The organism is Streptococcus suis (assembly GCF_046032535.1).
GTDB classification, from domain to species: domain Bacteria; phylum Bacillota; class Bacilli; order Lactobacillales; family Streptococcaceae; genus Streptococcus; species Streptococcus suis_AK.
In genome coordinates this window covers 1-57,671 of sequence record NZ_JARQPL010000010.1, presented here as the reverse complement: position 1 = coordinate 57,671, position 57,671 = coordinate 1, and the positions used below count along the sequence as shown (strand labels likewise).

Annotated in this window: 56 protein-coding genes, 12 tRNA genes, 1 rRNA gene and 1 riboswitch (1 of these 70 running past the window's edge); of the genes, 19 read left to right on the top strand and 50 right to left on the bottom strand. The window is 41.4% G+C overall.

Annotated features, from left to right (window positions below; genetic code table 11):
* The 8 genes from P7J58_RS04975 to groES all read right to left on the bottom strand — a co-directional run.
* Positions 1 to 88 carry the 5' portion of an FUSC family protein gene (locus P7J58_RS04975; RefSeq protein WP_408555811.1) on the bottom strand. It extends 428 nt beyond the left edge of the window, so only the first 88 of its 516 coding nucleotides appear in the window; it begins with the start codon at positions 86 to 88; its stop codon lies beyond the left edge, outside the window.
* Positions 89 to 916: 828 nt separating this feature from the next.
* Positions 917 to 2,116: a phosphoglycerate kinase gene (locus tag P7J58_RS04970; RefSeq protein ID WP_408555810.1), complete on the bottom strand. Its 1,200-nt coding sequence runs from the start codon at positions 2,114 to 2,116 to the stop codon at positions 917 to 919.
* A gap of 147 nt (positions 2,117 to 2,263) precedes the next feature.
* A complete protein-coding gene (gene gap, locus P7J58_RS04965) occupies positions 2,264 to 3,274 on the bottom strand; it encodes a type I glyceraldehyde-3-phosphate dehydrogenase (protein ID WP_024397990.1) in 1,011 nt (336 codons plus the stop codon).
* A 197-nt stretch (positions 3,275 to 3,471) separates the two neighbouring features.
* Positions 3,472 to 5,553, bottom strand: coding sequence for an elongation factor G (gene fusA, locus P7J58_RS04960; protein WP_408555809.1), 2,082 nt, complete (start codon positions 5,551 to 5,553; stop codon positions 3,472 to 3,474).
* A gap of 530 nt (positions 5,554 to 6,083) precedes the next feature.
* Positions 6,084 to 6,554 (bottom strand): 30S ribosomal protein S7, encoded by a 471-nt coding sequence (gene rpsG / locus P7J58_RS04955; protein WP_029178040.1) that lies wholly within the window; start codon positions 6,552 to 6,554, stop codon positions 6,084 to 6,086.
* Between the two features lie 16 nt (positions 6,555 to 6,570).
* The gene (rpsL, locus tag P7J58_RS04950) at positions 6,571 to 6,984 is read right to left on the bottom strand and encodes a 30S ribosomal protein S12 (protein WP_002940030.1); all 414 of its coding nucleotides are present in this window, start codon (positions 6,982 to 6,984) and stop codon (positions 6,571 to 6,573) included.
* Positions 6,985 to 7,214: 230 nt separating this feature from the next.
* The gene (groL, locus tag P7J58_RS04945) at positions 7,215 to 8,837 is read right to left on the bottom strand and encodes a chaperonin GroEL (protein WP_408555808.1); all 1,623 of its coding nucleotides are present in this window, start codon (positions 8,835 to 8,837) and stop codon (positions 7,215 to 7,217) included.
* Between the two features lie 13 nt (positions 8,838 to 8,850).
* On the bottom strand, positions 8,851 to 9,132 hold the full coding sequence (groES, locus tag P7J58_RS04940) for a co-chaperone GroES (RefSeq protein WP_171989719.1): 282 nt from the start codon (positions 9,130 to 9,132) through the stop codon (positions 8,851 to 8,853).
* Positions 9,133 to 9,329: 197 nt separating this feature from the next.
* Between groES and P7J58_RS04935 the strand changes: the two genes are divergently transcribed.
* Positions 9,330 to 9,575 (top strand): hypothetical protein, encoded by a 246-nt coding sequence (locus tag P7J58_RS04935; RefSeq protein WP_029179426.1) that lies wholly within the window; start codon positions 9,330 to 9,332, stop codon positions 9,573 to 9,575.
* 113 nt (positions 9,576 to 9,688) lie between these two features.
* Here P7J58_RS04935 and P7J58_RS04930 read toward each other — a convergent pair whose 3' ends face one another.
* Entirely contained in the window at positions 9,689 to 10,084 is a 396-nt protein-coding gene (locus P7J58_RS04930; protein ID WP_114866125.1) for a single-stranded DNA-binding protein, read from the bottom strand.
* 64 nt (positions 10,085 to 10,148) lie between these two features.
* On the opposite strand from P7J58_RS04930, the gene P7J58_RS04925 reads away from it, so the two are divergent.
* Entirely contained in the window at positions 10,149 to 10,928 is a 780-nt protein-coding gene (locus tag P7J58_RS04925; RefSeq protein ID WP_408555807.1) for a DUF2785 domain-containing protein, read from the top strand.
* A gap of 31 nt (positions 10,929 to 10,959) precedes the next feature.
* On the opposite strand, the gene ytpR is transcribed toward P7J58_RS04925, so the two are convergent.
* The 4 genes from ytpR to P7J58_RS04905 form a co-directional block, all read right to left on the bottom strand.
* Positions 10,960 to 11,583, bottom strand: coding sequence for a YtpR family tRNA-binding protein (ytpR, locus tag P7J58_RS04920; RefSeq protein ID WP_408555806.1), 624 nt, complete (start codon positions 11,581 to 11,583; stop codon positions 10,960 to 10,962).
* Between the two features lie 18 nt (positions 11,584 to 11,601).
* Entirely contained in the window at positions 11,602 to 12,558 is a 957-nt protein-coding gene (locus P7J58_RS04915) for a DUF1002 domain-containing protein (RefSeq protein ID WP_002940021.1), read from the bottom strand.
* Between the two features lie 196 nt (positions 12,559 to 12,754).
* Positions 12,755 to 13,075 (bottom strand): thioredoxin family protein, encoded by a 321-nt coding sequence (locus P7J58_RS04910; RefSeq protein WP_024386832.1) that lies wholly within the window; start codon positions 13,073 to 13,075, stop codon positions 12,755 to 12,757.
* A complete protein-coding gene (locus tag P7J58_RS04905) occupies positions 13,072 to 13,356 on the bottom strand; it encodes a DUF4651 domain-containing protein (RefSeq protein ID WP_024398323.1) in 285 nt (94 codons plus the stop codon). Before P7J58_RS04905 ends, P7J58_RS04910 begins: the two co-directional genes overlap by 4 nt.
* 852 nt (positions 13,357 to 14,208) lie before the next feature.
* Here P7J58_RS04905 and pepA point away from each other — a divergent pair.
* Positions 14,209 to 15,270, top strand: a complete 1,062-nt coding sequence (pepA, locus tag P7J58_RS04900) for a glutamyl aminopeptidase (protein ID WP_408555805.1) — start codon at positions 14,209 to 14,211, stop codon at positions 15,268 to 15,270.
* 320 nt (positions 15,271 to 15,590) lie between these two features.
* Here pepA and P7J58_RS04895 read toward each other — a convergent pair whose 3' ends face one another.
* The 13 genes from P7J58_RS04895 to comGA all read right to left on the bottom strand — a co-directional run bounded on the left by P7J58_RS04895 (position 15,591) and on the right by comGA (position 26,873).
* Positions 15,591 to 15,731 carry a putative holin-like toxin gene (locus tag P7J58_RS04895; RefSeq protein ID WP_099875943.1) on the bottom strand — a complete coding sequence of 47 codons (141 nt, stop codon included), beginning with the start codon at positions 15,729 to 15,731 and terminating at the stop codon, positions 15,591 to 15,593.
* Between the two features lie 182 nt (positions 15,732 to 15,913).
* Complete coding sequence (locus tag P7J58_RS04890; RefSeq protein WP_408555804.1) at positions 15,914 to 18,547, bottom strand: SEC10/PgrA surface exclusion domain-containing protein; 2,634 nt, start codon at positions 18,545 to 18,547, stop codon at positions 15,914 to 15,916.
* Positions 18,548 to 18,686: 139 nt separating this feature from the next.
* Entirely contained in the window at positions 18,687 to 19,943 is a 1,257-nt protein-coding gene (locus tag P7J58_RS04885; protein WP_408555803.1) for a bifunctional folylpolyglutamate synthase/dihydrofolate synthase, read from the bottom strand.
* A gap of 53 nt (positions 19,944 to 19,996) precedes the next feature.
* Positions 19,997 to 20,548, bottom strand: a complete 552-nt coding sequence (locus tag P7J58_RS04880; protein WP_044673588.1) for a folate family ECF transporter S component — start codon at positions 20,546 to 20,548, stop codon at positions 19,997 to 19,999.
* A gap of 44 nt (positions 20,549 to 20,592) precedes the next feature.
* Positions 20,593 to 20,739: riboswitch (THF riboswitch) on the bottom strand.
* A gap of 125 nt (positions 20,740 to 20,864) precedes the next feature.
* Positions 20,865 to 22,052, bottom strand: a complete 1,188-nt coding sequence (locus P7J58_RS04875; RefSeq protein WP_029176341.1) for an acetate kinase — start codon at positions 22,050 to 22,052, stop codon at positions 20,865 to 20,867.
* A 50-nt stretch (positions 22,053 to 22,102) separates the two neighbouring features.
* On the bottom strand, positions 22,103 to 23,056 hold the full coding sequence (locus tag P7J58_RS04870; RefSeq protein WP_408555802.1) for a class I SAM-dependent methyltransferase: 954 nt from the start codon (positions 23,054 to 23,056) through the stop codon (positions 22,103 to 22,105).
* A gap of 55 nt (positions 23,057 to 23,111) precedes the next feature.
* A complete protein-coding gene (gene comGG / locus P7J58_RS04865) occupies positions 23,112 to 23,639 on the bottom strand; it encodes a competence type IV pilus minor pilin ComGG (protein ID WP_408555801.1) in 528 nt (175 codons plus the stop codon).
* Positions 23,617 to 24,051 carry a competence type IV pilus minor pilin ComGF gene (gene comGF / locus P7J58_RS04860; protein ID WP_408555800.1) on the bottom strand — a complete coding sequence of 145 codons (435 nt, stop codon included), beginning with the start codon at positions 24,049 to 24,051 and terminating at the stop codon, positions 23,617 to 23,619. The genes comGG and comGF overlap by 23 nt, the downstream gene beginning before the upstream one ends.
* The gene (comGE, locus tag P7J58_RS04855) at positions 24,038 to 24,331 is read right to left on the bottom strand and encodes a competence type IV pilus minor pilin ComGE (RefSeq protein WP_024380276.1); all 294 of its coding nucleotides are present in this window, start codon (positions 24,329 to 24,331) and stop codon (positions 24,038 to 24,040) included. Before comGE ends, comGF begins: the two co-directional genes overlap by 14 nt.
* Positions 24,303 to 24,710 carry a competence type IV pilus minor pilin ComGD gene (gene comGD, locus P7J58_RS04850; RefSeq protein WP_408555799.1) on the bottom strand — a complete coding sequence of 136 codons (408 nt, stop codon included), beginning with the start codon at positions 24,708 to 24,710 and terminating at the stop codon, positions 24,303 to 24,305. The genes comGE and comGD overlap by 29 nt, the downstream gene beginning before the upstream one ends.
* Complete coding sequence (comGC, locus tag P7J58_RS04845; RefSeq protein ID WP_044760307.1) at positions 24,691 to 24,972, bottom strand: competence type IV pilus major pilin ComGC; 282 nt, start codon at positions 24,970 to 24,972, stop codon at positions 24,691 to 24,693. Before comGC ends, comGD begins: the two co-directional genes overlap by 20 nt.
* Position 24,973: 1 nt before the next feature.
* The gene (comGB, locus tag P7J58_RS04840; RefSeq protein ID WP_408555798.1) at positions 24,974 to 26,011 is read right to left on the bottom strand and encodes a competence type IV pilus assembly protein ComGB; all 1,038 of its coding nucleotides are present in this window, start codon (positions 26,009 to 26,011) and stop codon (positions 24,974 to 24,976) included.
* Positions 25,923 to 26,873 (bottom strand): competence type IV pilus ATPase ComGA, encoded by a 951-nt coding sequence (comGA, locus tag P7J58_RS04835; protein ID WP_099780011.1) that lies wholly within the window; start codon positions 26,871 to 26,873, stop codon positions 25,923 to 25,925. Before comGA ends, comGB begins: the two co-directional genes overlap by 89 nt.
* Before the next feature lie 85 nt (positions 26,874 to 26,958).
* Between comGA and P7J58_RS04830 the strand changes: the two genes are divergently transcribed.
* A complete protein-coding gene (locus P7J58_RS04830) occupies positions 26,959 to 27,909 on the top strand; it encodes a S66 peptidase family protein (protein ID WP_408555797.1) in 951 nt (316 codons plus the stop codon).
* Between the two features lie 144 nt (positions 27,910 to 28,053).
* Here P7J58_RS04830 and P7J58_RS04825 read toward each other — a convergent pair whose 3' ends face one another.
* The 4 genes from P7J58_RS04825 to pbp1b form a co-directional block, all read right to left on the bottom strand.
* Complete coding sequence (locus P7J58_RS04825; RefSeq protein ID WP_024419529.1) at positions 28,054 to 28,413, bottom strand: DUF1033 family protein; 360 nt, start codon at positions 28,411 to 28,413, stop codon at positions 28,054 to 28,056.
* 151 nt (positions 28,414 to 28,564) lie between these two features.
* Positions 28,565 to 32,212: a DNA-directed RNA polymerase subunit beta' gene (gene rpoC / locus P7J58_RS04820; protein ID WP_408555796.1), complete on the bottom strand. Its 3,648-nt coding sequence runs from the start codon at positions 32,210 to 32,212 to the stop codon at positions 28,565 to 28,567.
* A 177-nt stretch (positions 32,213 to 32,389) separates the two neighbouring features.
* The gene (gene rpoB, locus P7J58_RS04815; protein WP_029178143.1) at positions 32,390 to 35,962 is read right to left on the bottom strand and encodes a DNA-directed RNA polymerase subunit beta; all 3,573 of its coding nucleotides are present in this window, start codon (positions 35,960 to 35,962) and stop codon (positions 32,390 to 32,392) included.
* An 879-nt stretch (positions 35,963 to 36,841) separates the two neighbouring features.
* A complete protein-coding gene (gene pbp1b / locus P7J58_RS04810) occupies positions 36,842 to 39,265 on the bottom strand; it encodes a penicillin-binding protein PBP1B (RefSeq protein WP_408555795.1) in 2,424 nt (807 codons plus the stop codon).
* A 153-nt stretch (positions 39,266 to 39,418) separates the two neighbouring features.
* Between pbp1b and tyrS the strand changes: the two genes are divergently transcribed.
* From tyrS to P7J58_RS04795, 3 genes are read left to right on the top strand one after another with little or no spacing between them, the layout of a single operon-like run.
* Positions 39,419 to 40,675 carry a tyrosine--tRNA ligase gene (gene tyrS, locus P7J58_RS04805; RefSeq protein ID WP_408555794.1) on the top strand — a complete coding sequence of 419 codons (1,257 nt, stop codon included), beginning with the start codon at positions 39,419 to 39,421 and terminating at the stop codon, positions 40,673 to 40,675.
* A 3-nt stretch (positions 40,676 to 40,678) separates the two neighbouring features.
* The gene (locus tag P7J58_RS04800) at positions 40,679 to 41,461 is read left to right on the top strand and encodes a TMEM175 family protein (protein WP_408555793.1); all 783 of its coding nucleotides are present in this window, start codon (positions 40,679 to 40,681) and stop codon (positions 41,459 to 41,461) included.
* Between the two features lie 53 nt (positions 41,462 to 41,514).
* On the top strand, positions 41,515 to 41,892 hold the full coding sequence (locus P7J58_RS04795; protein ID WP_408555792.1) for an HIT family protein: 378 nt from the start codon (positions 41,515 to 41,517) through the stop codon (positions 41,890 to 41,892).
* Positions 41,893 to 41,919: 27 nt separating this feature from the next.
* Here the strand turns inward: P7J58_RS04795 and P7J58_RS04790 are convergent, their stop codons facing one another.
* The 6 genes from P7J58_RS04790 to P7J58_RS04765 all read right to left on the bottom strand — a co-directional run bounded on the left by P7J58_RS04790 (position 41,920) and on the right by P7J58_RS04765 (position 46,146).
* A complete protein-coding gene (locus P7J58_RS04790) occupies positions 41,920 to 42,129 on the bottom strand; it encodes a heavy-metal-associated domain-containing protein (RefSeq protein ID WP_024397942.1) in 210 nt (69 codons plus the stop codon).
* A complete protein-coding gene (locus P7J58_RS04785) occupies positions 42,126 to 42,572 on the bottom strand; it encodes a CopY/TcrY family copper transport repressor (protein WP_408555791.1) in 447 nt (148 codons plus the stop codon). The genes P7J58_RS04790 and P7J58_RS04785 overlap by 4 nt, the downstream gene beginning before the upstream one ends.
* 102 nt (positions 42,573 to 42,674) lie before the next feature.
* Positions 42,675 to 44,183: a metal ABC transporter solute-binding protein, Zn/Mn family gene (locus tag P7J58_RS04780; protein WP_172104851.1), complete on the bottom strand. Its 1,509-nt coding sequence runs from the start codon at positions 44,181 to 44,183 to the stop codon at positions 42,675 to 42,677.
* Positions 44,184 to 44,192: 9 nt separating this feature from the next.
* Positions 44,193 to 45,005, bottom strand: coding sequence for a metal ABC transporter permease (locus tag P7J58_RS04775; RefSeq protein ID WP_099876390.1), 813 nt, complete (start codon positions 45,003 to 45,005; stop codon positions 44,193 to 44,195).
* Complete coding sequence (locus P7J58_RS04770; RefSeq protein ID WP_002936595.1) at positions 44,998 to 45,702, bottom strand: metal ABC transporter ATP-binding protein; 705 nt, start codon at positions 45,700 to 45,702, stop codon at positions 44,998 to 45,000. Before P7J58_RS04770 ends, P7J58_RS04775 begins: the two co-directional genes overlap by 8 nt.
* Positions 45,703 to 46,146 (bottom strand): zinc-dependent MarR family transcriptional regulator, encoded by a 444-nt coding sequence (locus P7J58_RS04765; RefSeq protein WP_408555790.1) that lies wholly within the window; start codon positions 46,144 to 46,146, stop codon positions 45,703 to 45,705. It abuts the gene before it with no gap.
* Between the two features lie 708 nt (positions 46,147 to 46,854).
* Between P7J58_RS04765 and P7J58_RS04760 the strand changes: the two genes are divergently transcribed.
* The 12 genes from P7J58_RS04760 (at position 46,855) to P7J58_RS04705 (ending at position 55,679) form a co-directional block, all read left to right on the top strand.
* The gene (locus tag P7J58_RS04760) at positions 46,855 to 47,370 is read left to right on the top strand and encodes a hypothetical protein (protein WP_398585093.1); all 516 of its coding nucleotides are present in this window, start codon (positions 46,855 to 46,857) and stop codon (positions 47,368 to 47,370) included.
* Between the two features lie 271 nt (positions 47,371 to 47,641).
* Positions 47,642 to 48,400: an endonuclease/exonuclease/phosphatase family protein gene (locus P7J58_RS04755; protein WP_398585094.1), complete on the top strand. Its 759-nt coding sequence runs from the start codon at positions 47,642 to 47,644 to the stop codon at positions 48,398 to 48,400.
* Between the two features lie 18 nt (positions 48,401 to 48,418).
* Positions 48,419 to 49,738 (top strand): FtsK/SpoIIIE domain-containing protein, encoded by a 1,320-nt coding sequence (locus P7J58_RS04750; protein WP_398585095.1) that lies wholly within the window; start codon positions 48,419 to 48,421, stop codon positions 49,736 to 49,738.
* Between the two features lie 90 nt (positions 49,739 to 49,828).
* Positions 49,829 to 50,143 (top strand): hypothetical protein, encoded by a 315-nt coding sequence (locus P7J58_RS04745; protein WP_004195544.1) that lies wholly within the window; start codon positions 49,829 to 49,831, stop codon positions 50,141 to 50,143.
* Positions 50,144 to 50,184: 41 nt separating this feature from the next.
* Positions 50,185 to 50,574, top strand: a complete 390-nt coding sequence (locus P7J58_RS04740; RefSeq protein WP_029186901.1) for a hypothetical protein — start codon at positions 50,185 to 50,187, stop codon at positions 50,572 to 50,574.
* A 9-nt stretch (positions 50,575 to 50,583) separates the two neighbouring features.
* The gene (locus P7J58_RS04735) at positions 50,584 to 50,907 is read left to right on the top strand and encodes a hypothetical protein (RefSeq protein WP_029186902.1); all 324 of its coding nucleotides are present in this window, start codon (positions 50,584 to 50,586) and stop codon (positions 50,905 to 50,907) included.
* Between the two features lie 214 nt (positions 50,908 to 51,121).
* Positions 51,122 to 51,901, top strand: coding sequence for a metallophosphoesterase (locus P7J58_RS04730; RefSeq protein ID WP_398585096.1), 780 nt, complete (start codon positions 51,122 to 51,124; stop codon positions 51,899 to 51,901).
* Between the two features lie 9 nt (positions 51,902 to 51,910).
* On the top strand, positions 51,911 to 52,672 hold the full coding sequence (locus tag P7J58_RS04725; RefSeq protein ID WP_408555789.1) for a metallophosphoesterase: 762 nt from the start codon (positions 51,911 to 51,913) through the stop codon (positions 52,670 to 52,672).
* Between the two features lie 256 nt (positions 52,673 to 52,928).
* Positions 52,929 to 53,711 carry a Rep protein gene (locus tag P7J58_RS04720; protein ID WP_172047299.1) on the top strand — a complete coding sequence of 261 codons (783 nt, stop codon included), beginning with the start codon at positions 52,929 to 52,931 and terminating at the stop codon, positions 53,709 to 53,711.
* 12 nt (positions 53,712 to 53,723) lie between these two features.
* Positions 53,724 to 53,942, top strand: a complete 219-nt coding sequence (locus P7J58_RS04715; RefSeq protein ID WP_024403297.1) for a DUF3173 domain-containing protein — start codon at positions 53,724 to 53,726, stop codon at positions 53,940 to 53,942.
* Complete coding sequence (locus P7J58_RS04710) at positions 53,929 to 55,065, top strand: tyrosine-type recombinase/integrase (RefSeq protein WP_408555788.1); 1,137 nt, start codon at positions 53,929 to 53,931, stop codon at positions 55,063 to 55,065. Before P7J58_RS04715 ends, P7J58_RS04710 begins: the two co-directional genes overlap by 14 nt.
* Positions 55,066 to 55,127: 62 nt before the next feature.
* A complete protein-coding gene (locus P7J58_RS04705; protein ID WP_398585100.1) occupies positions 55,128 to 55,679 on the top strand; it encodes a hypothetical protein in 552 nt (183 codons plus the stop codon).
* 80 nt (positions 55,680 to 55,759) lie between these two features.
* Here P7J58_RS04705 and P7J58_RS04700 read toward each other — a convergent pair whose 3' ends face one another.
* The 14 genes from P7J58_RS04700 to rrf form a co-directional block, all read right to left on the bottom strand.
* On the bottom strand, positions 55,760 to 56,365 hold the full coding sequence (locus P7J58_RS04700; protein WP_408555787.1) for a hypothetical protein: 606 nt from the start codon (positions 56,363 to 56,365) through the stop codon (positions 55,760 to 55,762).
* A 155-nt stretch (positions 56,366 to 56,520) separates the two neighbouring features.
* A tRNA-Leu gene (locus tag P7J58_RS04695) sits at positions 56,521 to 56,604 on the bottom strand.
* Between the two features lie 11 nt (positions 56,605 to 56,615).
* Positions 56,616 to 56,687, bottom strand: a tRNA-Gln gene (locus P7J58_RS04690).
* Between the two features lie 11 nt (positions 56,688 to 56,698).
* Positions 56,699 to 56,771, bottom strand: a tRNA-His gene (locus P7J58_RS04685).
* A gap of 7 nt (positions 56,772 to 56,778) precedes the next feature.
* Positions 56,779 to 56,849, bottom strand: a tRNA-Trp gene (locus P7J58_RS04680).
* Between the two features lie 7 nt (positions 56,850 to 56,856).
* A tRNA-Tyr gene (locus tag P7J58_RS04675) sits at positions 56,857 to 56,937 on the bottom strand.
* 20 nt (positions 56,938 to 56,957) lie between these two features.
* A tRNA-Phe gene (locus P7J58_RS04670) sits at positions 56,958 to 57,030 on the bottom strand.
* Between the two features lie 15 nt (positions 57,031 to 57,045).
* Positions 57,046 to 57,119 (bottom strand) — tRNA-Met (locus tag P7J58_RS04665).
* Positions 57,120 to 57,128: 9 nt separating this feature from the next.
* A tRNA-Ser gene (locus P7J58_RS04660) sits at positions 57,129 to 57,218 on the bottom strand.
* Positions 57,219 to 57,226: 8 nt separating this feature from the next.
* A tRNA-Glu gene (locus P7J58_RS04655) sits at positions 57,227 to 57,298 on the bottom strand.
* Between the two features lie 6 nt (positions 57,299 to 57,304).
* Positions 57,305 to 57,378 (bottom strand) — tRNA-Ile (locus P7J58_RS04650).
* Positions 57,379 to 57,408: 30 nt separating this feature from the next.
* A tRNA-Gly gene (locus P7J58_RS04645) sits at positions 57,409 to 57,479 on the bottom strand.
* 5 nt (positions 57,480 to 57,484) lie between these two features.
* Positions 57,485 to 57,557 (bottom strand) — tRNA-Val (locus tag P7J58_RS04640).
* Positions 57,558 to 57,562: 5 nt separating this feature from the next.
* Positions 57,563 to 57,671, bottom strand: a 5S ribosomal RNA gene (rrf, locus tag P7J58_RS04635); the annotation flags it as partial.

The following is a 57,671-nucleotide window of genomic DNA, read 5'->3' as shown; positions in this document are numbered from 1 at the left end:
GGATAACCAGAAAAACTGCCAAACCCGACTTAAAAGTCCTCAAGCCCAACTTAAATTCTTTGGGATTAAATTTATATTTCTTGAACATACTTCTATTTTAACATGAAGCAGATGATTTGTGGGATAAATACGCTAAGTAATAGACTTGCAATATATAAAAACTAACTGAGGCTACCATTGCTACTATCTTGAAAGCAGGTTGAACATCAAAATCACCAACTCCATTTGCATGTATACTATTCAAACTCTTAATTGTCATAAAAATATACATGTGCGACAAGCCAAGAAGCAAATGCCACACCAACTTCCAACCGTTGCACCTGTCATATTTCCAGATACGTAACGAGAAAAATGAGAGTGTATGTGGCAAAGTAACTAGCCCAAGGGTTAGCACAATTGCAAGTCTCCAAATACTCTGCCATAAGTAAAAATAGATGAAAAACAAAGCAAAGGATAGGAGACAACATTGCAATAGATGCAGTTGCTCTTTCCATTGCTCAAGTTATGCTGAAAAATACTTTATCGAAGGAAGTACATGAATCGTTCTCAGCACTAAAAAACCTAATAAATGAAGAAACAAGTAGAACAATATATAGAAAAATGGACTATCGCCCGAAAGCAAATCATCAATCATATAATACTCCTAAATCTATTCACAAAAACTAGCTTGGATCAATCAAGCACTCAGAAAAGAAACCAGACCAACTCCCCCAAGATTCCTCTCTATATCAAGAAAAGAGCTGCTTTCACAACCCTTTTTATCGCCATATATTATTTCTCAGTCAAAGCTGTACCTTGCTAGACTTTCCAACTCGCTTAGCTTCGTAGAAACTCTGCGCGATGCACAAAATGCAACGGATTTCCGTTGCATTTTAGCCTTAAAATATCCCCCAGATATTTTGAGCTGACTTACCGCCTACTTTTCAGTAAGAGCAGCGAGACCAGGCAGTACTTTACCTTCGAGGAGTTCCATTGATGCACCACCACCAGTTGAGATCCATGAGAACTTGTCTGCACGGCCAAGGTTGATAGCTGCTGCTGCTGAGTCACCACCACCGATGATTGATTTCACACCTGGTTGTTTCACGATAGCGTCCATTACACCGATTGTACCAGCTTGGAAGTCTGGGTTTTCAAATACACCCATAGGACCGTTCCATACAACTGTTTTGGCACCAGTCAAGGCTTTGTCAAACTTAGCGATTGACTTAGGACCGATATCAAGACCAAGGAAGCCTTCTGAAACTGCTTCGCCTTCTGTATCGCGAACCTCAGTATAACCTGCAAATGCGTTAGCTTCTTTTGAGTCAACTGGCAAGATCAATTTGCCGTTAGCTTTTTCAAGAAGTGCTTTTGCCACATCAAGCTTGTCTTCTTCTACAAGTGAGTTACCGATTTCGATACCTTGAGCTTTGTAGAATGTGTAAGTCATACCACCACCGATAAGAACTTTGTCAGCTTTTTCAAGAAGGTTCTCGATAACACCGATCTTATCAGATACTTTTGAACCACCAAGGATTGCCACGAATGGACGTTCTGGAGTTTCAACAGCTTCTTGGATGTATGCAATTTCGTTTTCCAAAAGGAAACCAGCTACTGCTTTTTCTACGTTTGCTGAGATACCAACGTTTGATGCGTGCGCACGGTGTGCAGTACCAAATGCATCGTTAACGAAGATACCGTCACCAAGTGAAGCCCAGTATTTACCAAGCTCTTCGTCGTTTTTAGATTCTTTCTTACCATCAACATCTTCGAAACGAGTGTTTTCAACAAGGAGAACTTGTCCATCTTCCAAAGCATTGATAGCTGCTTCCAATTCAGCACCACGAGTAGCACCTGCGATGAAAGCAACGTCTTGACCCAATTTAGCTGCCAAGTCAGCTGCTACAGGAGCCAATGATTTACCTTCTTTGTCAGCTTCTTCTTTCACACGACCAAGGTGAGAGAAAAGAATCGCACGTCCACCTTGCTCAAGGATGTACTTGATTGTAGGAAGAGCCGCAGTGATACGGTTGTCGTTAGTGATAACGCCGTCTTTCAAAGGCACGTTAAAGTCCACACGGACAAGAACTTTTTTACCCTTCAATTCAACGTCTTTAACAGTCAATTTTGCCATGAGATAAAAACTCCTTAAAAATTTAATACGAGTTCATTATATCACAAATTCTCAAAAAACGATAGGACTTACCTAGCTTTCCTCACGTTTTCCGTACCTTCTATCGACAAAAAAAGAGGCCGAAGCCTCTTTGATTTTCACTAAGGATTATTTAGCGATTTTTGCGAAGTACTCAAGAGTACGAACAAGTTGTGAAGTGTAAGACATTTCGTTGTCATACCATGAAACAACTTTCACCAATTGTTTGCCGTCAACGTCAAGAACTTTAGTTTGAGTTGCGTCGAACAATGAACCGAATGAGATACCTACGATATCTGAAGAAACGATTTGGTCTTCAGTGTAACCATAAGATTCGTTTGAAGCAGCTTTCATTGCAGCGTTAACTTCTTCAGCAGTAACGTTTTTGTCAAGTACTGCTACCAATTCAGTTACAGAACCAGTTGGAACTGGAACACGTTGTGCAGCACCATCCAATTTACCGTTCAATTCTGGGATTACCAAGCCGATAGCTTTAGCAGCACCAGTTGAGTTAGGAACGATGTTTGCAGCAGCAGCACGAGCACGACGAAGGTCACCACCACGGTGTGGTCCGTCAAGAACCATTTGGTCACCAGTGTAACCGTGGATTGTAGTCATCAAACCTTCAACGATACCGAAGTTGTCATGAAGAGCTTTAGCCATTGGAGCCAAACAGTTTGTAGTACATGAAGCACCTGAGATAACTGTTTCAGTACCATCAAGGATGTCGTGGTTAGTGTTAAATACAACAGTCTTAACATCGTTACCACCAGGAGCAGTGATAACAACTTTTTTAGCACCGTTAGCGTGGATGTGTTGCTCAGCTTTTTCTTTAGAAGCAAAGAAACCTGTTGCTTCCAAAACGATATCTACACCGTCAGTAGCCCAGTCAATGTTTCCTGGCTCACGCTCAGCAGAAACTTTAACGAATTTACCGTTAACTTCAAAACCACCGTCTTTAACTTCAACAGTACCGTCGAAACGACCTTGAGTTGTGTCATATTTCAACAAGTGTGCAAGCATTGCTGGATCTGTAAGGTCGTTGATACGAGTAACTTCAACACCTTCTACGTTTTGGATACGACGGAAAGCAAGACGACCGATACGTCCGAAACCGTTAATACCAACTTTAACTACCATGAATGATTTCCTCCTTATGAAAATCGAGTTCTTTATTTTAAAAGGCAAGCCTTTTAATCCTTTTGTGAAAATTGTAACTTGTAAGCATACAGGTTACTTTTTCAACATTTTCATTATATAACTTATCCGCCAAAATAGCAAGACCTAGCTACTCTTTTTATAGAAAAAGGACCGGAAAATCCAGTCCTTAGGGGCAATTAAGCATTACCGCCGTTTTTCTTGATGATTTCATCTTGTACAGATTTTGGTACATCTTCGTAGTGGTCAAATACCATCATGAAAGTACCGCGACCTTGTGTTGCTGAACGAAGAACAGTTGCGTAACCGAACATTTCAGCAAGTGGCACATAAGCACGAACGATTTGTGTGTTACCACGAGCTTCCATACCGTCAACGCGACCACGACGTGCAGTAACGTGACCCATAACGTCACCAAGGTTATCTTCTGGTGCAGTGATGGTTACAAGCATCATTGGCTCAAGGATAGTTGGTTGAGCTGATTTAGCAGCTTCTTTAAGGGCAAGAGACGCTGCCACTTTGAAGGCTGTTTCAGATGAGTCGACATCGTGGTATGAACCATCGTAAAGCTTAGCTTTAACGTCAACGATTGGGTAACCAGCAAGAACACCGTTAGCCATAGATTCTACGAGACCTTTTTCAACCGCTGGGATGAATTCACGTGGAACCACACCACCGACGATAGCATTCTCGAACTCGAAACCTTTACCTTCTTCGTTTGGTGTGAATTCGATCCAAACATCACCGAATTGACCTTTACCACCAGACTGGCGTTTGAAGAAACCACGAGCTTGTGTAGAAGCACGGAATGTTTCACGGTATGATACTTGAGGTGCGCCTACGTTTGCTTCAACCTTGAATTCACGACGCATACGGTCAACAAGGACATCCAAGTGCAACTCACCCATACCAGAGATAACTGTTTCACCAGTTTCAACGTTTGTTTCAACGCGGAATGTTGGATCTTCTTCTGCCAATTTAGAAAGGGCGATACCCATCTTGTCTTGGTCAGCTTTAGACTTAGGCTCAACCATCAATTGGATAACTGGTTCTGGAACGTGGATAGACTCAAGGATTACTTTAGCTTTTTCATCTGTCAATGAGTCACCAGTTGTTGTATCTTTCAAACCAACCGCAGCGGCGATGTCACCAGCGTAAACAGTTTCAATTTCTTGACGGCTGTTTGCGTGCATTTGAAGGATACGTCCGATACGCTCGCGTTTACCTTTTGAAGTATTCAATACGTATGAACCGCTGTTAAGAACACCTGAGTACACACGGAAGAATGTCAAACGACCTACGAATGGGTCAGTCATGATTTTGAAGGCAAGAGCTGCAAATGGCTCTTCATCAGAAGCATGACGCTCTTCTTCAGCATCTGTATCTGGGTTGATACCTTTGATAGCTGGGATGTCAACTGGGCTTGGAAGATAGTCGATAACCGCATCAAGCATCAATTGAACACCTTTGTTCTTGAAGGCTGAACCACACAATACTGGGAAGAATTCAACGTTGATTGTTGCTTTACGGATAGCAGCTTTCAATTCGTCGTTAGTGATTTCTTCACCTTCAAGGTATTTCATCATCAACTCTTCATCAGTTTCAGCAACTGCTTCAACCAATTTTTCACGGTATTCTTCAGCTTGCTCAAGGTATTCAGCAGGAATATCTTCTTCAAGAATATCTGTACCAAGGTCGTTAGTATAGATTTCAGCTTTCATCTTGATCAAGTCGATGATACCACGGAACTCATCTTCAGAACCGATTGGCAATTGGATTGGATGAGCATTTGCTTGAAGACGCTCATGAAGTGTGCTTACTGAGTAAAGGAAGTCAGCACCGATTTTATCCATTTTGTTCGCAAATACGATACGTGGAACACCGTATTCTGTTGCTTGACGCCATACTGTTTCAGTCTGTGGTTCAACACCTGATTGTGAGTCAAGAACGGTTACCGCACCGTCAAGAACACGAAGCGAACGTTGTACTTCGATAGTGAAGTCCACGTGCCCTGGTGTGTCGATGATGTTTACACGGTGGTTGTTCCATTGAGCTGTTGTCGCAGCAGATGTGATAGTGATACCACGCTCTTGCTCTTGCTCCATCCAGTCCATTTGTGATGCACCTTCGTGAGTTTCACCGATTTTGTGGATTTTACCAGTGTAGTAAAGAATACGCTCAGTTGTCGTTGTTTTACCCGCGTCAACGTGCGCCATGATACCGATATTACGAGTTTTTTCTAGTGAAAATTCGCGTGCCATGAGGTTTGTTCTCCTATTATTTTAGTTTTATACTTTAATTATACCATATTTTAAGAAAAGCGAGTGGGCAAATCCCACCCGCTTGATTTCTTACTAATGGTGTGAAGTGGATGAGGAATCCTCAATCCAGTTTGTGATGGTTGAACGAAGTTCCTTCATCTTAGATTAAATTCAGTTAACTTGCGTATATCCAATGTCGAACTGAACTCGAACGGCCTGCTGTCAACGAAAAAAGAGACGCAATTGTTTTGGCTTTTGCCAATTACAAGTGTGGCTACCTTTAGGTATAAATCTCATTGAATGCAAAAGCATTCTGCTTCGATTTCCTATTTTTCGTCGGCAGGCACGTTCTCTGTATCTTAATTAGTTGAGTTCGGACGAAAAATTCTGGAAAAAAGAGACGCAATTGTTTTGGCTTTAGCCAATTACAAGTGTGGCTACCTTTAGGTGTAAATCTTCCTTGGACCTTAAGGTCCATCGTCTGATTTCCTATTTTTCCTTGAATTTTCTTAACGTCCTCACATCCTATCTTACCAGCGGAAGTGTGCGAATGCGCGGTTTGCTTCTGCCATTTTGTGGGTGTCTTCACGTTTCTTAACAGCTGCACCAGTGTTGTTTGCTGCATCCATGATTTCTTTCGCAAGACGGTCAACCATAGTGTGCTCACCACGGTTACGAGCGATTGTTACCAACCAACGAAGACCAAGTGTTGTACGACGCTCCGGACGAACTTCAACTGGGACTTGGTAGTTAGAACCACCGACACGACGTGCACGTACTTCAAGTACAGGCATGATGTTTTCCATTGCTGTTTCAAATACTTCAAGTGCATCGTTACCAGTTGCTTCTTTGATTTGATCAAAAGCACCGTAAACGATTGATGCAGCAGTACCACGTTTACCGTCCAACATAACACGGTTAATCAAACGAGTTACCAATTTTGAGTTATACAATGGATCTGGCAATACTTCGCGCTTAGGCGCTTGATTTTTACGACTCATTTATATTTCCCCTTTCTTAGCCTTTTGGACGTTTAGTACCGTATTTAGAACGGCCTTGCTTACGATCGTTAACACCTGCAGTATCAAGCGCACCACGAACGATATGGTAACGTACCCCTGGAAGGTCTTTTACACGTCCACCACGAAGAAGAACCACACTGTGCTCTTGCAAGTTGTGACCGATACCTGGGATGTAAGCAGTAACTTCGATAAGGTTACTCAAACGTACACGAGCAAATTTACGAAGGGCTGAGTTAGGTTTTTTAGGTGTCATTGTTCCGACACGAGTTGCAACACCGCGTTTTTGTGGTGATGAAACGTTTGTTTGAACTTTTTTACGGCTGTTGTAACCAACGTTCAAAGCTGGTGATTTAGATTTTTCTACTTTAGACTTACGTGGTTTACGTACCAACTGGTTAATTGTAGGCATCTACATTCTCCTGTATATATTTTTTATTTTTGGTGATAGAGCATTGGTGACAACCCCTATCTGTGTGTACTTTTGCAACATTTGTCAGCACGTCCCTGTACACTCTTGAGAGACCAAAAGTAAAAAGTACCGTCTAATATAGTACCACATCCCAAACCCATTGTCAAATAGATATGTTTGAAATTTTCAAGAAAAAACACAGCCAATCAGCTGTGTCATTTTGCTATTTCTTAGTAACCCATACCCATTCCATCCATACCTTGTGGCATAGCTGGAGCGGCTGGTTCTGGTTTGTTGGCAACGACTGCTTCCGTTGTCAAAATCAAGCTGGCTACAGAAGCCGCATTTTGAAGAGCAGAACGAGTCACCTTAACAGGGTCAATAATACCTGCCTCAATCATGTTGACCCATTCGCCAGTCGCTGCGTTAAAGCCAGTGCCAGGTTCTGAATTCTTCAGTTTATCAATGATAACCGAGCCTTCATAGCCTGCATTATAAGCAATTTGACGCACTGGTTCTTCCAAGGCGCGCAGGACAATATTGCGTCCTGTTTCATCATCACCTTTCAACTCCAATTTCGCTACGCTATCGATAACATTTACAAGGGCTGTACCACCACCGGCAACGATTCCTTCTTCAACTGCGGCACGTGTTGCGTTGAGGGCATCTTCGATACGGAGTTTCATTTCTTTCAACTCAGTCTCAGTAGCGGCACCGACTTTGATAACAGCAACACCGCCAGACAATTTTGCCAAGCGCTCTTGCAATTTTTCACGGTCAAATTCTGAAGTGGTTACCTCAATTTGTGACTTGATAACAGCCACACGGTTGGCAATGGCTTCAGGATTGCCAGCACCTTCAACAATAGTTGTACCATCCTTGTCGACCACAACCTTGGCAGCCTGACCAAGTGCTTCAATGGTTGCATCTTTCAAGTCCAAACCAAGGTCTTCTGTAATCACTGTACCACCAGTCAAAATCGCGATGTCTTCCAACATAGCTTTACGACGGTCACCAAATCCTGGCGCCTTAACAGCAACAACGTTGAATGTACCACGAATCTTGTTGAGAACAAGGGTAGGAAGAGCTTCACCATCCACATCGTCAGCAATAATCAACAATGGACGGTTAGTCTGAAGAATGCTTTCCAAGAGTGGCAAAATGTCTTGGATATGAGAAATTTTCTTATCTGTAATCAAGATAAATGGATTTTCAAGTTCAGCTACCATCTTTTCATTATCTGTTACCATGTATTGTGACAGATAACCACGGTCGAATTGCATACCTTCAACCACATCCAATTCTGTTTCCATACCGCGAGATTCTTCAATGGTGATAACACCATCTGTACCCACGCGCTCCATTGCTTCTGAAATGTACTCACCAACTTTTTCAGAACGGGAAGATACCGCTGCTACCTGAGCAATTTCAGCTTTATTGGATACTGGGCTTGCCTGAGCTTTCAAGGCTTCAACCGCTGTCGCAACTGCTGCTTCAATCCCACGACGGATACCAATTGGGTTGGCACCTGCAGTTACGTTTTTCAAGCCTTCACGAACAATAGCCTGAGTCAATACAGTTGCAGTTGTTGTACCGTCACCGGCAATGTCATTGGTTTTTGAAGCCACTTCGGATACCAACTTAGCACCCATATTTTCAAAATGATCTTCCAACTCGATTTCTTTTGCAATGGTTACACCATCATTAGTAATAAGTGGTGAGCCATAAGCCTTTTCCAAAACAACATTGCGACCTTTTGGACCCAAGGTTACTTTGACTGTATCAGCCAAAATATCGACACCACGGACCATGCTTTCACGTGCATCTGCTGCAAATTTAATTTCTTTTGCCATTTTCCTACCTCTTTTATTCTACGATTGCCAAAACATCTGCTTCACGGATGATGTGAACAGTCTGGTCTCCGTCTTTGACTTCCAAGCCTGCATGAGCATCAATCAACACTGTGTCACCAACTGCCACAGCAGGTGCAACCAGATCTCCGTTCAAGGTACGAATCCCTTGTCCAATCGCTAGGACACTTGCTTCTTTTGTCTTTTCTTGGCTTGCACCTGCAAGGACAAAACCACCAACTGTTTGTTCTTTTTCTTCAATTTTTACGACGATACGATCGCCCAATGGTTTTAACATTCTACTACCTCCTGGTATTTTTAGCACTCTACACTCGTGAGTGCTAACTCACATTTCCTATTGTATCACTTGGTCAAAAATAGTCAAGAAAATTCTATTCCTTTTTCGTGAAAATCCTTCTTAAGTATGAGACAGATTTTACCTATTCATTATTGGCAAACTATGTTATACTATTTTTAACAAGTTAGGGGGTATTCATGAAATTTTTTAGAGATTTAAAAACAGATTACCTTGAAAGCCGATTTTCAGCCTACGAAAGTTTTGCAGAATGGTTTTTAAAACGTAAATTAGGCTTTTGGGGGAAGATGACTTTTGCCTATCTACTCTGGCTCGTCTGGATATTTTTCTTTAGCCACCCTCACTACATCATCTTTTTCTTTTATGGCGTTATCCTATTGTCACTGATTGTTATGCTAGTAGAATGGTGGAAATATAGAAAATGAACAGCAAAAAACACCAACTTTTGTCGGTGTTTTTAAGGAGATATGAAAAATATTTAGGATTGACTATAGTATAGCCTACTTTTCAACATTCTCCATCGGTCTTGAGACCGATATTAAAACGGCAATTCCTCCTCTTCCAAAACCAAATCAGCCAGGTCATCGCCAGTATTGTTTTCTCGCATGGCACGTTGGGCACGGCTTTCGAGCAACTGGAAGGTATTGCCCAAGATTTCCGTCACATAGTGGTTGCTGCCGTCTTTTTCGTATTTACGGGTTCGCAATTCGCCATCAACAGAAATCAGACTCCCCTTACTGCCATAAGAGACAAGTGTTTCCGCCAGTTTGCCCCAGAAAATGACATTGAGAAAATCCGCTTCACGTTCGCCATTTTCTGTCTTAAAACGGCGGTTGACTGCGACGGTTACACGGGTCAGATTTTTACCGTTAGGGGTTTGAGTGAGTTCGGGTTGGGCCGTCAAGCGACCGATTAGAATTGTTTTATTATACATCTTATATCCTCCTACTTTTCTATTCGTAGGAAAGATGATAAAATGGTAAAAAAGGAGAAAATTTATGAAAAATATCCTTATCTCAAAGTTGCAAGCTACCCAAGCTTATACCAATCAGGAACTAGTCTGGTTGTTGGAAAACATCGGTCATCCTGAGCCTGCTATACGCGATGAATTGGTTTATGCTAGTTTTTGCCACATCTTTCTAGATGGTTTGATTACAAGAGAACAAGCACAGGAATTACTTCAACGTTCACAGGACACCAAGCCTTTTTCCCTAGAAGTATCCACACTAAAACGAAGTTTTACTTGCTTGCTTTACTGTCTTTTGCTGTCTGTCGATAATGATTCTGAGTCTATTTATCATGCATTTTTAAATGACGAGGACCGCGAGCTACTCTTCCAACAAGCCTTGGATTATTTGACGATTGAACATGACTGGTCTGGCTACGATGAAAAACTCGGTTGGATCCATACCGCTGCCCACGGAGCAGATTTTCTTCTGACTGCAAGCTGTCATGATCAATTTCCCGCTGAAAAAAGCAAAGAAGTCTGGCAAACTATTGTCACTTGTCTAACTAAACAAAGTAAAGTTTTCTCAGCTGGCGAGGAAATCCGTTTGGCACAAATTCCTGTCTACCTCCTGCTGAATGAAAAAGTGTCAAGCCAAGAGCTGACGGAATGGATTAGCAAGCTGGACTTTCCAAATCAAGAACCAGTAGACTACTTCCGGTGGCTCAATCTCCAACATTTTCTGTCTAGTCTTTACTTCCAACTTAGGTCACATCAAGCATCGACCGAAGAAATCGAACAGGCTATTGAAAGAAAAATTGAACCAGCATAAAAGAATTGGCCAAGCGACCAATTCTTCTTTTCTATCCCTTCCAGTGTTTTACTGGATCAAAGGCTTCTCCGACTACTGCGGAGTCGTCTAATTCGATAATACCACGGACTTGTGGTGCGTTTGGCAGAGCCAATTCACGCGGACTGCACATCATACCAAAGCTATCTTCACCACGTAGTTTTCCTGGGAAAATCAAGCTACCGCTCGGCATCATTGCCCCCGGAAGAGCCACAATGGTTTTTAGGCCTTGGGCAGCATTCGGTGCTCCAGCTACGATTTGCACCGTTTTGTCCCCAACATTGACCTGACAGATATTGAGGTGGTCGCTGTCTGGATGCGGAACCAGTTCCACAATCTGACCAACAACAAATTTCGGACTATTGTCGTTGACCAAGCTCTCAGCAAAGCCTTCTTCTGCTAAAGCTGCATTCAAGGTCGCAACTTGCTCATCTGTCAAGAAAACTTGACCATTTCCAGCAAGCTCAACCAAACTTGATGCTTCAAAAATATTCCAGGCCACTGTTTTTCCTGTTTCCTCAAGAAAGACACGCGCTACTTGACCCTTGCGTTCAAACTGAACAGGCTGACCCTTGTCTTCAGCCACAATCACCATAAGAACATCGCCGACGTGTTCCTTATTATATGTAAAAATCATTTCTTTTTCATTTCTCCTTTATGCAAATAGACCGGTCAAGCCTTTCCAAAGATTTTCAAAGAAGGCACCGATTTTTTCTAAAATCCCTGAATCTTGTAAATTCTTATAGGCTTCTGAAATTTGTTGCTCCGCCTGTTGCTTGAACTGGTTGAGCTGGGCAGCAACCTCAGCCGAATCAATAGCAGAGGTTTCCTGATAAGCTTTGGCAAATGTGACTAGCTTAGAAATTTCATCTGCTGTGATGACATTTTCCAAACCGTTATTGGCCAAGACATCGTTAATCATAGTATTGATGTCTGATTCGGAAGCTACCTGGCCATTGGACTTTTTGTAGTCGGCAAGAGCAGTCTTGATTTCCGCCACTGCCTTATCCAAGGCCGAACTATCAAAATTAGTGTCACCTGTGTGAGCCGTTGCCACTTCATTGACTGTCTCTAGCTCCTGTTGAGCTACTTCAGTTCGAGCGGTATCAACTGTTTCACCATTGGCTGCAAGAGCCTTGTAAACACCTGTCAGGGCGGACTCTCCCGTCACCTGAATGGGTGCCGCAACGTCAATCAAGACATCTGTCGCACCAGCTGTAATAGCCGCATTGGCATACTGCGTTTCGGTAATCAAGGTGATGTTCTGTGGCGTCTTAATATCCACCACAACCCCTTTGCCAGCGTCCTGCTTTTGCACCAAGACAGATGAATAGAGGGAGGCTGTGTCCGCTCCAGATGTACCTAAATATTGGTCCATATCCGCGCCAACAACCACCTGACGACTGACATTATTAACATCCGAAATACCAAATAGATTGTTAACCTCTGTTGCCTGCGCATCTGACAAACCTCCACCGTAGACCAGTGTTGGCTTGCCCCATTTTTCATTGATAACATCTGTTTGAATCTCAGCTTGCACCAAGGGAGCGAGACTCAAACTCAAGCCCAGCACCACGGGTGCTAGAAGAATTTTTCCTAGTGATTTCTTCATGTTTTTCCTTTCTTTTGGGAAATGGGAGTGGGAAAGAACTCGACCATCCATAGAAGAGTTCGTTTTCCCACCCCCGCACAGTTGATTAGGTCAGATTTGGAGTGTAAAACACGAACAAATCTGCCAATCAACCACTGCGCTGAGATGTTGACACAAACCCTGAGAAGTGGCGCTGGACTTTTTGCCCAGCCTCGATTTACCTACCCAGTCCAGATAAGAAGTTCATGATTTCTTCCTTGGTCTTGCGATTCTTATCGACAAAACGACCGATTTCCTGCCCATTTTCCAAAACAACCAGACTTGGAATGCCTAAAATAGCCCATTCTTGTGCTAAAGGCATAAAATCATCTCGGTCCAGTTGCACAAAACGGAGATCTGGAAAAGCTTCTTCGATAGCTGGCAAATGCGGTTTGATATAGTGGCAATCTCCACACCAAGTCGTCACAAATAGAAAAACAGTTGGCTTACCATCTTCAATCAAGGCAGCTACTTCTTCAAGATTTGTTGGAAAAATCATCTTTCTTCCTCCCTGTACTGAATAGAACCTTGGGTATTTTCAAATAAAAATACCTGTCCTACCTCCATCACAACCCCGCCAATAAGCTGGTCACGAGTTGAGGCTGTTTCATCCACATAGACCGTGGCAATCTCTCCTAAATCAGCGAAAAAGTCACGCACCTCCTGCAAGGCCTGTGCTTTTTTACGGTCTTCTTGGATTTTACGGTAAAATTGAGCACTAGCGGTGAGCACACCTGCCCCCAATAAGCCTGCTAGCAAGGCTGTCTTCTTCTTTTTCATGTTGACTATTTTATCATATTTCTCCGGATTTTTCCCAAAAATGCCATTGGACTTGTGACAGCTGAGACAAACTCGCACCACTTGACAAAAGACTTAAAAATAGATAGAATGGTCTTACAGTGATAAATGTTTGTCAACACTTGGCAATCAAAAAGCCCCCAACGTTCCCAGCGTTGAGGGTTTTCTTTTGGAGCGAGACAGAACAAATGAGTTCGTCAACAAGTCCTTGTTTTCAGTTGTTGAGCTAAAACGGTCTATTCCCAGACCGTTTCAGTCTCACCCACGCATAGCTCCAAAGGTTCGGGGAACCTTTGGAGGTTGGAGATAGAGCGAACAATGTTCGCAACAAAGGTAATGGTCAGATTTGGAGTGTGAAACACGAATTGCTGAGATTTGCTCTGCAAATCCCATCTCCAACCTTTAACAGTCCCCCAGACTGTTAAAGCCAATCAACCACTGCGCTGAGATGTTGACACAAACTCTAAGTCATAAATCCCACTCTATTGTCACGATTGTTGAGCCATCTTTCAAACAAAACTGTTAGAAAACTGACGAACAAAGGTACAAGAAAAACTGTGATATAGTCTTTTAGTTTACTTTTAGTACGAGGCAATGAGCCGCAGACATAACTGAAGTTAGGCAAGGCGAATTAACGAAGTAATAAAAGAAAAACTAAATGACGATAAATGCTTCCCACACTTAACAATCACTCCCCTCTCTATTTTGAGGGGCATTTCTATCCTAGTAAATTTCAAGCATTCTTGTCAACACTATCCATATTTTTCTATATTTTCAAGACAAGTCTAGCTCTTCGTGATAAAATAGTAGTAATCATGTCATGGAGGAAGAAGAATGACTCTTTTTGAAAAAATTAAAGAAGTAACCGAATTGCAAAGTTTACCAGGATTTGAAGGACAAGTCCGCAACCATATCCGCCAAAAAATCACGCCACATGTAGACCGCATCGAAACAGATGGACTAGGTGGAATTTTTGGCATTAAGGATACGGCTGTTGAAAATGCTCCTCGTATCCTAGTAGCTGCCCACATGGATGAGGTTGGCTTTATGATTAGCCAAATCAAGCCAGACGGTACTTTCCGTGTTGTTGAGCTAGGTGGCTGGAATCCTCTGGTTGTTTCTAGCCAAGCCTTCACCCTTCAGTTGCAGGACGGTCGTACCATTCCAGCCATCTCAGGCTCAGTACCACCTCACCTTTCACGGGGGGCTAACGCTCCTGGCATGCCTGCCATTGCTGATATTATTTTCGATGCTGGTTTCGCCAATTATGACGAAGCCTGGGCTTTCGGCCTTCGTCCGGGGGATGTCCTGGTTCCCAAAAATGAAACTATCCTTACTGCCAACGGAAAAAATGTTATTTCTAAGGCTTGGGACAACCGCTTCGGTGTCCTTATGGTGACGGAATTGCTGGAAAGTCTATCCGGTCAATCATTGCCAAATCAGTTGATTGCTGGGGCCAATGTGCAAGAAGAGGTTGGTCTACGTGGAGCTCATGCTTCTACAACCAAGTTCAATCCAGACATTTTCCTTGCTGTTGATTGCTCACCAGCTGGAGATATTTACGGCGACCAAGGAAAAATTGGTGACGGTACACTACTTCGTTTCTATGATCCAGGTCATATCATGTTAAAAAACATGAAAGACTTCCTCCTCACAACTGCCGAAGAAGCAGGTGTCAAATTCCAATACTACTGTGGTAAAGGTGGAACAGATGCTGGTGCAGCCCACTTGAAAAACCACGGCGTTCCATCAACGACAATCGGTGTCTGCGCTCGCTATATCCATTCCCATCAAACCCTTTATAGCATGGATGACTTCCTAGAGGCTCAAGCCTTCTTGCAAGCCATCGTTAAAAAACTAGATCGCTCAACGGTTGATTTGATCAAGAATTATTAGACAGTTATGCAAAGCGAAGAAGTACCCTTTGATCGCTGAGTCTACCCAACTAGTAAAAAATAATATAGCAGTAAACGCTCTCTAACCTATATCGTCATATTCTGGCATTCACCGATAAGTCTGAACCTACTATAAGAAACAAACCTATAGCAAACGAATCACCAAAGTTAACATAGCGTTTGCATTTTACAAGTAATCTGTTATAATAAAAATGGAAAAAGAGCTGGACGGCAATCCAGCTCCGAATGTAGAACCGTTAAAAAGACGGTGGCTCGTATTACAGATTTAATCCGTCCTACTCGCGCAAAAGTGGGGACGGGTTATTTTTTGTCTTCATCTTTGAAGATTTTATAGCCCAAACCAATCAAAGCAACTGTGAAACCACCGAAACTTAAAATCGTCTGCACAACTTCAAAAGCTGTCAAAAGAACGCTCCTCCTTTCCGTCAGATTTTGATGAATTGCCCATAGGCATCACCTCACTTTCAGAAAATCAAGAGCTACCGTCTTCACTTTTCTACTCATCTAGTGTATCATATTTCATCCCTAAAAATTGTTGGAATAGCGTAGTCTTTCCGAAATTTTTAGCAATCCAAAAAATCTTCCTACTGTCATAGTAAGAAGATTTTTTTCATATTCGCTACCTATCCTTGTTTGCGTCTTCTTGCACTTGCAAGACCAAGACTAGATAATACTGCCACACCTGCGAGTGCCAACAAACTTGTTTGCTCCCCTGTGTTTGGCAAGGTCTTAGCACGGTCTACACGTGAGTATGTCACTTTTTCCCCAGTAGCTGTTTGTGTCACGGTGACACCTGCTTGTGGGTTCGCCACCACAACCTTACCGTCAACAACTTTCACATCTTGACCTTTATCAAGAGTTTGTTTGATGGCATCTACATCAACAGCTGGTTTTTCAGCAGCAGTTGGTGCATCTTTTGGTACTGCAATGATTGTTCCGTCTGGAAGTGTTGCAATCACATTGTCTTTTGCTTTGTCTTCAAGGTCTTTGAGTTTGTCGTATTCTGCTTGAAGTTCAGCCAATTTGCTTTCTTCTTCAGCAAGTTTAGCAGTAACAGTTTCAAGTTTGTTTTGTGCTGTTTCAGCTTTAGCTTGTGCGTCTGCAAGAGCTGCTTGTTTTTCTGTAAGTGTTGCTTGAGCTTCAGCAAGAATTGCTGGTGCTTCAAGATAACCTTTCAACTCAGTAGCAAGTGCTTTTGCTTCTTCAACCAAACGGTCTTTTTCTGCAAGAAGAGCGACTTTATCTTTGTTCAAGCTATCAAGTGTACCTTGTTGTTTAGCAAGTTCAGCCTTAGCTGTTTCAAGAGCTTCAGCTTTTGCAGTAGCAGTAGCTTGTGCTTGAGCAAGTTCAGCTTTCGCTGTATCAAGTGCAGCTTTCTTATCAGCAAGATTTGCTGAGAAGTTGTCAACAGCCTTTTGTGCGTCTGTTTTGCGTGCTTCAGCATTTTGAAGAGCAATCTCAGCAAGACGTAGGTTATTTTCTGCTACCTGTGTTTGAAGCGGTGTTGCAGTAGCATCAGCAAGAGTTTTCTCTGCTTGAGTCTTCAATTCAAGAGCCTTAGCGTAATCTGAGCTTGTTTTTACAAGATTTGCTTGAGCAGTATCGGATGCGGCTTGTGCTGCTGATTGGTCTGCCTGAGCTTTAGCAAGGGCAGCTTGAAGAGTAGCTGGATCATTTGGGTTTGCGATTGGGGTGCCTGAATTTGTAAATGCAATAACAAGATAATTTTGACCATTGATTTGTACAGGTGCAACACCAACTTTTGAACCGAAAACAAGGTTGTTTGTTAGATGACCCCAGTTAGATGGAGCATCAGCAAATGATGTTGCTAAGAATGTATCAAATGCATTTGATTTCAAGTCATACATTGTGGAAATTGTTCCGATAGTACCAACATTTTCTGCGGCTTGTTTTTCAGCAAGTGAAACGTGACCGTTATCAATGATGTTTGTACCACGAGTAATGTATTTAGCGACTTGTTCTTTGGCAATAGCAATAGCATCTTTACTTGTTGTGACAACTGAGTTCAAGCCCATTGCTTGACGCAATTCAGTGATTAGCATTGCATAATATTGAGATAAGTCTGTTAACTGTTCGTCTGTAATGTTAGTTACATCAACAATTTTTGACTTATCATCTTGACCAATCTTAGTTGAAGATTGCTCAATAACAGTTGCACCAGAGTCAGTCATGAAGTCTGAGTCGCCTTCGGCTTTATCAGCTTTGAATTGAGTCAAGTCTGCAATTGTTACAGTGTCAACATTTGCCAAAGCATCAGTTGCAGTTTTAACAGCGTCATTTGTTTTATTGAGTGTGTCAGTTGTTGTTTTAGACTCATCTTGAGCAGCTGTCAATTTTGCTTTTGCTGTATCAACAGCGTCTGATTTTACAGCAACCTCAGTTTCAGCAGCTTTGATTTTTGCATCACGGTCTGCGTCAGCTTTCTTAGCGTCTTCAACGGCTTGGGTTGCAGTATTAACGTTAGCTTTAGCATCTGTAACAGCTTTGCTTGCATTATCAAGGTTAGCTTGAGCTTCAGCAAGTCCAGTTCCTGAGAGTGCATCTTGTGCTGCTTTTACGTCAGCTTCTTTAGCAGTGACAGTAGCGTCAGCTGCGTCTTTTTCTGCTTGGGCAGTATCAACAGCAGTTTGAGCATCAGCGACTTTATTAGTTTGGTCTGCAATTTCAGCGTTAACTTGGTCAGTTTCAGTAGCGTTAGCAGTTTGGTCTGCAAGGTTAGCTGCTTGGTCAGCTTGGTTTGCTGCAATGTTTTCTGGTGTTGCGTTTACGGTATTTGCTTCAGCATCTTTGACTGCTTGTATTGCAGTATCAACGTCTGCTTGAGCAGTGGTAACAGCTTGGTTAGCTGCGTCTGCATCAGCTTGAGCTTGGTTAGCTTCAGTAGCAGTTGCATCAACAACAGCTTGTTGTGCATCAAGAGCTGGTTTAACATCAGCTGAGGTTTTAGGTGCTTCGACAGCTGTTGTTTCAGTTGCTGGTGTTTCAGTTGTAACTGGAGCTTCAACATTTGATGTTGCCAATGATGCTTGAGCTTCTTCATAAGAAGAGTAAGTTCCATTTGGTTCAGATTTTACAATTTCGCCTGTAGCGTGGTTAACAGTTTGCCACTCCCCGGTCACACGGTTTAAGAAAATACCATATTGTGTGTCTGCTGATACGGTAGACGCACCAACGGTTGCAAGGGTGATAGCAGTAGTTGCCGCGATTGTGACATATATATACTTGTTCTTTTTCATTTTTTCCTCCTGATGAGCTAATAGGAAGGGCTTGGCCGAAGTGTCAAGCCCTGCTATACTAGTATAGCAGGGCTTTTGTCAAGTATTTTGCATGATTTTTAAGAATTTTGTCAAAAAATTTTTGGGAAAAATTTTAATATCAGAATAACTTTTCTAAAACATACTTCCTCACATGGGTAATGAAATATAGCGAGCCTGTAATCAGGTAGAGTTTTTTGGGATTGTCCAAGTCCGCCTGTTCCAACCACTCCTGATAGGTCTGAACTCGTTCATAACCTGACGGATAATCTTCTAGCTGCACCGCACGGAAATCGTCAAAGGTTGTCACGCTAACAGTTCCAAATTGACTAAGCTGGGACAACATCTGGTCCACTGGCTTAGTATTGATAGCTGCAAAGAGGATTTCAATATCTCTGTCCGCATATTTTTCCTCTAGGAGCTGGGTCAGGACGGCGATACTTTCATTATTATGGGCTCCGTCAATCATAAGCGTGGGTTTGATTAATTCTAAGCGGCCTGGCCAGATGGCTTGGGACAAGCCCTGGCGGATGGTTTCATCGGTAATCTTTGGAAAATGAGGGCTGATGAGCTGGGCAGTTGTCACTGCCAAGGCTGCGTTGACCTCTTGGTGACGCCCCTGCATCTGTAGTCTTAAATCCTCAACTCGATCGAAGGGGCTTGAAACTGCAAAGCCTGCTCTGCTATTTTCCAAAAGAATCTCCCGCCCCACCGCATAGGTCGGACTCTGAAGCTGACGAGACTGCTCCTCAAAAACTGCCACCACTTCTGGCAAATCGGTCGCATAGACGAGCGGAACCCCCTCACGCAAGACGGCGACCTTGTGACGGGCTATGGCTGCGTGAGTCTCCCCCAAAAATGCCTGATGATCCAAGCCAATGGAGGGGCAAATCACCGCCAAGGGGGCAAGGACATTGGTCGCATCCTGCAAACCGCCCATACCGGCCTCCACCAAGAGAATATCGGGACGCTGATAGTGAGCGAAATAGACGAACATGGCCACAACGACAATCTCAAACTCTGAGATGGCATCCAGTCCAGCCGTCTGGTCCAAGTCCTCAATCAAGGGTTGCAAGTCTGTCACAATCCTCGCAAAATCTTCCTCCGAAATCATCTCTTGCTCAAAGACAATCTGCTCTCGGAAATCAATAATGGACGGCGAGGTAAAGCGACCAACGGTGTAACCCGAAGACCGTAAGATCGACTGCAAGGCGTTGAGGGTCGAGCCCTTGCCATTTGTACCTACGAAGTGAACGGTCGGCACTTGAAGCTGGGGATTGTCCAAGCGTTCCAAAATCCAGCTGACACGTGCAACGCCATTTTCTAAATCTGATGCAGGACGACTAGATAGCCACTGCCTCACTTCAACATAATTCATGATTTCCTCTCTATAAAAAGCAACAGGGGGATGACCTGTTGCTAGATAGTTTCTTATTTAAGACCCATTAACTTGGCCAATTCAGGTATTTTTTGTAAACTTGGTAAGACAAGCATAGTCACGACAATGCGTAATGGAATTTCAAAAACTGCCTTAATCAAGCGACTGCTATACAGAACAATCCAAGGTGTTCCAAAATGGAAATGGAGGGCAATCGGTGTCATGATAAAGGAAATCACAACCTGAATCAAGACAACAACCCCTGCAACATAGAGCCAATCAGCCTTGTTCTTGGTGTCTAGCGGTTTTCGATAGAAGAACCAGCCATAGATAAAAGCCGATACCGCCTCAATCAAAATCCAAGTAAAGAGGACCGTTTGCCCGCTAAACAAGACAAATATTGGGTCTGAAATAGCCGCAAAGACAGCTGCCCAAACCGGACCCGCAATAGCTCCCAAAATAGTATTGGGAATAAAGGTAAACTGGACCTGCAAGGTTTCTGAAATCCGAATGGAGAAATAGTTCTCCACAACCATAACCAAGGCAAGGGTCATAGCAATAGCAGTCAACAACTGCACCGTTAGTTTTGGAATCTTCTTTTCCATAAAAAATGCTCCTTTTTCAAAAAATGGAGCTGTCGTGTGTATTCGACAGCGGATGCAATGGTTTACCGCGCTACTCTTAGCTAAGGACTCGATGTCCCGATTAAAACAGACATCAACCCCAACCAAAAGCTAGCTTCGTTATGTGGCAACATCCCATCCACATACACTTGACGCAAACCATCTACTCTGTGCAAATTTCTTTGCTAGTCTATTGTATCACACACTATATATTTTGACCACTTGCTAAAAACTATACCTTTCTAAAGGTATAAACTATAAGAGAAACTGGCAGTCTCCGACTACCAGTTCGTTTTTCTTATTTCAAGCGTTCCACTTCACGCGCAATAACCAATTCTTCATCCGTCGGAATAACCAAGACACGAACTTTTGATTCTGCCGTTGAAATATCACCATAGTTGCCAAATACATTCTTTTCTGGGTCCAACTCAATACCGAACCAAGACAAGCCTTCTACTACGTCATTGCGCATAAGCGGTGCATTTTCACCCATACCTGCTGTAAAGACAAGGGCATCTGCACCATTCAAAACAGCAAAGTATTGACCAATGAATTTCTTGATACGGTCGATAAAAATGTTATAAGCCAAAACAGCATCTGGGTTCTTATCTTCCAAACCTGATTCAATGTCACGCATATCGCTTGAATAACCCGATACACCAAGCAAACCTGATTGTTTATTCAACATGTTAACAACGTCTGCAGCATCCTTCAACTCATCAACATTTGCAATCAAGTAAGGAATAATCGCTGGATCAATATCTCCCGAACGAGTTCCCATCATTGGACCAGCTAGAGGAGTGAAGCCCATAGAAGTATCAACTGATTGACCGTGGTAGTTGGCAGTAATAGATACACCGTTTCCGATGTGAGCCGTAATCAATTTTAATTCCTCAATCGGACGTCCCAATACTTTTGCTGCCTCATGCGCTACATAATAGTGACTAGTTCCGTGAGCTCCATACTTACGAACCTTGTGGTCGGTATAGTACTTTTGTGGAATCGGATAAAGATAGGCATGCTTTGGCATCGTAGTGTGAAAGGCTGTATCAAAAACAGCTACATTCAAAACTTCTGGTAGTACTTCCTCAAATGCACGAATTGCTGCTACGTGAGCAGGGTTATGAAGCGGTGCCAAAGCACTTAGCTCTTCAATTTGCTCAACCTCTTTTGATCCAATAACAGCTGATTCTTTGAAAATCTCTCCACCTGCAACAACACGGTGTCCGATACCGGTAATTTCCTCGTAAGCAGCAATGATGTTGTACTTAAGCAAGTCTTCTAGGAGAATCTTAACCGCAACCGTATGATTAGGAATATCTAACACTTCACTTTCTTTCTTCCCATCATACTTAACTGTTGAGATGGAATCATTCAAACCAATGCGCTCAATAATCCCTGCTGCTAGCACTGTTTCTTCTGGCATTTGATAAAGTTGCCATTTTAGACTTGAACTACCTGCATTAATTGCAATTGTTTTTGACATATCGTTCCCCTTTTTAAAGCGTTTTCCTAACTAGTATAACAGATTTTCAATTAAATTGCATTCTCTTGCTTCCAATTTTTGAAATTGAGCATGAACTTCTGAATAGCTTCTGGTTCTTGAAGACTTTGCAAGGGATAAACAAACGGCGCTAGAGGTCTAGCTGCTTTCTTTTGCAAGACAAAAATAGACTTGGCCATAGCAGCCTTCCCAAAGAGATTTGGTGGCAGGGCAATCATGGCAACAATATTAGCTTGCTCCTGTAACCAACCTTTCAGCAAATCGCTTTGCGGACTAGTCAATAAATCATTTGGAGCCAACAAAATCGCAAAGCCATCTTTTTCCAGATATTTGAGGGATTGTTCCATGAGCAAATGGTGGGCGTAGGTATGTTCCTTTGGACTGGCAACCTGATAACGGCTAGCAATCTGGTCATCTGGATAGTAGCCAATAGGCAAATCTCCCAAAATTACTTGGCTTTCCTTCAAAATCTGCGGACGTACCGCATCTCCCTGAGCAAAAGAAATATCTGCCTGCATGACATCAGCAATACTTGCCGACAAATCAATCAAGAGGTCGTCCACTTCAATCCCCAGATAGTCCAAGTCTTTCTGACTGGCGTTAAGAATGGTCTGAGCTAGATTGCCTGTCCCCGAACCAATTTCCAGAACCGTCACCTTTTGAGTCGGCACCAATTGGTCTACTAGAAAAGATAGGATAAATCCGATGGAATCTGGTGTGAACTGGTGATTATACTGCATGGGTTCAGTCTGATTGGCCTTGATGAGCAGGAATTGGTAGGCACGACGCCATTCTTCCTTGGTCATGTTCAAGTCTTGTAAAGTTTGGTTATTACGGACAATCAAATCCGTTTCGTGCTGACCAGCTAGATAGGCTGCATTTTGCTCAATCATGGCATCATAGATATTGGTACCTAGCTGGTTTTGGATAGTCTGTACGTTTTCTAATAGCAGGTCGTAAGCCTGTTCGATCTTTTCAAAATTCATACTCCTATCTTATCAAAATTTCACAAAGTTTGCACCAAAAAGGAGAGCAAACTGCTTACTCTCCTTTTAATGCTAATACAACCGGAAATTGATAGTGATAGGATCCTACCTTCTCTAAGGCTACGATAATCATTACTTGCTTGTTCTTGACATGATAACGAGCCTGACCCTCCTGAAAAGTGACCGCTCCCTTATCTTCTATTGGTTTGCTTTCCACGTTTTGAGTTGATGATGTATCAACTGTTTTTGCAGTTGATTCTTGCTTGGTGCTGATTGATTCTTGAACCTCCCCTTCTTCCTTAATATTAGCCGTTTCACTAGCTGTTTCTTTATCTTCCTTCATTTCATCTGTTTGACGAGCCTCCTTATTGGCAATCGCTACACGCTCCTGCAAGTCTTCTTCAACTTGTTCCAAGACCATCTGAGCCATGATGTAGGCAGTCGTTTCTTGCCTTGCCACCTGTACCAAGCGACTCTCTGCCTCTTGGCGGTGGAGATAAAACTGAAGCAAGAGACTAAAAACCGCCAGCATCAAGAGGGCGTAGAGCAGGATTCCTGCCTTAACTTTTTTCTTTAAAAGCATAGATAAAGGTCCGCTCCTCTCCGTTTTTAAAGCTAAAGTCGATGCGCACCAGCTGTTTTTCTTGGGAAATGGCTGCGCTATCCACCTGATAAAGCATGGGCTGGTAACCCTGTCCCCTGTCATTTGTTTTCCGAAAATCATCCGACCGTGACTTGCCAAAGGCTAAAGCCTGTTCGCCTTTGTTGACATAGACCTTGCCATTTTCAACCTTGACCAATTCAGCCTGGTCCCACTCCGACCGCAATTGACTAGAGAAGACCAACCATTCCTTTTGAACAGTCTGACCTTGGTAATGCGCTTCTTGAACCAACAGTTTTGACAAGCCTTCAAAGACCAGAAGACTTCCTGATAGGATGACTAAGGCTACCAAGCATTCCAAGAGAGTAAAAGCGGGAATTTTACTTTTTAACAACCGATAAAACCTCCTTTCCCTCGTGGAAAACAATCATCTTATCCGCCGTTCGTTGAACCTGAACTGTAACACCGTTTAAGGCTAAATAATCTTGTTTGGTCTGGACAGCCATCTGTGCTAGATTGAGAACCTCCTGTTGTTCCAATTCCCAAGCCTGTCGCCTACGACCTGCATCCACAGCTGATAAAATCAAGCTGCAAATAGTCACTAAGGTCGCAAGGGCAACCAGACTTTCTAGCAAAATATAAGCCTTATTCTTCTGTTTTCTTATAACGACCACTCCCTATATATAATTGATACGTGACTGTTTTTTGACTAAGCCGAAAACGAATTTTAGACAGTGAGGAATTTCCTCCATTTTCTTCAAATTTGATATTTTTCTCCTCTAAGACCTCTACATTTCCGGGTACCTCTACAGCCTGATAACCATTTGTAACTTCCTGTCCACCGATAGCAAGGTTCACTTTTTGATGGGAACTGGCTGCCAATTTCTGACTGTCTTTATAGATGGCCTCAAATTCCCAGAGAAAAATTTCTTCCTGAACAGACCGAAAGACCGTTTGTACTGTTCCCGACAGGCTGATTGCCAGAAAACTGACAACCAACAAGGTCAGCAGGCTTTCAAATAGGGTAAAAGCCTTATTTTTTCGCCTTAGCATACTGCTCCGCTTGTTTTTCAGTAATATAGCCATCCGCTTGCAAGTCTGCTACCGTAGCTTCCTTGTCATGTTCCAATTCATAGAGTTCCATTTGACTCTCCACCACTTTGATAACAGCCGCATTCCCCTTCTTCTGAATAGCATCCTTCTGCTGGCTCAAATTTGGCACAAAAATGAGCAAGAGCAGGCTAATAATACCCAAAACAACTAACATTTCCACCAGAGTGAAAGCTTTTACCTTCATTTCAATTAATTTTTTCATTTTATAACTCCATATTTTGATAAATTGGCAGCAACATGGCTGCGTAGATAAGAACGACCATTAAGGCCACAAAGAGAAAGACCAGCGGTTGAATCAGGTGCATGGCTCTATTGACCCGAGAGAAAAAATCCTCCCAACACTCGGCTGCATAAACTGTCAACTCGCTCCCCAACTTGGACTTGACCTGACCATACTCCACGATGAGGCTCAGCTCTCGCTTGAAAAAGGCGTAGGTCTTGAGGTGTTCGTGAAAATCCTGTCCATTGGAAAGCGACTGCTCCAAGTCCTGGCCAATCTCCCGAAAGAGCTGCGACTGCTGCTCTTGCATCAAGCCCACAATCTGCGGCAGGTCCAAACCTTGCCCAATCAAACTCCCCCACTCCCTGGCGTAATAGGCCGTCAGATAGGTTTGGATGAGTTTTCCGAAAAATGGCAGGGCAGCTAAGCAGGAAAAGACCTTGATTTTGTTAGTTTTGCGAAACCAAATAAGACCAGCTAAGACCACCACCAAACTAAGTCCACAGAGGGATAAAAAGATAGTCGGCAGATGGTTAATTAGCACGGTCGCAGCATTGCCTTCCTCCAACTGGGGCAGAAGATAGTTTTTCAAGCCTAGCATGATCAAAAGCAGAAAACCTAGCAAGATAACTGGATAGGTCGCTACCTCAATCAGCTTTTTACGAACCTTGCTGACGTTATCCAGATAGGACTGGATATGGCTCAAACTCAGACTAGTATTGCCATGAACTTCTGCCAGAGCCACCTGTGTGACCACCGCATCTGAAAAACGCAAATCCGCCAGCAAACTTGAAAAGGGTTTGCCTGCTAACAGCCCGTCTGACAAGACCTGGGTATAGGGATCTGCCAGAAGCTGACTACGTTTGAGGAAATCAACAATCTCTCCCAGATGAAAGCCACTGGCAAAGAGATTGTTAAACAGTTCAATGACCTTACGCTGGCGCGCCAAGGGCAATTTTTTCTGTTTCTGCCTGCCGAAGACTGATATGTCCTGCTGCAAAAAGGCGATCAATTTGCGCATTCCACTGGTCTGCGGAATGGTTTTGGTAATTTCCCTTTGCAAAATCTACCACACCTCCTCCCCCGATTAAACGTTGATAGGCAATACCTTGAAGGGCATTGTTTAACTCCTCAGGACTGACACCCAATTCCAACATACGAGCATAGACACCCGAAATAGACCTTGCGTGAACCGTTGAGAAAACGGTAGCCCCCGTCAGGCTGGCTCGAATGACTGCTCGAGCTGTTTCCGCATCCCGAATTTCACCGATGATGAGCAGGTCCGGTCGATGACGCAGGGACAGTTTAATCAGATTGTCGTAGGTGGCTCCGATGGCTTCATTGAGCTGGAGTTGCAGCATATCCTCCTGCTTGATTTCGACAGGATCTTCAATGGTCAAAATCTGTTTGTCTGGGAATTTCAGCCTGGCAAGATGGTACATAAGGGTGGTCTTACCAGAGCCGACTGGACCCGAAAAAAGGTAGAGCCCTCGTCCCTTGATTTCTTCTGCAAGCCGCTCGGCCGCCTCAAACCAGAACTTGAGTTCCTTGTCATTGTCATAGAGCAGGCGGATAACCAGACTTTCCTTGCCACGATAATCTCCGACAGTTGATAAGCGAAGTGAAATCTCTCCGCTCCCATAATCATAGTCACAGGAACCCTGCTGACTACGGCGTTTTTCACCAACATTTAAACCTGCTAAAAACTTGAAATGGCTGATGATGGCTGTTACTTCCTCCTCAGCCACGTCTTGCACAAACTCCCGCTCGTCCATGATACGATGGTAGACTTGGTAACACTCACCTCGAGGAACTAGATAGATGTCACTGACCCTATCTGCCACCGCCTCTTCAATCATCTTTCTTGCTTTTTCTTGAATCATAAAACCTCCTCACCCTATCAATTCGTAAGGAAACTTGATTTTCCTTGCTTTTTTGTTAAAATAATAAAAAAGCTTGGAGGTTCCTATGAAAAAATTAAAAAAAGGCGACCATATACGCGTAGTCAGTCCTTCTTCGTCTATTGAAAGAGTTGGTGGTTTTGAGGCCAATCTTGCCGCCAAGGAAAAACTAGAAAATCTGGGATTCAAACTCTCCTTTTCAGAACATTATTTTGAAAATGATATGTTCGATTCAGCTCCGATTGCCAGTCGCGTTGCGGACTTGGAGGCGGCTTTTGCGGATGAGTCGGTCGATGCCATTTTGACAACCATTGGCGGTTTCAACTCTAACGAACTGCTGCCTTATCTGGATTTTGATTTGATTGCACAAAATCCGAAAATTTTCTGTGGTTATTCGGATACGACCGCCCTACTCAATGCCATCTATGCCAAAACGGGTATGGAAACCTATATGGGTCCAGCTTATTCTAGCTTCAAAATGGTGCAAGCCCAAGAGTATCAAACAGAAGCCTGGCTCAAGGCTGTGACACAAGACTCCTATGATCTGACACCGAGTCCTGAATGGTCTAGCGACGCTTGGTACCTACCAGACGCCTCTCGCACCTTTTACCCAACAGAATGGAAAGTCTACAATCCGGGCCAAGCCTCTGGTATTGCCATCGGCGGAAACATCTCAACCCTCAATCTGCTGACTGGGACAGAGTTCGCACCCAAACCGGACAAGTATATTCTCTTTTTAGAAGAGGCGGAAGACGACGATTATCTCATTATCTCTCGTCACTTGACTGCGCTTTTACAAGCCTATCCAAATCCGCAAGCGGTCGTCTTTGGACGATTTCCAAAGGAAACCAAAATGACCGAGGAGATTCTGCTGACCATTTTGGACAAACATCCTATTCTCAAAACCATCCCTGTTCTCTACGATTTGGACTTCGCCCATACCCAGCCACTCTTTACCATTCGGATTGGCGGGCATGTTGAGCTTGATGCGGAAGCATTTACTATCAGATTTAGCTAAAAAGGATTGACCCGCAAAGGTCAATCCTTTTTTATTATTCATTTACGCAATTATAGTCGAATGAATTAGCTTTCAGACAAGGAACTGAGGTGCAGGCTGTACTAGAGTACGGCAAGCCGAAAGTGACGATGTATCAAAGTTAATTCAAATGACTATATTTTGTTTTAATTTGCAGGGGCGCATACGAGGTTGCGTAGGTTGCTTAATAAAACCAGCCGGTAAATTTTCTCTCGCTTCTACCAACATCAACGAATGATACCGTTGTAAATATTCATCACATTCCTCACACCAATGCTGGTCTGATTCATCCCAAAAAGCCACCATTGTGCCATTCTTACTTTTCTTCATTGGAAAATCCTCTGATAGCCGTACCCACTCCTTCTGAAAAGCTTTTTGCGCATCCTCATAACGTTCATAGGTCTTTTTACTGACTATATCTTCTTCCCAACCATCTAAAAACCACCAGGGTTCAAAATCTCCATACATTCTAATAACTTGATACATAACACATACTTCCTTTTTCGTACACATTATATCGAAATCATCTGATTTAAGAAAACATTCTGCTTGTTAATTCCTTATCAAGTAATGTATGCGCTTCATTTCCGAATATCAAAAAGCACATCCCTAGAAAAGAGAGATGTGCCATCTTAATTTATTCAGTTACAGCTTCAAGCTCTGCTTCTGCTGCAAGCTCTTCTGCTACTGTGTCTTCAATGATTTCAACTTCATTGATGGCCTGTGGCTCAAGATTACGGTAGCGGGCCATACCTGTACCTGCTGGGATAATCTTACCGATAATAACATTCTCTTTAAGACCGAGAAGGTTATCGCGTTTACCACGAATAGCTGCATCTGTAAGGACACGTGTTGTTTCCTGGAAGGATGCGGCAGACAAGAATGAGTTGGTTTCAAGGGAAGCCTTAGTGATACCCATAAGAACTGGACGAGCTGTTGCCGGAATACCACCAGCGATAACCACTTCCGCATTGGCATCTGTAAAGTCGGTGATATCCATGAGGGTACCCATGAGAAGATCTGTGTCACCTGGATCCATGACACGAACTTTACGAAGCATTTGACGAACCATTACCTCGATGTGCTTGTCGCCGATTTCTACACCCTGGCTACGGTAAACTTTTTGAACTTCAGAAAGAAGGTAAGTTTCAACCGCCAAGACATCACGGACTTCAAGCAAGCGTTTTGGTTGGATAGAACCTTCGGTAAGGGCTGCACCACGCGCAACTTGGTCACCCACCTCAACCTTCATACGGGCTGTAAATGGTACCACGTATTCGCCTTCACCTGTTATACCCTTAACAAAGACTTTCTTGGTACGAGTAGAAGCATCTTCTTCAATAGCGATAACTTCCCCTTTGACCTCAGTGATAACCGCTTCCCCTTTCGGATTACGGGCTTCAAAGATCTCTTGGACACGAGGAAGACCCTGTGTGATATCGCTGTTAGAGGCTACACCACCCGTGTGGAAGGTACGCATTGTAAGCTGTGTACCAGGCTCACCGATAGATTGGGCTGCAATCGTACCAACTGCTTCACCCACTTCAACCGCATCACCTGTTGCCAAGTTGATACCGTAACAATGACGGCAGACACCGTGACGAGTGTTACATGTAAATACGCTACGGATGGTTACTTGTTCAACACCAGCATTGACAATTTCACGGGCAATATCTTCTGTAATCAATTGGTTTGGACCAATGATAACGGCACCCGTTTCAGGATGTTTAACAGTTTTCTTAGTGTAACGACCTTGCAAACGCTCTTCAAGTGGCTCGATCATTTCCTTGCCATCTGTGATTGAACGGATGTCTAGACCACGGTCTGTTCCACAGTCGTCTTCACGGATAATAACGTCTTGGGCAACGTCAACCAAACGACGAGTCAGATAACCTGAGTCGGCTGTCTTCAAGGCCGTATCCGTCATACCCTTACGGGCACCGTGAGTTGAGAAGAACATTTCCAATACAGAAAGACCTTCACGGAAGTTAGACAAGATAGGCAATTCCATGATACGTCCGTTCGGAGCTGACATCAGACCACGCATACCGGCCAACTGGGAGAAGTTGGAAATGTTACCACGGGCACCAGAGTCCATCATCATAACGATTGGGTTCTTCGGATCTTGTTTCTCAACCAGACGTTTTTCCAATTTTTCCTTAGCTGAACGCCATTCATCTGTAACAGCTGCATAACGCTCATCGTCGGTAATCATACCACGACGGAATTGTTTCTTGATTTGTTCTACACGTTCGTGAGATTCTTCAATGATTTCAGCCTTGTTGTCGATAACTGGGATATCGGCAATACCCACTGTCAAACCAGCAAGTGTTGAGTGATAGTAACCCAAGTCTTTCAAACGGTCAAGTAGGGCTGATGTTTCAGTTGTACGGAAACGCTTGAAGATTTCAGCGATGATGTTACCAAGATTTTTCTTCTTGAATGGTGGGTTGATTGGCAATTCTGCAATGGCAGCCTTGATATCTGATCCTGGTTCCAAGAAGTATTTATCAGGAGTTCCTTCTGTCAAGTTGGCATTGTTTGGCTCTTGCAGGTAAGGAAGACCTTCTGGCATAATCGCGTTGAACAAGATTTTTCCAACAGTTGTCATCATGACCTTGTGTTTTTGGTTGTCTTTCCAAGGTTTATCAAGGCTATCTGTTGCGATACCAACACGGGTATGCAAGTGAACATAGCCATTGCGGTAAGCCATAACAGCCTCATCCGCATCCTTGAAGACCATACCTTCACCTTCACGACCAGCATCTTCCATGGTCAAGTAGTAGTTACCCAAAACCATATCCTGAGATGGTGTTACGACTGGTTTACCATCTTTAGGGTTAAGGATGTGTTCTGCTGCAAGCATAAGGATACGTGCTTCTGCTTGTGCTTCTTCTGACAATGGAACGTGAATCGCCATCTGGTCACCGTCAAAGTCGGCATTGTAGGCTTCACAGACAAGCGGGTGCAAACGAAGGGCTTTACCGTCGATCAGAACTGGCTCAAAAGCCTGGATACCCAAACGGTGAAGGGTAGGTGCGCGGTTCAAAAGAACTGGGTGTTCTTTGATCACTTCTTCCAAGATGTCCCAAATGCGATCATCCCCACGTTCAATCAAGCGTTTAGCTGCTTTCACGTTACCAGCGATTTCGCGGGCAACTATTTCGCGCATGACAAACGGTTTGAAGAGTTCGATAGCCATTTCGCGTGGCACACCACATTGGTACATTTTTAGCGTTGGACCAACGGCGATAACGGAACGTCCTGAGAAGTCAACACGCTTACCAAGCAAGTTTTGACGGAAGCGACCTTGCTTACCTTTCAGCATGTGGCTGAGTGATTTAAGCGGACGGCTACCTGGTCCTGTGATTGGACGACCACGGCGACCGTTATCAATCAAAGCATCCACAGCTTCTTGGAGCATACGTTTTTCGTTTTGTACGATGATACCTGGAGCGTTCAATTCCAAGAGACGAGCCAAACGGTTGTTACGGTTGATAACACGGCGGTAGAGTTCGTTCAAGTCAGATGCGGCAAAACGGCCACCATCCAACTGAACCATCGGACGCAAATCTGGTGGAATAACTGGAAGGATATTGAGAATCATCCACTCAGGCTTGTTACCAGATTTATAGAAAGCATCCAATACATCCAAGCGACGAACTGCTTTAATGCGTTTTTGACCAGAAGCTGTTTTCAATTCTTCTTTCAAAGCTGCGATTTCTTTTGGAAGATCGACTTGTTTCAAGAGGTCTTGGATCGCTTCTGCACCCATTTTGGCAACGAATGAGCCATAGCCATATTCACGCAAACGCTCACGGTATTCGCGCTCTGTCATGATTGACTTGTGCTCAAGCGGTGTATCTTTTGGATCGATCACCACGTAAGCTGCGAAGTAGATAACTTCTTCAAGCGCACGTGGGCTCATATCCAAGGTCAAGCCCATACGGCTTGGAATGCCTTTGAAATACCAAATATGTGAAATTGGTGCTTTCAACTCAATGTGTCCCATACGTTCACGACGGACTTTTGCACGAGTCACTTCCACACCACAGCGGTCACAAGTAATCCCTTTATAACGGATACGCTTGTATTTACCACATGAACACTCCCAGTCTTTTGTTGGACCAAAGATGACTTCGTCAAAGAGTCCATCACGTTCTGGTTTAAGTGTACGATAGTTGATTGTTTCAGGTTTTTTAACCTCACCGTAAGACCATGAACGGACCTTACTTGGTGAAGCTAACGTGATTTGCATACTTTTAAATCGATTTACGTCAACCACTAATAATCCCTTTCTTTTCTTGTGAGAGGCTGGATTTCCTCACCTCAAATTCTTGAACAATAATCAGCAGAATGGATAGCTTGTAAGCTATTTTTCTATAAATCAGACGGTGGAAGAACGTTGGTCCTTATCTCTTTCAGTTCTGAGGCTTGGACCAACTTGTTCCATCCATTCTAATTATTCTTTACCTTCTGCTTCTTCTGCTGCAAAGGCTGCGGCTGCGTCAGCTGCGGCTTTTGCACGTGCTTTTTCAAGATCATCTACGTGGATGATGTCATCATCTTCACCTTCATCAAGGTCACGCAATTCTACTTCATTGTTGTCTTCATCAAGGACACGCATATCCAAACCAAGTGATTGCAATTCTTTGACAAGAACGCGGAATGATTCTGGAACACCTGGTTTTGGAATTGGTTTACCTTTGGTGATGGCTTCATAGGCTTTCAGACGGCCTGTCACATCATCTGACTTGTAAGTCAAGATTTCTTGAAGGACGTTAGAAGCACCATAAGCTTCAAGGGCCCAAACCTCCATCTCACCGAAACGCTGACCACCAAACTGAGCCTTACCTCCGAGTGGCTGTTGGGTAACGAGTGAGTATGGTCCGACTGAGCGGGCGTGGAGTTTATCATCAACCATGTGGTGAAGCTTGATCATGTACATGACGCCGACAGACACACGGTTGTCAAATGGCTCACCTGTACGTCCGTCGTAAAGAATGGTTTTGGCATCTGAATCCATACCTGCTTCTTTAACAGTTGACCAGAGGTCTTCTGAACTTGCACCATCGAAAACTGGTGTTGCGATATGGATGCCCAAGTTGCGAGCCGCCATACCCAAGTGAAGTTCCATAACTTGACCGATGTTCATACGTGATGGCACCCCGAGTGGGTTCAACATGATGTCAACTGGTGTTCCGTCTGGAAGATATGGCATATCCTCAACAGGTACAATACGTGAAACGACACCCTTGTTTCCGTGACGACCGGCCATCTTATCTCCGACCTTGATCTTACGTTTTTGAGCGATGTAAACACGAACCAACATGTTGACACCTGATTGCAATTCATCACCGTTGGCACGAGTAAAGATTTTCACATCACGAACGACACCATCGGCACCGTGAGGTACACGAAGAGATGTATCACGCACTTCACGTGACTTATCACCGAAGATAGCGTGCAAGAGGCGTTCTTCAGCAGAAAGATCTTTTTCACCTTTTGGTGTGACTTTACCAACAAGAATGTCGCCTTCTTTAACTTCAGCACCGATACGGATAATACCCATTTCGTCCAAGTTGCGAAGAGCATCTTCACCAACGTTTGGAATTTCGCGAGTGATTTCCTCAGGGCCCAACTTAGTATCGCGGGTTTCTGATTCGTACTCTTCCAAGTGAACAGATGTATACACATCGTCTTTCACAAGGCGTTCAGACATGATAACCGCATCCTCGAAGTTGTAACCTTCCCAAGTCATGTAGGCAACGATAGGGTTTTGACCAAGAGCCATTTCCCCATTTTCCATAGAAGGTCCATCTGCGATGAAGTCACCTTTTTCTACGATGTCGCCCAATTTTACAAGGGTACGTTGGTTATAGGCAGTACCCGAGTTTGAACGACGGAATTTAGAAATGTGGTAGACATCAAGCGATCCATCTTCACGACGCACTTCTACCTTGTCCGCATCTGCGTAAACAACCTTACCATCGTGTTGAGCGATAATTGCCGCACCTGAGTCATGGGCAGCCTGGTATTCCATACCAGTACCAACGTAAGGCGCTTTTGGATCAATCAATGGGACAGCCTGACGTTGCATGTTGGCACCCATGAGGGCACGGTTGGAGTCATCGTTTTCCAAGAAAGGAATACATGCTGTCGCAACAGCAACTACCTGCTTAGGTGAAACGTCCATGAAATCTGCTGAATCTGCTGGGAACTCTTGGTTGTTACCTTGGTGACGTCCCATAACAATCTTATCAACGAAACGGTTGTTTTCATCAAGTGGCGATGTTGATTGGGCTACAATATAAGCATCTTCTTCATCGGCTGTCAACCAAACGATCTCATTTGTAACTGTACCAGTTGCACGGTCAATCTTGCGGTATGGTGTTTGGATGAAACCATACTTGTTGAGGTGACCATAAGAAGACAAGTTGTTGATCAAACCGATGTTTGGTCCCTCAGGCGTTTCAATCGGACACATACGACCATAGTGAGTGTAGTGAACGTCTCGAACCTCATAACCAGCACGGTCACGAGTCAAACCACCAGGTCCCAAGGCTGACAAACGGCGTTTATGAGACAACTCAGAAAGTGGGTTGTGTTGGTCCATGAACTGTGACAACTGAGATGAACCAAAGAATTCTTTGATTGCGGCTGTAACAGGACGGATATTGATGATTTGTTGTGGCGTCAATACTTCATTGTCTTGAACCGACATACGCTCACGCAAGTTACGTTCCATACGAGTCAAACCGATACGTACTTGGTTGGCAAGCAATTCACCAACGGCACGAATACGACGGTTACCCAAGTGGTCAATATCATCTACACGACCAAGACCCTCAGCCAAGTTGAGGAAGTAGCTCATTTCAGCCAAGATGTCCGCAGGTGTTACTGTACGTACGTTTTCTGCAGGATTAGCATTACCAATCACCGTCACAACACGTTCTGGATCCTTAGGAGCTACAATCTTGAATTTCTGCAAAAGAACTGGCTCAAGAAGAACAGCATTATCATTTGGAATGTATTCTACCAAGTTGAGCTCATCGAATTGTGCTTCTACTTTTTCAAGCACATCACGACTCAATACAGTACCAGCTTCCAAGACAATTTCACCTGTCTCACTGTTAATCACATGCTCAGCAAGTGTTTGGTTGAGCAAACGAGTACGAAGGTTTAGTTTTTTATTAATCTTGTAACGACCAACAGGTGCCAAGTCGTAACGACGTGGGTCAAAGAAACGAGCTGTCAAAAGGCTACGAGAGCTTTCAGCTGTCTTTGGTTCACCTGGACGAAGACGCTCATAGATTTCCTTGAGGGCTTCATCTGTACGAGAATCTGCTGGGTTTTTATGAATATCTTTTTCAATGGTGTTGCGGACCAATTCGCTATCGCCAAAGATGTCAAAGATTTCATCATCACCTGAGAAACCAAGCGCACGAACAAGCGTTGTGAACGGAATCTTACGCGTACGGTCGATACGAGTGTAGGCAATATCCTTAGAATCAGTTTCCAATTCCAACCAAGCTCCACGGTTAGGGATAACCGTTGAACCATAACCAACTTTACCATTCTTATCTACTTTATCATTGAAGTAGACACCTGGTGAACGAACTAACTGAGAAACGATGATACGCTCTGCACCGTTGATGATGAAGGTACCCATTTCAGTCATGATTGGAAACTCACCGAAGAAGACTTCTTGTGTCTTGATCTCGCCAGTTTCTTTATTCACCAGACGGAAAGTTACATAAATTGGAGCTGAGTAGTTCGCATCATGCGCACGCGCCTCTTCCAATGTGTATTTAGGCTCTTTCAATTCATAACCAACGAATTCCAATTCCATGGTATCCGTAAAGTTTGAAACTGGAAGTACATCTTCAAAGACTTCTTTCAAACCATAATCTAAAAAGTCTTGGAAAGAGTCCGTTTGGATTTCAATCAAATTTGGTAAATCAAGAACTTCCTTGATTCTTGAAAAACTACGACGGGTACGGTGCTTACCGTACTGAACTTCATGTCCTGCCAAAAGTTTTCTCCTTTGTAATAAGATACTAAGCCGTAAACAACTCAAAGAAAAATAGGAAACACGACGACGGAGGCAAGCCTCCTAGGAGCTGTTTATCTTTTTTCACAGAGTTGTAGGCGAGTTCAATTAAAAGATACGAGGGCGTCTAACACTCCAAAAGAAAATAAGCGGTAAGTCCGAAATCTTTGATTTCGTTGACGCACCCTCGTCAGAACGACTAGGACTTTCTTGACAAATCGTCGAAGAAAGGCCAGACGTTTACGACGCCAAGGGGTAAACAAAGTCAAAGTTCCACAAACTATATCTTTTTCTACAGGAGTGTAGCCCGAGTTCAATTTAAGATACTAAGCCGTAAACAACTCAAAGAAAAATAAGCGGTAAGTCCAAAATCTTTGATTTTGTTGACGCACCCTCGTCAGAACGACTAGGACTTTCTAGACCAATAGTCGAAGAAAGTTCAGTCGTTTACGACGCCACGAAGTAAACAAAAACAAAGCTCTACAAACCTTTTCTTTTTTTCACAGAGTTGTAGGCGAGTTCAATTAAAAGATACGAGGGCGTATAGTACTCCAAAAGAAAATAGGACATCGACAAAGCATCAAAAGATTGCAAGGAGATGTATCTTTTTCTACAGGAGTGTAGCCCGAGTTCAATTATATACAGCCATGTGATGACCAACATTCATCCTTTTTCTGAATTTTTAGAATTTTTAAGAATAGGTAACAATTCTCAAAAAAATTCCTCATAGACACAAAAAGAGCAGCTAAATCTTCCTTTGAAAAAGTTTGATTTAACTGCTGCAAGCCTTGTTTGGACAATATTTCAAACAAGACACACGACAAATAATTTACACTATTATAGCACAAGTACTAGAAAAAATCAAGGTGAATCATTATTCGCTTGCTCACTAGTTGCTGTTTGCGTTTCTGATGACTGGTTCGTGTTATTAGCTGGAGAACTCGTTCTACTCCGAGTCGAACTGCTTCGTTGGGTTGAGCTACTTGATGTTGGCGTTTGGGATCCGATAATTGTATTCCAAGCCTGTGCTCGGTCACTATCTGTCCCCCCAACCATGAAGTTATAACTCGTTACTGGTGCACCATTTTTAGCCCAATAACTAGTTGTCATCGCACCACCAACTGTTACTTGGCGCCCATTTACCTGTGTCGTCCCTGCACGTTGACCTGTAGAAGCAACAACGCTAGAAGCAATAACACTACTGTCTAATTCAAATTTTCCTGCGAACATATCCGCATTAACATTGTAAAGCGCATCAACCATATAGGCCACATATTGTGAATTATTGTGGTAGCCTGTCCAGACATACATTTCTGAGTTATCATCATTCCCAGCCCAGGTACCTAAAGTTACTCTAGGGGTTGATAGCATGAGCCACACGTCATTGACTTCATTACTTGTTCCCGTCTTACCGACGAAATCAGATGATGCTGCCTGTGGGTTTAAACCACTCAATCGACTCTTGAACGTCGTAGTATAACCAGAGTTGACAACCTGTCTCAAAAGCTGGTTCATAATACTTGCAGTTGCTTTAGAATAGACCTGAACCGGAGCCGCTTTATGCTGATACACTACTGTTCCATCAGAGGCAGTAATGCTTTCAACAATGTAATGTTTGTTATAAACGCCACCATTTGCCAAAGTTTGATAGGCATTGGTATTTGTCAATACTGAAATTTCAACACCACCGCCCAACGGTACACTTTCAATATCGTACATAGGAATATGATAATTCATTTTATCCATGTACGCTTTGGCATCTACACCTGCATTTCTCATCATCTTATAGGTCCAAAAAGCAGGAATGTTAACAGAACGGTCAATAGCCGTCTGTAAGTTCATCATACCAGTACCACGTCCTGAACCATACATAATCGGTTGTCCACTTGAGAAGTTCGTTGGATAATCTGAAAGGATGCTGGCAGAACCTATCAAACCTTGATCAATCGCAATACCGTAAGCTAACAGAGGCTTGATGGTTGACGCTGGCGAACGAAGGGTATCAAAGGCATGATTATTTTGGTTGGTTGCATAGTCGCGACCACCTACAAATCCTAAAATGGCTCCTGTGGCATTATCAATTAAGACACTACCTGTCTCGACATATTCGTTTCCATCATCCAAAACAGAGCCATAATTTGCCACAACAGACTGCATTGCCGCATAGATTCCTTGATCAACGGTACTCTTAATCGTATAGCCGCCTTGACTCAATTCTTGCTTAGCCAATTCTTCATAGGAAGCCTTAGTTTCATCGTTTTTCAAGTCATTTTCAGAAACCTTATCGCGTTTTACCAGATAATCAAACATAACCTCTTGCGCTTCTTCCATGACCTCGTAGTAGAGATAATCTTTCGTATCCGCCATTACAGGAGCTGGAGCAATAAAATCTTGTTTAATATCGTAAGCTTTGTAGGTTTCGTATTCTTCCTTGGTCAAGAATGACGCCCGATACATATTAAAGAGAACATCTTGATAGCGTTCAATACCGTAAATCATATCTTCATCTGATTTACGTGTTCCATCTGATGCATAGGGAGAATAAACAATCGGACTTTGAGGTAAGCCTGCAATAAAAGCAGCCTGCGGAACAGTCAAGTCTTTCGCTGGTTTACCAAAAATTCCCTGAGCCGCAGCTTCTACCCCTGCAATATTTCGTCCCTGATTATTTCGACCAAATGGAGAAACATTTAAGTAAATGGTCAAAATCTCTTCCTTGGTCATATTCCGCTCTAATGCCAAAGCCGAAACAATCTCATTAGCCTTACGCGTAAAGGTTGGAGCATCTCCGACAAGTTGCTGTTTTATCAATTGCTGCGTCAAGGTTGAACCACCGCTAGATGAACCTAGACCAACTGATCCCAGTGCCGCACGCAAAACAGCCTTAGGCACAACCCCATTATGGGTTTCAAATGTTTCATCCTCTGTCGCAATTACAGCCTGTTTTAGATAATTAGAGACCTCTTCCGAAGTAATGGGTACACGAAGCAAATCTGAATTAACTTCCGACACCAAGCTACCATCCGAATAGGTAACGGTGGAAATCCGACTAACTTCTGAAACCTTCGCTACCAGTTCCTCTGTTTTGGGAATCTTAACATCATCGAAAAGACTAACCACGAAACCAATTCCTATACCCGCACCAAAAAGACCGAATAGGAAGACCAAGACTGCTACTGAATTGAATAATAATTTCAGCGTCCGAAGGAAAACTCCTACTACATCCCCTAGGCCTAGGGCACTGATTTTCTTTTTAAAATCTTGCTTATCTGATTTAGTCGCCATATTAACTCCTTATCGTTCCATTATACCAAATTTTGTTTATTTTCCGCAATTTCGTGGTATAATAGGGAGGAATTTTTTAAAATGAAGTTCGGTCCAAAAATCATATAAAATGATTTATGGTCCTGTATATTAAACCTAAAGGAGACAGCCCACATGAACATTTTTGAAGAACTAAAAGCTCGTGGCTTGGTCTTTCAAACGACAGACGAAGAAGCCTTGGTAAAAGCATTGACAGAAGGACAGGTTTCTTATTACACAGGATACGATCCAACAGCAGATAGTTTACACTTGGGGCACTTGGTTGCTATCTTAACTAGCCGTCGCTTGCAGTTGGCAGGCCACAAGCCTTACGCCCTAGTTGGCGGTGCGACTGGTCTGATTGGCGACCCTTCCTTCAAGGATGCGGAGCGCAGCTTGCAGACCAAAGACACCGTTGACGGTTGGGTGACAAAAATCCAAGGTCAGCTCTCTCGTTTCTTGGATTTTGAAAATGGTGATAATAAGGCTGAAATGGTCAACAACTACGACTGGTTCTCAGACATCAGCTTTATCGACTTCCTTCGTGATGTCGGTAAATACTACACGGTCAACTACATGATGAGCAAGGACTCTGTGAAAAAACGGATTGAAACAGGGATTTCCTACACCGAGTTTGCCTACCAAATCATGCAGGGTTATGACTTCTACGAGCTCAATGACAAGCACAATGTGACCCTACAAATCGGTGGTTCTGACCAGTGGGGCAACATGACAGCAGGTACTGAATTGCTTCGCCGCAAGGCTGACAAGTCTGGTCACGTTATGACTGTACCACTTATCACCGACTCGACAGGTAAGAAATTCGGCAAATCGGAAGGCAACGCCATTTGGTTAGATGCCGACAAGACTTCTCCGTATGAAATGTACCAATTCTGGCTCAATGTCATGGACGACGATGCCGTTCGTTTCTTGAAAATCTTTACTTTCTTGTCATTAGATGAGATCGCTGAGATTGAAGAAAAATTTGACGCTGCCCGTCATGAACGTCTGGCTCAGAAGATTTTGGCTAAGGAAGTCGTGACATTGGTTCACGGTGAAGAGGCTTATAACCAAGCCCTTAACATTACCGAGCAATTGTTCGCTGGCAATATCAGAAAACTATCCGCAAAAGAACTCAAGCAGGGCCTCAGCAACGTTCCAAACTACGCTGTACAGGCTGAAGACAACCTTAACATCGTTGAACTCCTAGTCACCTCTGGTATTGTCAACTCAAAACGCCAAGCTCGTGAAGATGTGCAAAATGGTGCCATCTATGTCAACGGTGAGCGTGTGCAGGACTTGGACTATACCCTTTCTGACAGTGACAAGATTGACGGCGAGTTAACCGTTATCCGTCGTGGTAAGAAAAAATATTCAGTTTTGACTTATTAAGCGATGAAAAATACCAAGAAAAATCCTAAAAATCAAGAATTTTTGAACGACTACTTTGAACAAATGGCTCAGGAAGCCAGTCTTTTGCATCCTGAGTTAGAGCATTTGTCTGCCGATGAACGTCAAGCATTTTTGGACCAACTCTATCGTGAAGATGAGACACGTCGTGCCAAACGCCTGAAGGAACATCTAGAGGTGTTCTCCGACGCAGTGATTGGGGTTATCATCACCATGATGTTGCTGGAAATTCCTTTACCGAGCGACACTGTTGATATACATCACTTTTTCACTGGCATCCTCATCTTCTTTGTATCCTTTTTCATCGTGGCGGATTTTTGGTATGACAACCACAAGATTCTAGGACAGATTGAGCACGCAACCAGCAAAATCTTAATTGTTCAATTCAACTTTATGGCAACGCTGGCCCTCATTCCCCTCTTTACTCGGTGGATGATGGAAGGCATAACCACCACGGCTGTTGTTGGTTATGGGGTCGTGACCATTGCAGTCAATCTCTGTCAATCCATTTTGAATTACTTTGTCCTACAAGAAAAGTTTGCCGGAACAACATATACAAAGAGGTTTGTTTCCATGGCACACTTACGGCAATTGGTGACCGTCGCCCTTTTCAACATCGTCGTTATCCTATTTGCTTACTTTAATCCGACACTTGCCTTTTATTTCTACATTTTGCGGCCAATCGTATCTTTCCTAGGAGCAGCCTTCTTCGAAAAGAGACGGCAGGAGTGGAAAGAAAAAATGGCAGTTAGAGTAAATCACATATAATTCCCAAGGAAATCCTATGTGATTTCCTTTTCTGCTAACCTAGGAGAAAAGACATGACCTGCATTTTTTGCCACCAACTCAAAGAAGAAGAGATTCTCTACCAGACGGAACATTTCAAGGTGGTCTGGGACATTGACCCTATTCAAACTGGGCATCTGTTGATTATCAGCAAAGATCACTATGACACACTCAGTCAAGTCCCACCTACTGTTCGCTATGAACTATTGGACTTGGAAGTCTTTTTGACTGATAAACTCTGTCAAGCATTGGCAATTGACGGTGTGACCACAGCCTGCAACGATCGCTTGTTTGATGCTGGCTCCCATTTCCATGTCCACCTGATTCCACGCTTTCAATCAGACGGCTTCTGGGACCAAATTTCACTTGCACAAGTACAGCTTGACCTGAACGCCTTTCTCAAAGCATTATAAAAAGCAGCCCGACGGCTGCTTTTACCTTTATACCAACTCTTCCACTTCATAGATTGTATCATCCAGCACCTCTTGGTACTGTTCCAAGTCATAGGCTACAGAGGTTTCCACCTCCGCCAACTGCTGATCCAGCTGGATGTTCACCTCTTCCACCCCGTCCAAGTCCAAGAGGTGATTAGTCACGTGTTTGACACAGTTTTGGCACGATAAGTTTTTCAATTTCAAGGTTTGTTTCATATTTGTTCTCCTTTTGCATGATGCCCACAGGTACATTGCCCCGCCAAGCACCGACAAGCGATTTGCTCGGGTGCAGTCCTTTGTAACTGCGAGATTTTGCTGGCCAGATTTTCTAGGCTTTTTTGGGAAAATGTCCCTGTGTCTAGCAGTTTGTCAACCAATTGCCCCTGTTTTGTGGAACAGATGGTAGCTAGTAAGAGCTCCACCTGCCCCTGCAAATGTTCCTCTTCACTAATCAGCGGATAATAGTGGTATTTGCTAGTTTCCTTAGCCATTCTCAAATAGTTTTTCTTCCGCAGCCGCCCTAAAAGTGTCTTAATGGTCGTCGCCTGCCAATCAAAGCCTTCCTGCAAGGCCTGAATAATTTCCTGAGAAGTCGCACCAGGATGGGCCCACAGGACCCGCATGACCTGCCACTCCGCAGCAGAAATTGTCTGCTCCACACATTCACCTCCCAACAATAATTTTCTAATTTCAGTTTACATTTGTAGTCAAAAATTGTTAAGAAGAAAGACTGAACACCTTGCCCAGTCTTCTCATTATTCTTAGTGAGCCAGCATCTCCTGACCAATTTCCAAACCAGTCAAACCAACAGGGTAGTATGTCGGCCAGTTTTCCAACTCTTCCAAGAGTTTTTCTTGGCTCTCTCCACCAAAATAGATATGGAAGTGACCTGTTTTAACCGGGGCGATATTGTGGTCGCTAAATTGAACATACTTATAGTTACCAGCATTTGCATCCGTTGCTTCAAACAAGAAACGAACACCACGATTTCCTTTTTTGTAGGTCAAAATCTTATAGCCCACATACTTATACGTGAATTTTTCTTTCTTATCTCCCACTACAAATTCCATGGTATTATCTGTAATGTTAATTTGATCAACATCTGTTTTGTAGCCAGTATCGTAATAAGCCTTGTACTCTTCAGCTGTCATACCACCTTTGATCTTAGCCTTGTAATCCCAGACCTGATCTAGTGTACCATCAAGCAAGTATGGATAAACAGATTGCCACTCACCTGCATAATCTGAAAGAGTACGATCTTTTACGGCACTATCTTCAAAATAACCATTATAAACAGTTTGCGCAGTCTCAGCACCTTCTTCTGGCAAAATTTCAGAACCTTCTTGGGAAGTTGTTTTTTCAAGGGCAGTCAGATTATCTTCCATAACAGAAATATAATCCTTACCATTTTTCATATCCTCATCCGTCAAACTTTCAAGAGGATTAAGAACATCCAACTGAACCCCAGTCTCTTTGGCAAGTGTTTCTGCAACAGATTTTGACGCATTTTCTTCAAAATAGATATACTTAATACCATATTTATTAATATACTCTGTCAATTCTGCTAGACGTGATGGAGTTGGATCCTCATCTGCAGCAACACCTGTAATAGAAACTTGTTTCAAACCATAGTCCAAAGCTAAGTAAGCAAAGGCAGTATGCTGTGTAACAAAGTATTTCTGTTTCGCAGCAGATAATGTTTCAGAATATTTAGCATCCAAAGCATCTAATTTCTCAATATAGGCTGCCGCATTTGTTTCAAAAGCATCTTTCTTTTCTGGGTATTTAGCTACCAAACTATCACGAATATTTTCTACAAGTGTGATGGCACGCTCAGGAGACAACCATACATGCGGATCATAAGCATGGCTATGCCCCTCCTCACTATGGTCGTGTTCCTCCCCTTCTTCACTACCCGGTAACAAGAGCATCCCATCCGTTGCACTGATAACATTTACTTTTTCAGTATCAATTGAACCTTCTACATCATGGACCCATGTTTCCATATTTTCATTTTCATAAACAAAAGCATCTGCCTCTTGGATACGAGCAATATCTTTAGCTGACGGCTCATAACCATGAACCTCTGTCCCAGCCTTAACCAACAGATCAACATTTGCCTCATCACCTGCCACCTGCTTGGTAAACTCATAAACAGGATAAAAGGTCGTTACAATATTCAACTTCCCATCTTCAGAAGCTGTGCTATTGCCACAAGCCCCCAAAAGCAAAGCTGAGACAGACAAGAATAATAAACCAACTTTTTTCATCTTAACTCCTTATTTTTTAAATTTTTGAACAACATTCACCAGTAAGAAAATACTAATGAAAATCAAGGTAATACTTGCACTCGCCGGGGTTTCTGCATAGTAAGAAGTCAACAAGCCCATGACCATTCCAAAAAAGCCAATGCCCATCCCAGTAAAGATAACAGCTTTAAAACTCTTACCAAGTCGCAATGCAATAGAAGCAGGCAACACCATAATTGTTGAAACCAGCAAAGCACCTGCCGCAGGAATCATTAAGGCAATGGCAACACCAGTCACCACATTGAAGGCAATGGACATAGCTCGCACAGGTAACCCATCTACAAATGCCGTATCCTCATCAAAGGTAAGAATATACATCGGACGTAAAAACAGCAATGTCAGCACAATGACAATCACAGCAATCGTAAACAAAGCAATTACCTGCTCCTGACTAATCGTCACAATCGAACCAAACAGATATTGTTCCAGACTAAGCCCTGATTTCCCACCAGATTTATTCATGACAATGAGCGAAATAGCCAAACCAGTCGACATGAGGATAGCCGTCCCAATTTCCATAAAATTCTTGTAAATTGTCCGCAAATACTCTAAAAATACAGCTGCCACAATAACGACAAGAACAGTCGAAAGCGTTGGTGAAATCCCCAATACCAAACCAAATGCAACCCCCGCCAACGAAACATGACTAAGAGTATCCGACATCAAACTCTGCCGTCTAAGTATCAAAAAGACCCCCAAAATGGGCGATAACAGACTCATCGCAATGATTGCCAGGAAAGCACGCTGCATAAAGTCATAATGAAATACAGATAGATCAAACATGGGCAACCTCCTCATCCGCTTCATGAACATTGAAACAACGCCAAGGAGACTGCTGATCACGAACCAAGTGAATGTTTCGATCAGCATACTTATTCAGCTCATCAGGATCATGAGTTATCATCAAAACCGACTTCCCATGCTTCTTAGCCGAATGATGCATGAGCTGGTAAAAAGCATCCTTGGTCCCTGCATCCATCCCTGTTGTCGGTTCATCCAGAATAAAAATATCTGGATCAGAGGCAAACATACGCGCAATGACCGCACGCTGCTTCTGCCCACCACTCAAAGCACCTAAGCGCTTATCCCGATGTTCCCACATGCCAACTGATTCCAAACTAATCCGAACATGTTCCTCATCATGGGCTGTCAAACGACGAAACCAACCTTGTCGAGGATAACGCCCTGATTTTACAAATTCGTAAACCGTGCTTGGAAAACCAGCATTAAAACTTGCAATTTGCTGAGGTAAATAGGCCATTCTCAACTTCTTACCCTTTATACTCTTCTCAGCAATAGAAACCTTCCCTTGTTTGGGCTTCAATATCCCCAAAGTCGCCTTAATGAGGGTTGTCTTGGCTGCGCCATTCTCACCAGTCAAAGTCACAAATTCCCCACTATCAAGATAATAATGAATATGTTCTAAAACCGGTTCTTTATCGTAGTAAAACGACAAGTCTTCCACAGTAATATATCTCATTTATTTTCTAATCTTCTCCACTAACTCACTTAAGAATCGAGCAATTGACCCCTGCTCTTCAAGACTATAATGTTCCAAAAGCTCTTCATAAGCTTCCAAGGTATGCGCGTGATGATGAGCATGCTCTGCAGCAATAGGCTTAGCAGCCTCAGTCAAACTAAAGCGAACAACACGAGCATCCTTAGCATCTCTAACCGCCACCAATAAGCCCTGAGAAACTAAAGACTTAGTAGCCTTCGTGATTGCAGCCTGACTAACATTCAACTCCTTAGCAATCTCAGTATTAGTATATGCAGCCTTTTCAATAAGCATCAAAATATGCTCCTGCGTATTCGTCAACTTCACCGTGCTTTGACAAGAACCAACCAAAATCTCCAATTGATTCTCCGAACTCAAAACAATCTCGTGCAGGTACTTCTCAATTTCTAATGCAATACGATTCATAGGCATCCCCTTAACCTTTTAATTAACTTGTTAAGTATACCACATAGAAAACAAAAAAACAAGGAAAATTTACTGAAAAAGAGTATATCTATCCTATCTATCCTATCTATCCATAGCAACTCGTAAACCTTCTTAACAAAAAAGAAACACCGAAAAAGAGAGAACGAATTTCGTCCTCTCTAGGTGTTAGCTTTTCGTCTACCCACTACAGTTGACAATGAGCCAATTTTTTGGCAACTTGAAAAAGAGCAATAGAAAAGATAAAACAAAAGACAAGGCTTAGAAACCTTGTCTTTTAAACTATACCGGCGGCCGGGGTCGAACCGGCACGTCCTTGCGGACACTGGATTTTGAGTTTGGTTCTTGAGGTTTTATAAGAATAAAGACCAGTTAAATCAGCATTATTAGGAATTCTCTCTATCGTAAAAACGATGGATTTTTTTATTTTTAGTAACTTTTTAGGAACTAGTAATTTGCTCTTCTCTTAAATTTTGAAAAACTTAGTGTCAAAAGTTCAATGTAGGAGAATCAGCTTATACTTTTATTGTCGAATTTTACTGGCTATATACACCTTTTGATTAAGTGACCTCCAACTTAACTTTTCTGTCAGTATGTTTACAGTATAGAAATAAAAAAATCATAAATATCTTTCAACTTTTTTGAATTACATGATATAATATTACCATACAAATTACAAGGGGAATTTTCATGGCTGAATTTCAGGTTAGGGTGTCAAGTGAAGGTATTTTTTATTTTGAAGAATTGAAAAAGATTTATGCAGGTAATTCTAAAATTGAACTTACACGCAGTCAGATACTTACTAGAGCTTTCGAAGAAACTAAGGCTATTGCCAATTGGGAGCCTATCATTAATGATAAGGAAACAATATCATTGGAATATTTGGAGTACCAAAAAGGTTACGGAACTAATGTCAAAGTGCAAATTAGTGAGGAAGTTGAGAATGGCATTAGAGAATTAAAAATACTATTGCCAAATTTTACAACCACTAGAAGTGTAACTATTGGAGTTACAGTGAAATTTATGCTAAAGGGAGCTATCATATTAAACAAAACTGGACGGGTAAATACAAATAAAAATTTATCCACTATAGAAGCAATTGAGGAGTTAAAACAAAATTTACATGATATAGTTGCTCCAATAAATTATAGTTTACTAGAGAATATTTTGAATAATTTTAAAAATAGTATCACATTAATAGACTAGAGGAGTATTCTCCTCTTTTTTTATCTTCCCACAATACGATTTTAGATTACTTCAACAAAAATAGTTGACAATTTTCTGCAGATGTATTAAAATGATTTTAGATTACAAAAAAGGAGACTAATATGGATAAACTTGACCAAGAAACTTTAGATTACTTCTATGAAGAATTGGAAAGTTATTATGATGGGGACGAACAAGGAGAAATATTTGACGGATTAGACGACTAGCAGGAGGAGTTCCTCCTCTTGCTATTTTTTTGGAGGATAGTTTTATGACACAACTTACAGTTTCAACTTGGAATATCAATCAACGTTCAGGACTTGGCAGACAAATTCCTGATATGGTTGTAACCGAAATAAGACAATTGAACGCAGATATTATTTGTCTAACAGAGTATGTCAAGACAGAGACCCATAATTTATTCTGTGCTAGATTGCAAGATATTGGCTATAAAATTTTTGAAGATAACCGTTCTCTTGAATTCGGAAACGAAATCTTAGTAGCTATCAAAAGTTCCTTAATTTCTGATAGTAAATTCACTACCATTGATAATGATGATAGTAATCCAAACTTTTTACGAGTTACAGTAAATATATTTGGTAAGGATTTAAATATTATAGGTACTCGTATAAAAACTGGTGGAAAAGATATCATTGAAGATTTTAAAGAGCGCAAAATACAACTAGATAATCTAATTTCAAATTTGCCTGCAAGTCATGAAAATACTATTATTCTAGGTGACTTTAATAATGGTTTTTTCAAACAGAATGACGATATTCATTCCTACCAAGGAAAAGCTAGGGAATTTTACTCTTATCCATTACTTGTCAAGGAAATGAGCCAATCAGGTTTAACTGCATATACTCCATCAGATGTAAATTCTTGGAAGTATTGTAAATTAGACCATATTTTTGCTAATGTTCCTATATCAAATGAAACTTATTCCTGGAAATTCTTAAAAAATCCTGATTATCAAAATAAAGTCGGATATCCTGACCACGCAATCCTAACTGCAACTATTTCACTTTAATAGTAGAGAGGAGATTTTATGATTAGACTGAAACATATAGCAGATTTAACAAGAAATTACATTATTTCAAGTCGCCGATTAAGAGTATTCCAATGGTTGATACTAGGACTGACGGTCTGTACTCTATTTACTATTATCGTAAATATTAGGGCACCTGCTTTTCTTCAAATCCCATTCTTCTTACTAAGTGGTTTTGTTATATATAAAATCCACCTTAAATTAAAACATTTCAGATATAACCTGGATTTTTATTTAATAATTAGAGAAAGTTTATTGTATGTGCTATATACTAACCGACTTTATACTGCTCAAAAAGATAGTACAGGGCATGAAAAAATTATTAGAAGTGCAACCTTAGAATATGAGCTAGATAGGCAAAAGGGTCACGTACTTATCAAAGCTCTGATTACAGGCGATGAATTTAGCAAAAAAGTACAGTCACTTGATGATGTCCTTGCTGGAGTTCTCGAACTTGAATTAGACGAGAAAATTATCCGTCCTAGTTTTGTAGAGTACCACTTTTACTACAAAAAACCAGAAAGATTAATTCTACAATCTCACAGCCAAAAACAACTGATTAACAACCATAATATTGATTTAGGATACGGAATAATCTATGACCCTGTAAAATGCCCTCACATTTTGGTTTCAGGAGGTACAGGAAGTGGAAAGTCAGTTTTTATTACTTTCTTGATTTTAGAACTTCTCAAGCGACAATCAACTGTCTACATAGCAGACCCAAAAAACTCTGACCTGGGTAGCTTGTCACATTACTTTGGAGAAAAATATGTAGCAACCACTCCTAATAATATCGCTCGTATTGTCCGTTTAGTAGTCGAAGAAATGCAGGAACGATATCAATATATGCGTGATAACTTTCTATACGGCTCAAACTTTGCAGACCATGGCTTTAAACCTCTATGGCTGATTTTTGATGAAATGGGGGCATTTCAAGCGTCAGGGACAGATAAAAAATCAAGAGAAATTATTGCCGAAGTTATGGACGGAATTAAACAAATTATTTTACTCGGAAGGCAATCAGGTATATTTATCCTTGTAGCAGCCCAACAAATGAGAGCCGAAACCTTAAATACTGACCTTAGAGATAACTTGGGATTGAGAATCGCTCTTGGTGCCAATTCTAATGAAGGTTATAGAATGGTCTTTGGCTCTGCTACTCCTGACAATCTGAAACCTATTGAAGTAAAGGGAGCTGGCTATCTTTATATGCAGGGGTCAGGCAGGGAAAACGCTCAATACTGGGAAAGCCCCTACTTAGATACCAAACAATTTAATTTTATAAGCGAACTACAATTATATTTAGAGGAAACCAACTAATTGCAATCGATATTTTTACTGAAATTCGTAAGATTTTCAGTAGAAATATCGGTTCCTCATCGCTCAGCGATGATAAGAAAGGAAACTATTATGAAACTAAATGATTTTTTGAAACCTGAGCTCCTTGGTAATCGCTTCTTTGCCGTAAAAGGATATACTGAAGTCTTAGACAGAGAAACCAATAAACCAATAGCTTTACGGCTCAATGTATCAATTCAAGATGAAACCTCAGATTTCTTTATGGAAATGATTCAAGTCAAGGTCAACACTTTAACCCCTACTGCTTCTGTTCAAGAAATGGCAAACAACAAGACTTGTCCTGTTGCACTTAAAGATTTGAATGTTGGACAATTCAATGGCAATCTTTGGTTTGCTTGCTCTGATGTCTTACCTGTAACAAAATAGTTGTGATAGAATATATTATAAAATAATAAAGGAGTACCAAAATGCAAATTTTTACTTACAGAGACTTCCTAAAGGATAAAAGTTCCCTAACTTTCGAACAAGCTGAAAAGATTTATGACAACTTAATCAGCTCTGTTAATATACATGACCCTAAATTTCAAGAATACTGGAAAAAATTGATTGAACTTTGTGCCCAATATTCCGAAGCACGTGGAAAATGGTTTACCCTAACTCGAGAAGAACAACATTCTTTTGACGGTGCACGAACTGTTCTTCATAATGACATTAGAAAATTATTATTAGATATCAGAGTATGGATACAGGAACAAAATGGAGATGTATCTTGGTACGCTGAATTTAATGACGATAGAAAACGAATGGGGGATTTTGCTAATTACTTAAATTATGTCTACGCAGTAAATGCAAGATAGGAGAAACCAATGATTGAAGATGTCAACTATTATTCTCAACCTCCTGGAAAATATTCCGATTCAGAATTACAAGCAATAAAAGATTTATTAGAAGTAATGATATTTTTTATTGATGATACTCCTCATACTAATAATAAACGAATTTGGTTTGAGCCACTCAAATATTGGGAAAATACAAATTATATAAGGTTCTCACACCAAATTGACTTTCATTCTTTACATCGTATCGCTGAAGAAGATTTAAGTTGGGAAGGTGGATATAAGTTCACACCACAACAAATTGAAGATATATTAAAGTGGATGCAAACTCAAGAATGGATAAGAAATGAGTAAGAAACCATTATAGTAGGAGGTTTTGTCAAAAATTTTTGCCATGTCCGATATTCATGGACATTATGATGAATTTGTTGAAACCTTTCAAAGGAGGATTTATATGATATAACAACCAATATATTTTGGTTTTAGATTATATAGATGGCAGTTCACATTCATTAATTGCTAATTACTTATATTATGATTATGCAGTAAATGCAAGATAGGAGGTCAAATGAAAACATTACTAGTCGGAGATTTACATCTGAAATCTCAACTAATTTTGCCAATAGTTGACAATGTTATCAAAGATAATAATGTCAAAAGAGTTATTTTCCTCGGAGATTATGTTGACTTTCCTGGTCAAACAAATAATATAAATCTCTATGCACATGACCTCACATTTTTATTTAGTTGGAAAAAGAATATGGAAGCCAATGGTTTGGAGGTTATCAATATCATCGGTAACCACGATGCAGATTATCTTATAAATTTCGTCAGTCAGTATTCTGTTGAAAATATAGAAGTGTTTTTTGCTATTAAAGAACAATTAAAAGAACTAGGATTACAAGTAGCGTATCAATTGAATGATTTTCTTATCAGTCACGCAGGATATACCACTCTTTTCAACCCTGAACCTTGGCACTTTGAAAAAATCACCTCAAGACATCTTCACAAACTAGAAGAGTTGGCTGATAGCATTGGAACAAAACGAGGAGGACTATTTGAAACTGGTTCTCCTCTGTGGGCAGATTTAAGCGAGCTAAAAGAAAAAACAAACTTGAAACATCCCAAACAGATTGTAGGTCATACTCCCCAAAAAAATATTGATGCTTCTAATAATATTATTGGAATTGATACATTTTCATTATGCCTTAATAACCATCATGAATATCAAGTTATCGGAAATGGTGATTTGATTATCCATGATGACAAACACAATGAATTAACAGTCATCTCGACAAATTGGGGAAATTTAGAAACATACGAAACATTAAAAAAGTTAATTCAATAGGAATTTTTTATGTCTAAAATTTATGTCATGTCCGATATTCATGGACATTATGATGAATTTATTGAAAGCCTGTCAAAAGTGGATTTATCTGATACGGACAATCGACTTATATTGCTTGGCGACTACATAGATGGTGGTTCTCAATCTTTTCAAGTTATCTCAAAAATCATCGAACTAGAAAATAAGTTTCCTGACCAGGTTATCACTTTATTAGGAAATCATGAAGAATATTTTTCTGAGTGGCTCTTTGAGGAAGACGGAGATTCTAAATACACTTCTTATGATACTATAATTAGTTTCATTGGTCAGAATAAGCGAAAAAATATCGTTGATACAGTTGTATCAGATTTTTCTATATCTGATGAAGAATGCCTTGTTCAAATTAACAAGAAAATAAGAGACTGTATTACTTCTGAATATCCTGAAATAGTAGATTGGTTTAGAAATAAATATTTTAATTCAGAACGTTTTTATGAGACTGATAATCAAATATTTGTCCATGCTGGAATTGATGAAGAGTTCGGAGAAAATTGGAAATTGTATTCTAATCCTGATATTTTTACTAACAAATTTCCAGCAAATATCGGATATTTTTATAAGGATATTATTTCAGGACATATTGCTTCTTCAGAGGTCGCAAACGACCCAAGCTATCTTGGGAAAATCTACCATGACCAAAAAAGTCATTATTTTATTGATGGTTGTGTTGGTAAAAGTCATATCATACCCGTTCTTTGTTATAATACCGTCACTCAATCATATAACTACTAGGAGGGTTACCGTAGGAGTTGAAGTAAATGATTTTTGTCCAATAAGTTTAACCCAAATATTAAACAATAATACATAACTACTTCTAATCATGTACCTAGGCAAAACTGCCGACTGGAGGTCGGCAAGCTGGAAGCGTGTTTAGCGGAGCGGTGCTTAGGATCACATGATAGAAGTAGGGAGGAGCTTTGCTCCTCCTAGTTTATTTATTATATAGACAATCTTTTGGCGAAAGCCAACCAAAAAGGAACTATTTTTTATGACCTCATATAATAAAAAAATAGTCCGCACTTCTTCCTATATTGAAATTTGGGAATATGAAAAGCCAATATTTTCAAAGGGAAAATCAATTATAGATACTAATACTGAAAACAAGGAAAAATCAAAACGCAGAACATTTGACGAACTAACACCAGAAGAACAAGAACAACGTCTTGAACGCATGAAAAAAACTCGCTTAGAAGCAAAGTGGAACTTACTCCGTCTAGTCGATTGTAACTTTGATGATACGACTTCTTTTCTTACCTTGACCACTAAAGAAAATATCAGCGAGAGAAACGAATTCAAAGACTTACTCAAAACATTTATCAAACGCTTTAATTATCACATATTCCAAACAAAGAAAAGCCAGTTAAAATACATTGCAGTATTAGAGAAACAGAAACGTGGAGCATGGCACGCTCATATTCTACTTTTCAGCGTTCCCTATATCCCACATCGTCAACTTTTGGAACTCTGGGGGCATGGAGCAGTACGGATAAATAAAGTTGATGTCGACAGTAAAGAAAACCGCGGTCGATATGTTACCAAATACTTTGAAAAAGGTATCGGACAGGAGTTATTAGAAAACTTTGGTAAACAAGCTTATCTATCATCACGTAATCTGAAAAAGCCTGATGAAGATAAGTTCTATACCTATGAAACTTTTGATTATAATAACTCAACCGTCCTATATGAAACGGAATACACCAGTAAGGTCTATAAAGACGGTCAGTATTTCGATAATCTTGTAAAGTATAAGAAAATAAAATTAGATGATTAAAGGAGTAAGTACATGATAGCCACTATAAATAAAAATGACCTAGTTGCCCTTGGTTTCTCTGAGGGAACTTCCAAACGCATTATCCGACAAGGAAAAGAGCTTCTAATAGCAAGAGGGTTCAATGTCTACCAAAACAAGCGTATTGGAACTATACCAGCAACGGTGGCAACTGAATTATTAGGCTTTGATGTCCAAAATAGCCCACTAGGGGGTAAAAATGGCAATACGTAAAGATAAAAACGGTAGTGGTTGGATTGTCGATATTAGTAACGGTTTTGACCCGATAACGTTAAAGCAACGTAGAATAATCAGAAAGGGCTATAAAACCAAAAAAGAAGCAACTGAGGCAGAAAACTATCTACGTAGTGTAGAACTAAAGGAACGCTACTTTGGGGCTAAAATAAGCGTTTCTATGCTCTATGAGTTACTTAAAGAAGAAGATATAATAAATCATCGAAAAGTTAGTTATATCAACACGCAAGAGAATAACTACAACCGACACATTAAAGATTACTTTTCAAACGTCGATAATGTAGGAAAATTGACTTATGAGGATATATACCAATTCAGAGAACATCTTAGGCAAAAAGTAGCACAAAATTCAGATAAAGCATTAAGCACAAATACAATCAATAAAATAATGATATTGCTCAAAAAAATATTTGATGTAGGTTTGCGAAAAGGTTATTACAATACAAATCCAGTAAAGTTACTAAAAAAATTGCCAATTGAAAAAACTAAAATGCAGTTTTGGACAGTTGAAGAATTTCAGCGGTTTCTAACGCTGTTTGAGCCAGAAGAATACAATATCAAACTATTATTTACCGTTTTGTTCTTTACAGGGTTAAGACTTGGTGAAGCACTTGCACTAACATGGAAAGACATTGACTTTTCCAGCAATACAATTCATATCACAAAATCTATCTATGTCAATAAAGGAATTAGCCACATTAGCACAACAAAGACTAAAGCAGGAACTAGGAGGATTATTATCAATAAAAAATTAAGCCAAGAACTACAACATTGGCAACAGCAACAAAAACACCTGTTGGAACAATTTACAAGCGACAGTTTAACCCTCCAAGTGTTTCAAAGTAACCCTCTCACAATTACGAAAAATGCTATTGAGAAGCAATACAAGAAAATCCTTGAACGCGATGACACACTAAAAAAGATACGCATACACGATTTTAGGCACTCACACGCTTCCCTGCTGATTAACCAGGGGGAAGATTATCTAGTAGTCAAAGAAAGACTGGGACATGCTTCAATCACGACTACGATTGATACTTACTCCCACTTATACCCAAGCAAACAAAAAGCATTGGCTGATAAACTTGATGACCTGCTATAAAAACTTGATATACTAACTAAAAGAAACATCAACAAAATCTAAATAATATGAAAGGTATAACAATGAAACATAATTTCGAAGTTAAAATTCTCATAAAAGAAAACCTTGGCGAAGACGATAAAACTTATATTCAGAAAGTAATAAACAAGTTGAAAAAACGTTACGGCATAATACAGGAAGGAAATATATATTATAGAAATGAAGTAGAGAAATTTGATGATTACCCTTATAGCGTGAGTTTTGCTTTAAGACTTTCAAGATATACTAGGTACTTTGAAACATTTCAATTTAATAATATTGCAATTGGTGAATATAATCGTATGGAATTCGAGCCAAAAGTATGGAAAGAGAGTCATAATGCAGAGGTTGTAATATTTCTAAAACAAGACTTATCTGAAGAAGAAGAGAAATACATCTTAAATGAAATTGAGAAATATAAAAAAGAATTAGGAATCATACAAGACGGAAATTTATTTTATAGAAATGAAAGAAAATTACTAGATGACTTCCAATTTATACTGAAATTCGGATACATGATGAGTAAATATAAGAAATATTTTGAAGTCTTATATTTAAATAGTATGGCAGAAGGTATCTACAATCATGAGCTTTAAAAAACAACAAAGTGTACGTATTATATTCTGTTATACAAAAAAGAGGCTAAGACTCTTTAGTTCTAACCTCCTTAAATTTATTAGCAAAAATGTGATGCCAATGGATTTGTTACACTAACAAAGAATCTACTTTCTTTATTAGCAAAATCAATACAGTAAAAATATAATCTATCATCTGAAAACTTAATTAAATAAGGTAATACCCCATAGAATTGAATTATGTTATTTAAATTTGTTAGCATGAGGAAGAACGAAATATCATCAAATTCTTCAGTAACTTGTATTCTATTATTATTTGACAAGTATTCAAACCATGATTCGAAATTGAAATTTCCTTTATCATCTTCAAAATTTTTAATGTTGAGTGAAATATTCACATTTATCCTAGATAATGCATTTTCTAGAGTCATACTATCAATAGAGTTAAATTCAAGATGTTGAACTAAACCAATGCAAATTAGTATTTCAGCTCTCCGTTTGAACGTACCATACCTATAACTCGAACCGCCTGTCAATGACTTTAGATATTCATTAATAGTTTTATTATCTAAAATAGAGTAGGTGGTGTTGAAAAAATCATTTTTTGAAAGCGGTAACTTGAAATGTTCTACCTCAAAATCATATTCTGGCTTCCAGTCATTAACCACAGCATCACAAATTAATTTTACATTCTTTAATAGAACCATAAACACACCTCGCATTAATTAATTTATTTTTATATTTTGTAACTTTATGATACATTAAATTTCGACTATTGTCAAGAAATTTCTAGTAAATCAAACAAGAGAAATTGCAAATATAAAAAAAAAGACAAGGCTTAGAAACCTTGTCTTTTCAACTATACCGGCGGCCGGGGTCGAACCGGCACGTCCTTGCGGACACTGGATTTTGAGTCCAGCGCGTCTGCCAATTCCGCCACGCCGGCATATAGTTGAACTGGGGTAGCTGGATTCGAACCAACGCATGAGGGAGTCAAAGTCCCTTGCCTTACCGCTTGGCGATACCCCAATATTAAAATAGGCGAGTGAGGGGAATCGAACCCCCGAATGTCAGAGCCACAATCTGATGTGTTAACCACTTCACCACACCCGCCATATAACACGGGCAGTAGGAATTGAACCCACACTGAAGGTTTTGGAGACCTTAGTTCTACCTTTAAACTATGCCCGTAAAGGTATGGAGAGAGAGGGATTCGAACCCCCGAACCCGAAGGAGCGGATTTACAGTCCGCCGCGTTTAGCCTCTTCGCTATCTCTCCGAAATATAATATTAAATTAATGGCGCGAGACGGAATCGAACCGCCGACACATGGAGCTTCAATCCATTGCTCTACCAACTGAGCTACCGAGCCAAATTCTTAAAGAAATTGCGGGAGCAGGATTTGAACCTACGACCTTCGGGTTATGAGCCCGACGAGCTACCTAGCTGCTCCATCCCGCGATAATACTAAGGAGGATGTGGGATTCGAACCCACGCACGCTTTTACACGCCTGACGGTTTTCAAGACCGTTCCCTTCAGCCGGACTTGGGTAATCCTCCAAATAATATAGTCCGTACGGGATTCGAACCCGTGTTACCGCCGTGAAAAGGCGGTGTCTTAACCCCTTGACCAACGGACCATATAATGGGCACGAGTGGAATCGAACCACCGACCTCACGCTTATCAGGCGTGCGCTCTAACCATCTGAGCTACGCGCCCAAACCAAGTTTGGGTATGAACTATGTTCAAAGCGGGTGACGAGAATCGAACTCGCGACAACAGCTTGGAAGGCTGTAGTTTTACCACTAAACTACACCCGCTTATATGGGAGTTAACGGGATCGAACCGCTGACCCTCTGCTTGTAAGGCAGATGCTCTCCCAGCTGAGCTAAACTCCCAATTTGCTAAGCGACTACCGTATCTAACAGGGGGCAACCCCAACTACTTCAGGCGTTCTAGGGCTTAACTGCTGTGTTCGGCATGGGTACAGGTGTATCTCCTAGGCTATCGTC

Bases quoted from the DNA above. Each gene is read 5' to 3' on its own strand.
- P7J58_RS04720 (WP_172047299.1), top strand. From the start codon at position 52,929: ATGACCTCATATAATAAAAAAATAGTCCGCACTTCTTCCTATATTGAA.
- pbp1b (WP_408555795.1), bottom strand. From the start codon at position 39,265: ATGGCGACTAAATCAGATAAGCAAGATTTTAAAAAGAAAATCAGTGCC.
- P7J58_RS04715 (WP_024403297.1), top strand. From the start codon at position 53,724: ATGATAGCCACTATAAATAAAAATGACCTAGTTGCCCTTGGTTTCTCT.
- P7J58_RS04705 (WP_398585100.1), top strand. From the start codon at position 55,128: ATGAAACATAATTTCGAAGTTAAAATTCTCATAAAAGAAAACCTTGGC.
- P7J58_RS04885 (WP_408555803.1), bottom strand. From the start codon at position 19,943: ATGAATTATGTTGAAGTGAGGCAGTGGCTATCTAGTCGTCCTGCATCA.
- P7J58_RS04735 (WP_029186902.1), top strand. From the start codon at position 50,584: ATGATTGAAGATGTCAACTATTATTCTCAACCTCCTGGAAAATATTCC.
- P7J58_RS04935 (WP_029179426.1), top strand. From the start codon at position 9,330: ATGAAATTTTTTAGAGATTTAAAAACAGATTACCTTGAAAGCCGATTT.
- P7J58_RS04970 (WP_408555810.1), bottom strand. From the start codon at position 2,116: ATGGCAAAATTGACTGTTAAAGACGTTGAATTGAAGGGTAAAAAAGTT.
- P7J58_RS04780 (WP_172104851.1), bottom strand. From the start codon at position 44,183: ATGAAAAAAGTTGGTTTATTATTCTTGTCTGTCTCAGCTTTGCTTTTG.
- P7J58_RS04800 (WP_408555793.1), top strand. From the start codon at position 40,679: ATGAAAAATACCAAGAAAAATCCTAAAAATCAAGAATTTTTGAACGAC.
- comGC (WP_044760307.1), bottom strand. From the start codon at position 24,972: ATGAAAAAATTAATTGAAATGAAGGTAAAAGCTTTCACTCTGGTGGAA.
- ytpR (WP_408555806.1), bottom strand. From the start codon at position 11,583: ATGATTTTTACATATAATAAGGAACACGTCGGCGATGTTCTTATGGTG.
- P7J58_RS04930 (WP_114866125.1), bottom strand. From the start codon at position 10,084: ATGTATAATAAAACAATTCTAATCGGTCGCTTGACGGCCCAACCCGAA.
- pepA (WP_408555805.1), top strand. From the start codon at position 14,209: ATGACTCTTTTTGAAAAAATTAAAGAAGTAACCGAATTGCAAAGTTTA.
- P7J58_RS04795 (WP_408555792.1), top strand. From the start codon at position 41,515: ATGACCTGCATTTTTTGCCACCAACTCAAAGAAGAAGAGATTCTCTAC.
- P7J58_RS04765 (WP_408555790.1), bottom strand. From the start codon at position 46,146: ATGAATCGTATTGCATTAGAAATTGAGAAGTACCTGCACGAGATTGTT.
- comGA (WP_099780011.1), bottom strand. From the start codon at position 26,873: ATGATTCAAGAAAAAGCAAGAAAGATGATTGAAGAGGCGGTGGCAGAT.
- P7J58_RS04825 (WP_024419529.1), bottom strand. From the start codon at position 28,413: ATGTATCAAGTTATTAGAATGTATGGAGATTTTGAACCCTGGTGGTTT.
- rpsL (WP_002940030.1), bottom strand. From the start codon at position 6,984: ATGCCTACAATTAACCAGTTGGTACGTAAACCACGTAAGTCTAAAGTA.
- groL (WP_408555808.1), bottom strand. From the start codon at position 8,837: ATGGCAAAAGAAATTAAATTTGCAGCAGATGCACGTGAAAGCATGGTC.
- P7J58_RS04760 (WP_398585093.1), top strand. From the start codon at position 46,855: ATGGCTGAATTTCAGGTTAGGGTGTCAAGTGAAGGTATTTTTTATTTT.
- comGB (WP_408555798.1), bottom strand. From the start codon at position 26,011: ATGCGCAAATTGATCGCCTTTTTGCAGCAGGACATATCAGTCTTCGGC.
- P7J58_RS04910 (WP_024386832.1), bottom strand. From the start codon at position 13,075: ATGATTTTTCCAACAAATCTTGAAGAAGTAGCTGCCTTGATTGAAGAT.
- P7J58_RS04880 (WP_044673588.1), bottom strand. From the start codon at position 20,548: ATGGAAAAGAAGATTCCAAAACTAACGGTGCAGTTGTTGACTGCTATT.
- P7J58_RS04775 (WP_099876390.1), bottom strand. From the start codon at position 45,005: ATGTTTGATCTATCTGTATTTCATTATGACTTTATGCAGCGTGCTTTC.
- P7J58_RS04740 (WP_029186901.1), top strand. From the start codon at position 50,185: ATGCAAATTTTTACTTACAGAGACTTCCTAAAGGATAAAAGTTCCCTA.
- P7J58_RS04915 (WP_002940021.1), bottom strand. From the start codon at position 12,558: ATGAAGAAATCACTAGGAAAAATTCTTCTAGCACCCGTGGTGCTGGGC.
- P7J58_RS04745 (WP_004195544.1), top strand. From the start codon at position 49,829: ATGAAACTAAATGATTTTTTGAAACCTGAGCTCCTTGGTAATCGCTTC.
- P7J58_RS04750 (WP_398585095.1), top strand. From the start codon at position 48,419: ATGATTAGACTGAAACATATAGCAGATTTAACAAGAAATTACATTATT.
- P7J58_RS04890 (WP_408555804.1), bottom strand. From the start codon at position 18,547: ATGAAAAAGAACAAGTATATATATGTCACAATCGCGGCAACTACTGCT.
- P7J58_RS04905 (WP_024398323.1), bottom strand. From the start codon at position 13,356: ATGAAAAAGAAGAAGACAGCCTTGCTAGCAGGCTTATTGGGGGCAGGT.
- groES (WP_171989719.1), bottom strand. From the start codon at position 9,132: ATGTTAAAACCATTGGGCGATCGTATCGTCGTAAAAATTGAAGAAAAA.
- P7J58_RS04790 (WP_024397942.1), bottom strand. From the start codon at position 42,129: ATGAAACAAACCTTGAAATTGAAAAACTTATCGTGCCAAAACTGTGTC.
- P7J58_RS04755 (WP_398585094.1), top strand. From the start codon at position 47,642: ATGACACAACTTACAGTTTCAACTTGGAATATCAATCAACGTTCAGGA.
- P7J58_RS04870 (WP_408555802.1), bottom strand. From the start codon at position 23,056: ATGAATTTTGAAAAGATCGAACAGGCTTACGACCTGCTATTAGAAAAC.
- P7J58_RS04730 (WP_398585096.1), top strand. From the start codon at position 51,122: ATGAAAACATTACTAGTCGGAGATTTACATCTGAAATCTCAACTAATT.
- rpsG (WP_029178040.1), bottom strand. From the start codon at position 6,554: ATGAGTCGTAAAAATCAAGCGCCTAAGCGCGAAGTATTGCCAGATCCA.
- gap (WP_024397990.1), bottom strand. From the start codon at position 3,274: ATGGTAGTTAAAGTTGGTATTAACGGTTTCGGACGTATCGGTCGTCTT.
- tyrS (WP_408555794.1), top strand. From the start codon at position 39,419: ATGAACATTTTTGAAGAACTAAAAGCTCGTGGCTTGGTCTTTCAAACG.
- P7J58_RS04725 (WP_408555789.1), top strand. From the start codon at position 51,911: ATGTCTAAAATTTATGTCATGTCCGATATTCATGGACATTATGATGAA.
- P7J58_RS04875 (WP_029176341.1), bottom strand. From the start codon at position 22,052: ATGTCAAAAACAATTGCAATTAATGCAGGTAGTTCAAGTCTAAAATGG.
- fusA (WP_408555809.1), bottom strand. From the start codon at position 5,553: ATGGCACGCGAATTTTCACTAGAAAAAACTCGTAATATCGGTATCATG.
- P7J58_RS04925 (WP_408555807.1), top strand. From the start codon at position 10,149: ATGAAAAATATCCTTATCTCAAAGTTGCAAGCTACCCAAGCTTATACC.
- P7J58_RS04770 (WP_002936595.1), bottom strand. From the start codon at position 45,702: ATGAGATATATTACTGTGGAAGACTTGTCGTTTTACTACGATAAAGAA.
- P7J58_RS04830 (WP_408555797.1), top strand. From the start codon at position 26,959: ATGAAAAAATTAAAAAAAGGCGACCATATACGCGTAGTCAGTCCTTCT.
- comGD (WP_408555799.1), bottom strand. From the start codon at position 24,710: ATGCTAAGGCGAAAAAATAAGGCTTTTACCCTATTTGAAAGCCTGCTG.
- comGG (WP_408555801.1), bottom strand. From the start codon at position 23,639: ATGCTTTTAAAGAAAAAAGTTAAGGCAGGAATCCTGCTCTACGCCCTC.
- P7J58_RS04710 (WP_408555788.1), top strand. From the start codon at position 53,929: ATGGCAATACGTAAAGATAAAAACGGTAGTGGTTGGATTGTCGATATT.
- P7J58_RS04700 (WP_408555787.1), bottom strand. From the start codon at position 56,365: ATGGTTCTATTAAAGAATGTAAAATTAATTTGTGATGCTGTGGTTAAT.